This is a genomic window from Pseudarthrobacter sp. AB1 (assembly GCF_014926485.1).
Taxonomy (GTDB): Bacteria; Actinomycetota; Actinomycetes; order Actinomycetales; family Micrococcaceae; genus Arthrobacter.
Map to the genome: position 1 here is coordinate 57,672 of NZ_PZKO01000066.1, position 43,462 is coordinate 101,133.

At 63.1% G+C, this 43,462-nt stretch carries 36 protein-coding genes (1 of these 36 running past the window's edge); 26 read left to right on the plus strand and 10 right to left on the minus strand.

The window, feature by feature from the left end; all coding sequences use genetic code 11:
* From pyrF to DAD99_RS17995, 7 genes are all read left to right on the plus strand, one after another.
* Nucleotides 1–121, plus strand: the final stretch of a protein-coding gene (pyrF, locus tag DAD99_RS17965) for an orotidine-5'-phosphate decarboxylase (RefSeq protein WP_193342596.1). 752 nt of this gene lie to the left of the window's left edge; the window shows 121 of its 873 coding nt (coding positions 753–873); its start codon lies off the left edge, out of view; the stop codon is at nt 119–121.
* Nucleotides 122–230: 109 nt separating this feature from the next.
* Nucleotides 231–548, plus strand: a complete 318-nt coding sequence (mihF, locus tag DAD99_RS17970; RefSeq protein WP_181577315.1) for an integration host factor, actinobacterial type — start codon at nt 231–233, stop codon at nt 546–548.
* Nucleotides 549–595: 47 nt separating this feature from the next.
* Nucleotides 596–1,168, plus strand: coding sequence for a guanylate kinase (gene gmk / locus DAD99_RS17975; RefSeq protein ID WP_193342597.1), 573 nt, complete (start codon nt 596–598; stop codon nt 1,166–1,168).
* A gap of 39 nt (nt 1,169–1,207) precedes the next feature.
* Nucleotides 1,208–1,468 carry a DNA-directed RNA polymerase subunit omega gene (gene rpoZ / locus DAD99_RS17980; protein WP_185260634.1) on the plus strand — a complete coding sequence of 87 codons (261 nt, stop codon included), beginning with the start codon at nt 1,208–1,210 and terminating at the stop codon, nt 1,466–1,468.
* Between the two features lie 28 nt (nt 1,469–1,496).
* Nucleotides 1,497–2,747 (plus strand): bifunctional phosphopantothenoylcysteine decarboxylase/phosphopantothenate--cysteine ligase CoaBC, encoded by a 1,251-nt coding sequence (gene coaBC, locus DAD99_RS17985; protein WP_193342598.1) that lies wholly within the window; start codon nt 1,497–1,499, stop codon nt 2,745–2,747.
* Between the two features lie 78 nt (nt 2,748–2,825).
* On the plus strand, nt 2,826–4,061 hold the full coding sequence (metK, locus tag DAD99_RS17990) for a methionine adenosyltransferase (RefSeq protein ID WP_185260632.1): 1,236 nt from the start codon (nt 2,826–2,828) through the stop codon (nt 4,059–4,061).
* Nucleotides 4,062–4,072: 11 nt separating this feature from the next.
* Nucleotides 4,073–6,223, plus strand: coding sequence for a primosomal protein N' (locus DAD99_RS17995; protein ID WP_193342599.1), 2,151 nt, complete (start codon nt 4,073–4,075; stop codon nt 6,221–6,223).
* 55 nt (nt 6,224–6,278) lie between these two features.
* Here DAD99_RS17995 and DAD99_RS18000 read toward each other — a convergent pair whose 3' ends face one another.
* From DAD99_RS18000 to DAD99_RS18015, 4 genes are read right to left on the minus strand one after another with little or no spacing between them, the layout of a single operon-like run.
* Nucleotides 6,279–7,355, minus strand: a complete 1,077-nt coding sequence (locus DAD99_RS18000) for a glycosyltransferase family 1 protein (protein ID WP_193342600.1) — start codon at nt 7,353–7,355, stop codon at nt 6,279–6,281.
* Nucleotides 7,352–8,281: an alpha/beta fold hydrolase gene (locus DAD99_RS18005; RefSeq protein ID WP_193342601.1), complete on the minus strand. Its 930-nt coding sequence runs from the start codon at nt 8,279–8,281 to the stop codon at nt 7,352–7,354. Before DAD99_RS18005 ends, DAD99_RS18000 begins: the two co-directional genes overlap by 4 nt.
* An 11-nt stretch (nt 8,282–8,292) precedes the next feature.
* Nucleotides 8,293–9,162, minus strand: coding sequence for an aldo/keto reductase (locus DAD99_RS18010; protein ID WP_193342602.1), 870 nt, complete (start codon nt 9,160–9,162; stop codon nt 8,293–8,295).
* A 10-nt stretch (nt 9,163–9,172) separates the two neighbouring features.
* Nucleotides 9,173–10,147, minus strand: a complete 975-nt coding sequence (locus tag DAD99_RS18015; RefSeq protein ID WP_185260627.1) for a sugar-binding transcriptional regulator — start codon at nt 10,145–10,147, stop codon at nt 9,173–9,175.
* Between the two features lie 124 nt (nt 10,148–10,271).
* On the opposite strand from DAD99_RS18015, the gene DAD99_RS18020 reads away from it, so the two are divergent.
* The 3 genes from DAD99_RS18020 (at nt 10,272) to glpK (ending at nt 14,564) form a co-directional block, all read left to right on the plus strand.
* Complete coding sequence (locus DAD99_RS18020) at nt 10,272–12,083, plus strand: glycerol-3-phosphate dehydrogenase/oxidase (RefSeq protein ID WP_193342603.1); 1,812 nt, start codon at nt 10,272–10,274, stop codon at nt 12,081–12,083.
* Between the two features lie 159 nt (nt 12,084–12,242).
* Nucleotides 12,243–12,992 (plus strand): MIP/aquaporin family protein, encoded by a 750-nt coding sequence (locus tag DAD99_RS18025; protein WP_185260625.1) that lies wholly within the window; start codon nt 12,243–12,245, stop codon nt 12,990–12,992.
* Nucleotides 12,993–13,049: 57 nt separating this feature from the next.
* Nucleotides 13,050–14,564, plus strand: a complete 1,515-nt coding sequence (gene glpK / locus DAD99_RS18030) for a glycerol kinase GlpK (RefSeq protein WP_185260624.1) — start codon at nt 13,050–13,052, stop codon at nt 14,562–14,564.
* 116 nt (nt 14,565–14,680) lie between these two features.
* On the opposite strand, the gene DAD99_RS18035 is transcribed toward glpK, so the two are convergent.
* The 4 genes from DAD99_RS18035 to DAD99_RS18050 all read right to left on the minus strand — a co-directional run bounded on the left by DAD99_RS18035 (nt 14,681) and on the right by DAD99_RS18050 (nt 22,387).
* On the minus strand, nt 14,681–15,583 hold the full coding sequence (locus DAD99_RS18035) for a hypothetical protein (RefSeq protein WP_193342604.1): 903 nt from the start codon (nt 15,581–15,583) through the stop codon (nt 14,681–14,683).
* 36 nt (nt 15,584–15,619) lie between these two features.
* Nucleotides 15,620–18,757, minus strand: a complete 3,138-nt coding sequence (locus tag DAD99_RS18040) for an efflux RND transporter permease subunit (RefSeq protein ID WP_193342605.1) — start codon at nt 18,755–18,757, stop codon at nt 15,620–15,622.
* Nucleotide 18,758: 1 nt separating this feature from the next.
* Nucleotides 18,759–19,118, minus strand: a complete 360-nt coding sequence (locus DAD99_RS18045) for a hypothetical protein (protein WP_193342606.1) — start codon at nt 19,116–19,118, stop codon at nt 18,759–18,761.
* Between the two features lie 92 nt (nt 19,119–19,210).
* Nucleotides 19,211–22,387, minus strand: coding sequence for an efflux RND transporter permease subunit (locus tag DAD99_RS18050; RefSeq protein WP_193342607.1), 3,177 nt, complete (start codon nt 22,385–22,387; stop codon nt 19,211–19,213).
* 597 nt (nt 22,388–22,984) lie between these two features.
* Between DAD99_RS18050 and leuS the strand changes: the two genes are divergently transcribed.
* The 15 genes from leuS (at nt 22,985) to DAD99_RS18125 (ending at nt 39,277) form a co-directional block, all read left to right on the plus strand.
* Nucleotides 22,985–25,516, plus strand: a complete 2,532-nt coding sequence (gene leuS / locus DAD99_RS18055) for a leucine--tRNA ligase (protein ID WP_193342608.1) — start codon at nt 22,985–22,987, stop codon at nt 25,514–25,516.
* Between the two features lie 57 nt (nt 25,517–25,573).
* Nucleotides 25,574–26,599, plus strand: a complete 1,026-nt coding sequence (locus DAD99_RS18060) for a DegV family protein (RefSeq protein ID WP_193342609.1) — start codon at nt 25,574–25,576, stop codon at nt 26,597–26,599.
* Nucleotides 26,600–26,648: 49 nt separating this feature from the next.
* Nucleotides 26,649–27,548, plus strand: a complete 900-nt coding sequence (locus DAD99_RS18065) for a ComEA family DNA-binding protein (RefSeq protein ID WP_193342610.1) — start codon at nt 26,649–26,651, stop codon at nt 27,546–27,548.
* A 427-nt stretch (nt 27,549–27,975) separates the two neighbouring features.
* Complete coding sequence (locus DAD99_RS18070; RefSeq protein WP_193342611.1) at nt 27,976–28,641, plus strand: hypothetical protein; 666 nt, start codon at nt 27,976–27,978, stop codon at nt 28,639–28,641.
* Entirely contained in the window at nt 28,619–30,172 is a 1,554-nt protein-coding gene (locus DAD99_RS18075; protein ID WP_193342612.1) for a recombinase family protein, read from the plus strand. The genes DAD99_RS18070 and DAD99_RS18075 overlap by 23 nt, the downstream gene beginning before the upstream one ends.
* Nucleotides 30,173–30,459: 287 nt before the next feature.
* Nucleotides 30,460–30,675: an AlpA family transcriptional regulator gene (locus DAD99_RS18080; protein WP_193342613.1), complete on the plus strand. Its 216-nt coding sequence runs from the start codon at nt 30,460–30,462 to the stop codon at nt 30,673–30,675.
* On the plus strand, nt 30,675–30,989 hold the full coding sequence (locus DAD99_RS18085) for a helix-turn-helix domain-containing protein (RefSeq protein WP_193342614.1): 315 nt from the start codon (nt 30,675–30,677) through the stop codon (nt 30,987–30,989). Before DAD99_RS18080 ends, DAD99_RS18085 begins: the two co-directional genes overlap by 1 nt.
* Entirely contained in the window at nt 30,986–31,627 is a 642-nt protein-coding gene (locus DAD99_RS18090) for a hypothetical protein (RefSeq protein WP_193342615.1), read from the plus strand. The genes DAD99_RS18085 and DAD99_RS18090 overlap by 4 nt, the downstream gene beginning before the upstream one ends.
* The gene (locus tag DAD99_RS18095; RefSeq protein WP_193342616.1) at nt 31,624–33,168 is read left to right on the plus strand and encodes a phage/plasmid primase, P4 family; all 1,545 of its coding nucleotides are present in this window, start codon (nt 31,624–31,626) and stop codon (nt 33,166–33,168) included. Before DAD99_RS18090 ends, DAD99_RS18095 begins: the two co-directional genes overlap by 4 nt.
* A gap of 68 nt (nt 33,169–33,236) precedes the next feature.
* A complete protein-coding gene (locus tag DAD99_RS18100) occupies nt 33,237–33,524 on the plus strand; it encodes a hypothetical protein (RefSeq protein ID WP_193342617.1) in 288 nt (95 codons plus the stop codon).
* 188 nt (nt 33,525–33,712) lie between these two features.
* Entirely contained in the window at nt 33,713–34,162 is a 450-nt protein-coding gene (locus DAD99_RS18105) for a hypothetical protein (protein ID WP_193342618.1), read from the plus strand.
* A complete protein-coding gene (locus DAD99_RS18110; RefSeq protein ID WP_193342619.1) occupies nt 34,153–35,508 on the plus strand; it encodes a relaxase/mobilization nuclease domain-containing protein in 1,356 nt (451 codons plus the stop codon). Before DAD99_RS18105 ends, DAD99_RS18110 begins: the two co-directional genes overlap by 10 nt.
* A gap of 1,733 nt (nt 35,509–37,241) precedes the next feature.
* Complete coding sequence (locus tag DAD99_RS18115) at nt 37,242–37,955, plus strand: hypothetical protein (protein ID WP_193342620.1); 714 nt, start codon at nt 37,242–37,244, stop codon at nt 37,953–37,955.
* A 97-nt stretch (nt 37,956–38,052) separates the two neighbouring features.
* Complete coding sequence (locus tag DAD99_RS21880) at nt 38,053–38,532, plus strand: hypothetical protein (protein ID WP_227008207.1); 480 nt, start codon at nt 38,053–38,055, stop codon at nt 38,530–38,532.
* Nucleotides 38,525–39,277: a hypothetical protein gene (locus DAD99_RS18125; RefSeq protein ID WP_193342621.1), complete on the plus strand. Its 753-nt coding sequence runs from the start codon at nt 38,525–38,527 to the stop codon at nt 39,275–39,277. Before DAD99_RS21880 ends, DAD99_RS18125 begins: the two co-directional genes overlap by 8 nt.
* 128 nt (nt 39,278–39,405) lie before the next feature.
* Here the strand turns inward: DAD99_RS18125 and DAD99_RS18130 are convergent, their stop codons facing one another.
* Nucleotides 39,406–39,729 carry an Lsr2 family protein gene (locus tag DAD99_RS18130; RefSeq protein WP_193342622.1) on the minus strand — a complete coding sequence of 108 codons (324 nt, stop codon included), beginning with the start codon at nt 39,727–39,729 and terminating at the stop codon, nt 39,406–39,408.
* Between the two features lie 162 nt (nt 39,730–39,891).
* Nucleotides 39,892–40,551: a Helicase associated domain protein gene (locus tag DAD99_RS18135; protein ID WP_309233379.1), complete on the minus strand. Its 660-nt coding sequence runs from the start codon at nt 40,549–40,551 to the stop codon at nt 39,892–39,894.
* 635 nt (nt 40,552–41,186) lie between these two features.
* Here DAD99_RS18135 and DAD99_RS18140 point away from each other — a divergent pair.
* The gene (locus DAD99_RS18140; RefSeq protein ID WP_193342623.1) at nt 41,187–43,421 is read left to right on the plus strand and encodes a putative transposase; all 2,235 of its coding nucleotides are present in this window, start codon (nt 41,187–41,189) and stop codon (nt 43,419–43,421) included.
* The last annotated feature ends 41 nt before the right edge of the window (nt 43,422–43,462 follow it).

Consider the following 43,462-nt stretch of genomic DNA (forward strand, 5'->3'; position numbering starts at 1 on the left):
CGGGGCCGCGTACCCGCAGGTCCTGGGGACCTCCAGCCGGGATATCCTGGCTGCCGGTCCCGGGGTCCAGGGCCTCCGCAATGCTGCGTTGCGCACGCTTGTTGGACTCCTGGGCGAATAGGTGCCTAATGGCGGCATCCATTGATTCACCGCCCGCCAAGGGGTAGGTTTCAGGACAAGTCCAATGGCGGTCGCCTTGGACTCAGCCGATGAATCCGGGGGTGTCCTTCATGAGCCTGCGACCCTTATCCGCTTCGGAACGCGCGGCCGCCCTGAACAAGGCGGCCGCCGCCCGGGCCGCCCGGGCGGCCGCGAAAGATCGCCTCAAGAACGGCAAGACATCGGCCGCGGACCTCCTTGACGCCTCCGCAGCGGACGACGCCTTGGCCCGGATGCGGGTGGTGGAGCTGCTGGAGGCCCTGCCGGGCATTGGAAAAGTCAGGGCTGCCGCCATTATGGAGCAGCTGGGCATCGCGGCGTCCCGCCGGCTCCGCGGCCTGGGCATTCACCAGCGCCAGGCGCTGGTAGATTTTATAGACGAGAAATAGGGCGTTCGTAGAGGCGCCCGCACCCAAACTCCGCCCAAAAGGAATACGTGAGCAAGAAACCGGGACTGACAGTCCTCGCTGGTCCGACGGCTGTTGGCAAAGGCACCGTGTCCACCTACATCCGGGATACCTACCCCGAAGTCTGGCTTTCCGTATCGGCCACTACCCGCGCTCCACGGCCCGGTGAGCAGGATGGCGTCCATTACTTCTTCAAGTCCAGGGAAGAGTTTGAGTCGCTCATTGCGGCCGGCGAGTTCCTGGAGTGGGCAGTAGTCCACGGCCAAAACACCTACGGCACGCTGCGGAGTTCCGTGGACCAGGCCATCGCCGCCGGCAGGTCGGTCCTCCTGGAGATCGATCTCCAGGGTGCACGACAGATCAAAGAGGCCGTTCCGGACGCCCAGTTTGTGTTCCTGGCACCGCCCACCTGGGAAGAAATGGTCCGCCGGCTGGTGGGGCGCGGCACGGAAACAGCGCAGGAACAGCAGCGCCGTCTGGAAACCGCTAAACTGGAACTTGCCGCTGAGCCGGAGTTTGACCACACCGTCATCAATGATGACGTTCGACGCGCAGCGGACGAGCTTGTTTCACTCATGGGGCTGACCCCGCACCCGCACTAGACGCAGGGTCGGATCGGCCCGTTAGAATTTGGAGAATTCGTGTCCACGAACCTTGAAGGCATCATCAACCCTCCGATCGACGAGCTGCTGAAGGCAGCTGATTCCAAGTACGGCCTGGTGATCTTCGGTGCCAAGCGTGCACGTCAGATCAACGCTTACTACGCCCAGCTGCACGAGGGCCTGTTCGAGTACGTCGGCCCGCTGGTCGACACCAAGCTGAACGAGAAGTCGCTGTCGATCGCCCTGCGCGAAATCAACGAAGGCAAGCTCGTTTCTACGCCGATCGTGGCCGCAGAGTAAGTTCAGACTGCCTGTTGACGGAGGTCACGTGCGCATAGTCCTCGGAGTCGGGGGAGGGATTGCGGCCTACAAGGTCGCATCGCTCCTCCGGCTTTTTACTGAAGCCGGCCATAATGTCACGGTGATTCCCACCGAAGCGGCTACCCGATTCGTGGGTGTCGCCACGTGGGAGGCCCTGTCCGGGAACCCGGTCAGCAACAGCGTCTTCGACGACGTGCACCAGGTCAACCACGTCAGGCTCGGCCATGAGGCGGACCTGATCGTGGTGGCACCGGCGACGGCGGACCTGCTGGCGCGCGCTGCCACCGGTCAGGCCAATGACCTCCTCACCAACACGTTGCTGATGGCCAGCGGCCCGGTGCTTTTCGCCCCGGCCATGCACACAGAAATGTGGCAGCACGCCGCCACCCGCGCCAACGTTGACACGCTGCGAAGCAGGGGAGTGGCCGTCCTGGAACCGGCCAGCGGCCGGCTCACCGGCACGGACTCCGGTCCCGGCCGCCTGCCTGAGCCCGAAGCCATCTTCGACGCCGCCATGGCGCTTGCCCAGGGTCAGTCCGATTACCAGCTTCCGCTGGCCGGCCGTACCGTCACCGTCAGCGCAGGCGGAACCCGGGAACCGCTGGACCCCGTCCGTTTCCTGGGCAACCGGTCCTCCGGAAAGCAGGGTGTGGCGCTGGCTCTTGCTGCCCGCAACGCCGGAGCCACGGTGCGGCTGGTCGCCGCCCACATGGACGTGCCGGCGCCGGCCGGAGTCGACATCGTCACGGTTGAGACTGCGCTGGAATTGCGGGAGGCGATGCTGGCAGCCGCGGCGGATTCCGACGTCGTGATTATGGCGGCGGCCGTTGCGGACTTCCGTCCCGCACAGATCTCCGGCACCAAAATCAAAAAACGTGATGACACCGCTGACCCCGTCATTTCCCTGGTCCGGAATCCGGACATCCTCCAGGAACTGGTCGAACTCCGTGACCATGCTCCCGAACACCAGGCCATTCGAAGCAGCCAGCTGATTGTCGGCTTCGCGGCCGAAACCGGTGACGGCCAGGGCGACGTCCTCCTGTATGCGGAAGCAAAGCTCAGGCGCAAGGGCTGCGATCTCCTGGTGGTCAATCATGTGGGAGCGGACAAGGTTTTTGGCCAGGACAGCAACTCGGTAGTCATCCTTGCCCGCTCCGGTGCCGAACCACAACTGGCCGCCGGATCCAAAACAGAGGTTTCGGTGGCCGTCATCACGCGGGTCGGCTATGAGCTGAACCACGTTTCGCCACGCGCCTGACCGAAAGCCACGCACCGTGTCCTTAGCACGGGGACACATGCCGCCGGAGGTCCGATTCCCAACCAGTAAGGTAGTTGAGTGACTTTACCGCTGCACATTCCCCACACGCACGGGGCTACGCCCACCGCCCTCCGGCTCTTCACGTCCGAGTCGGTCACTGAAGGCCACCCGGACAAGATCTGCGACCAGATCAGTGACGCCATCCTGGATGCACTGCTCGCCGCGGATCCCGAGTCCCGCGTCGCGGTGGAGACCATGGCCACCACCGGCCTGGTCCACGTTGCCGGTGAGGTCACCACCGACGCCTACGTTGAAATCCCGCAGATCGTCCGGGAGACCATCCTGGGCATCGGCTACGACTCCTCGGCCAACGGCTTTGACGGCGCCCGCTGCGGTGTGTCCGTCTCTATCGGCCAGCAGTCGAACGACATCGCCGGCGGTGTCTTCAACTCCCTCGAAGCCCGCGAGGGGCGCCAGGAGGACGACTACGACCTCCAGGGCGCCGGCGACCAGGGCCTGATGTTCGGGTACGCGAGCGACGAAACCCCGTCCTACATGCCGGTTCCGATCTGGATTGCGCACCGCCTGTCCGAACGCCTCACCGAGGTGCGCAAGTCCGGCGAGCTCTCCTACCTCCGCCCTGACGGCAAGACCCAGGTCACCATCGGCTACGACAAGGACGTGCCGGTTTCCGTGGAAACCGTCGTCATCTCCAGCCAGCACGCCGAAGGAACCAGCCTGGACCGCCTGCGCGCGGACCTCGCCTCTTTTGTGATTGAGCCGGTGTTGGCAGCAGCCAACCTGGACATTTCCGGGGCCGTCAACATCCTGAACCCGGCCGGCGAGTTTGTCATCGGCGGGCCGGTTGGTGACGCCGGCCTGACCGGACGCAAGATCATTGTGGACACCTACGGCGGCATGGCGCGCCACGGCGGCGGCGCCTTCTCGGGCAAAGACCCGTCCAAGGTAGACCGTTCCGCTGCCTACGCGATGCGCTGGGTTGCCAAGAACGTTGTGGCGGCCGGACTGGCGAAGCGCGCCGAGATCCAGATTGCCTACGCCATCGGACAAGCCCGCCCCGTGGGCACGTACGTGGAAACCTTCGGCACGGAAACAGTGGATCCGGCCCGCATCAGCGCCGCCATCGCGGAGATCTTCGACCTCCGCCCGCGTGCCATCATCGATGCCCTGGACCTCAAGCGTCCCATTTACGCCAAGACCGCCGCGCACGGACACTTCGGCCGTGACGATCCCGACTTCACCTGGGAGCGACTGGACCGGGTGGAGGACCTGAAGGCCTTCTTCAACGCGTAGGCCAGCCTGCCATGGCCTCTGACGAGTCTGTCCCTCCCGGCGCAGTCCAGTTGTCGCTGCTGCAGGGCTTCCCGGCGAAGGCCAGGCCGTCCGGACCTCCGCTGGCCGCGCACCTTCCGGTGGCCAGGGTATTCGTGGAGACGTCGCTGCCGCATCTGGACCGGCCCTTCGACTACAGCGTGCCGGCTGAACTGGATGAGGCCGCGCAGGCCGGCGTCCGGGTCAAAGTCAGTTTCAACGGCCAGGACCTGTCCGGGTTCATCATTGAACGGACGGCAGAATCCGACGCCGGCCACACCCTGCTGCCCCTCCAGAAGGTCGTCTCCCCGGTCGTTGTCCTGACGCCGCCTGTCCGGGATCTGGTGTCCGCCGTCGCGGCCAGGTACGCGGGCACGGTCAGCGACGTCCTGCGCGTTGCGGTGCCTCCGCGCATGGCGAGGCTCGAGAAGGAGTTCCTCACCGCCCCTGCGGCAGAGCCCGCGGCACCGGGTCCGCTTGCCGACGTCGCGGCCGCTACTGGCCCTGACGTCACTTCCGGGACGGAGGCCGACTGGGCCGGGTACCGTAACGGCCCGGCATTTGTCCGCCACCTGCGGGACGGCGGATCTCCACGGGCGGTCTTCAACCCTCTCCAGGGATTCGGCCCGGCCGCATGGCCGCACCTGCTGGCAACGGCCGTGGCAGCAGTCCGTGCCTCCGGCCGCGGCGCCGTGGTGGTGGTTCCGGACTACAGGGACCTGGACCAGCTGGAAAAGGCGCTCCTGGCCGTGCTGCCCGCCGATGATATAGCGCGGCTGACGGCCGATGACGGGCCCACGCCCCGCTACAGGAGTTTCCTGCGCCTCCTGGCCGGGTCCGCACGCGTTGCCATCGGTACGCGTTCTGCAGCATTTGCCCCCGTCCGGGAGCTGGGTCTTCTTGCCTGCTGGGACGACGGCGATGACCTTCACATCGAACAGCGCGCCCCGTACGCCCATAGCCGCGACGTCCTCTTGCTGCGAGCGGACCAGGAAGGCGCCGCCTGCTTGATGGCGGGTCATTCCAGGAGTACGGAACTCCAGCGGCTGGTGGAGGCTGGCTGGGCCATGCCAGTCGAGGCCGATCGGGCGTTCGCACGACGGACTGTGCCCCGGGTGCTGAACACGGCGGACAGCTTCGAACAGGAGCGCGACCCCCTCGCCCTGGTTGCGCGGCTTCCCGGTGCCGCGTGGCGTGCCGCCAAGGACGGGCTGGAACGTGGGCCTGTCCTGGTGCAGGTGGCCCGCGCCGGCTACGCCCCGTCGCTCGTCTGTGAGACCTGCCGTGAACCTGCCCGGTGCCGGGCCTGCCAGGGCCCTCTGGCCTTGGCCGGAGCCAGCGGCAGCTCTGCGATCCCGCAGTGCCGCTGGTGTTCCATGCCGGCTCCGGAGTGGCAGTGTGCCCACTGCGCGGGGCACAAGCTCCGCAAGGGCGCCACCGGAGTCCTGCGGACTGCTGAAGAGCTGGGCCGGGCATTTCCCGGGAAACCCGTTATTACGTCCTCGGGCGGCAACATCAAAGCCGGAGTTGGCGGCGCCAAGGCGCTGGTGGTGGCCACCGTCGGGGCCGAGCCCGTAGCGGAGGGCGGTTATGCTGCGGCCCTGCTCCTCGACGGCGACTCCCTGCTGCGCCGGGAGAATCTCCGCGCCGGGGAAGACACCGTGCGCCGCTGGTTCAATGCCGCAGCTTTGGTGCGTCCGGCGTCCGACGGCGGACTGGTGGTCATCACCGCGACGGAAAGCGTAGCTGTTGGCGCGTTGCTGCGGTGGGACCCGGCCGGGTACGCCCGGCGTGAGCTCGAACTCCGGATGGAACTCCAGCTACCGCCGGCAGTCAGGATTGCCTCGATCACCGGCCCCCGGGCCGCCGTCGTACATTTTTCCGGGACCGTCGAGAAGGAGCTGGCCACCGCCGGTGTGGCGTTGCGGACCGCAGGGCCGGCCCCGCTGGTGCTCACCGGTCCCGCCACCGGCGGAGCCGGGAGTGCCGCGGGAGCTGGGGAGGGCGCCCGGACCCTGCTGTTCTTTGCGTACGGGCAGGCAGCCACCGTCACCCGGGTGCTGCGTGCAACAAAGGCTGCGGCCGCCGCGAAGAGGAGCACGGAACCGGTCCAGGTCAGGCTTGACGGCGTGGACGTCCTTTAGTAGACGTCCTTTAGTAAACGTCCCTTAGTAAACGTCCTTTAGAGGACTCGCGGCGTCAGCGTCCGCGGCGCGCCATGATGTCGTGGGCCACGTCCACCAGTTGCCGGGCGGATTCGTCCCAGCTGAATTCCCGGGCACGCGCCACCGAATGGCGGGACACCTGCTGCCAGTGGGCGTCGTCGCGCAGTTTCTGCACGGCCGCGGCAAACTCTGCCGGGGACGCGGGATCAACGTAGGCTGCCGCGTCACCGCCCACTTCCCGGAAAATCGGGATGTCGCTGGCGATGACCGGCGTGCCGAGGGCCATGGCCTCCACCAGCGGGAGACCGTATCCTTCGGCGCGGGAGAGGCTCACCAGTGCGGTGGCCCGCTTGAGCAGGACGGCGTATTCGTCGTCGGTGACCCCGTTGTGGAAGACCACCTTGGCGCCAGGCGGAACCATGATCTCCAGCTCGGCCCGGCGATCCGCGGTGATCCTGCTCAGCAGGTGCAAGGTGAAATCGGGCAGCCAGGACATTCCGGCCACCATCGTTTCAACGTTTTTGTAGGGCATAAACGAGCCCATGTACACGAGCGAATGTTCTGCACCGGCGGCGGGATCGCGCGGGTCCTGCGCGGGCTGCGGGGCGTTGCTGATGATCCGCACCGGCCTCTGGGTGAGCCGGTACTTGGCCATCAGGGCTTCAGTGGTCCGGCTGATCGTGGCCACGGTGTCCGCCCGGTTGAGGAGGACGCGCTGGGGCCAGAACGCCTTGTGGTACAGGCGCCACAGCACGCGGACGGGTGCCGGCAGGAATCCCGGGGGAGCAGGGTGCTCGTAGTAGATGAGGTCGTGCAGGGTCAGGACCAGGCCGTACTTGCGCCCCCAGCTGCCCATGGTCTGCATGGGGCACACCACAACGTCGGCCCCCAGCGGGTTGACCCTGCGGGCCACGAACAGCTCCAGCGGGGACAGCGGACTGTTGATCAGCGTGTAGGGAACATCCGGAAGCAGCGCCAGTTGACGGGGGTCGCTGATGAGCATGGAAACGTCTGCAACCTTCGCGGTGGCGGCGATGAGGCTGGCCCCGTAGCGGCTGATGCCGTCGTGGTGGTCGGTCCGGGTGAATCGGGCATCGATGACAATCTTCACGCGGGGTGGTCCTTAAGGAAGCTGCGGATGAAGCCGGCGGCGGGGCCGGGCGTTTCATAGTGGATCAGGTGGCCGACGCCGGGAATGACTTTGAGGACACCGTCGGGGAGGAGCCCGGCGAGGCGGTGCTGGTCGGGCAGGGTGGCAATCTCGTCCTTTTCGCCGGCGACCAGGAGCACCGGCAGGTCCAGTTTCCCGGCAACCTCTGCGACATGGCCGCTGACCGACGCTGTGAACGATTCGAGGAGACTCTCCCGGTTCGCGAACGCACTGAAGTAGGCGTGGTGCTGGCCGTGGATGAAGCCGCGCAGGTCTTTGTCAGGCGTCTTGGCCATGGCCTCGCTCATGACCCTGACAATCAGCGGACTGCGCAGCAGCGCCAGTCCCAGCGGGCGGGGGAGCCGGGCCGCCAGCCGGTAGTAGAGGACGGCCAGTCTGGTCATGATCCCCTTGGGGCCTTCCAGGGCAGGCGCGGCGATGGGATTGATCAGGATCAGCGGTGTGACGGTGCCCGGATGGGTCGCCACAAAATGGGCAGCGACGATCGAGCCGAAGGAGTGCCCCAGCAACACCGTATCCGGACCAAGGCCGAGCGCCGCCATAAAGTCGGTGACAAAGGTGCCGTACTGTTCCACCGAGTGTTTACCGGCGGCGAACGCGGCGGAGCGGCCGAACCCTGGCAGGTCCGGCATAATGATGCGCATTTCCGGCAATTGGTCTGCCACCCGGAGGAGGCCGTGGTGATCGCCGCGGAAGCCGTGGATCACCAGGATGGTGCGGGTGTCCGGCGTGGCCTGGATGGGTTCGTAGGTCCAATACGCCACGGCGGTGCCGTCGATCACGATGTCTGCGGCACGGGTGCGGGCCGCCAGTCCCGCGCTGAAGAACGACGGCGCGGGGGATGGCTGCTGATCGGCGGTTTTCATAACCCTCGGTCCTAGTTGACGTTGTCGGGGTGGGACCCGGTGCGCTGCCCGCGGTCAAGCTCAGCCAAGGCTGCCATGTCGCGGTCTGAAAGTTCAAAGCCAAAGACGTCCAGGTTTTCCCGGATCCGTGCCTCGGAGCTTGCCTTCGGGATGGCGATGTTCCCCAGCTGGATATGCCACCGAAGAATGATCTGGGCTGCTGTCCGGCCGTGCTCGGCCGCCAGGGCCAGGACCACGGAATCCGACAGTACGTGTCCGCGCCCCAGGGGGCTCCAGGCTTCAGTCCGGATGCCCAGGGTGTGGTGCTTCTCCCTGAGCTCCGCCTGCTGAAGCCACGGGTGCAGTTCAATCTGGTTCACAGCCGGCACCACTTCGGCACTCTCGAGCAGGCGGTCCAGGTGCGCCGGCTGGAAGTTGCAGACACCGATGGCCCGGACCTTCCCTTCGCGGTACAGCGTTTCAAGGGCGCGGTACGTGTCGCTGAACAGATCCCGCTTGGCGCAGGGCCAGTGGATCAGGTACATGTCCACGTAGTCCAGGCCGAGGTTAACCATGGAGGTATCGAAGGCACGGAGGGTCGCTTCGTACCCCTGGTCATCGTTCCACACCTTCGTGGTGACAAATACGTCCTCGCGCCGCAGGCCAGGCGAGGACTCCCCGGAGCCGCCGCTTCTGCCTTCGGAATCCATGGCGGGGCCCAGTCCGCGCGCCACGCCGGTTTCGTTGCCGTACATGGCTGCCGTGTCGAAGTGGCGGTATCCGGTGCCCAGGGCCGTGGCCACCAGGCCGGAGGCTTCCGCTGCCGGAACTTTGTAGAGCCCGAAGCCCAACTGGTCGATCAGCACACCCTTGTTAAGGCTGAGCCGGGGTGAGGTTTTCATAGCATTGACTCTACCCATTGGGCCAGGCGACACCGCCAAAGCCCACCAGGCGGCGCGCGGTGGCTTCATCCACGATCAGGTCGGTGGCGAGGCCGGCGGACAGGGCGCCCCGCAGGCCATTGATCTTCGATGCCCCGGAGACCACGCAGATCCGACGCCGGACCTGGCGCAACTGGGAGAGGGACGGACCCGTGGAGCGTTCATTGAGGACGATGCCGTCGGAGGATCCGTCACGCCGGAAAAACACCGTGGCGACGTCACCCACAACGTCAGAATGGGCAAGCACCTTGAGATCGCTTTCGTCCAGGTAGCCACCCGCGTAAACGTGGCTTGGGTAGTCTGCGTGCACGGATCCAACGCCGAAGATGGCGATGCTCATCCGGGCCTGCAGGTCCAGGATGCGCTGTACGCTGCGCTCATTCCACATGGCGGTTTTGGTGGCTGCATGGTCAAAGAATGCGGGAACAGGGAACTGCTCCACGCGGGCGCCGTAGGCACTTCCGAAGCGGCGCATGATGTCGCTCGCGTACGTGATGCCGGTGGTGTGCATGTTGCCGGCGCCGTTCAGCTGGACCACCACGGTATCGTGCGTGACCTTGCGGGTGAGGTGCCTGCTGACGGCACTGAGCGTTGATCCCCACGCGACGCCGATGATCGCATTGGAATCCACCAGGGGGCCGATGGTTCGTGCTGCCTGGATGGCCACCCGGTCCAGGGTTTCCGCCTCGTTCAGAGACTCCACCACCGGAACCACGTGCACGTCAACGCTGTACTCGCGCCGGATCATGCTTTCGAGTTCGGGGCCGGTATCCATTGGATTGCGGATCTGGATCTGGACCAAACCCGTGTCCCTCGCCGCCGAGAGGAGCCTGGAAACAGTGGACCGGGACGTCCGCAGTTCCCGCGCGATTGCGTCCATGGTCAGGTCCTGGAGGTAATACATCTGTGCAGCCCTGAGCGCATCTGAGTGCCGTGAAGGCGTCATTCGGACTCCAATCTGCACGTTTGTGCATAGTGCTTGACTCCATTTTCCAATACTCCAAACAATAGTTGAAGAACGACGGTTCGTCCGGCGGATGCCCGCAGGCCACTAAACCCAGGGAGCAGTTTTGGGAATCAAAGATTCATTCAGCCACAGCGGAGCCACGCCCGCCCACAGCCCGGTGCCGCGCGCATCGGTGCAGGGTCTGCGAGATCGTCCGCACGCCAAGGTATTGATCATCGGCGGTGGCATCAACGGCGTGGGAACATTCCGGGACCTCGCCCTGCAGGGAGTGGATGTGGCCCTGGTGGAGCGTGGCGACTACTGCCAGGGTGCCAGCGGTGCGTCCTCGCACATGATTCATGGCGGCATCCGTTACCTCGAAAACGGAGAATTCCGCCTCGTCCGGGAATCTGTAGTGGAACGTAACCGACTCCTGCGGATCGCACCGCATTATGTGAAGCCCCTCCAGACCACCATCCCCATTTTCAGCACCTTTTCCGGCGTCCTGTCCGCACCCCTGCGGTTCCTCACGCACAAACAGCAGGGCAAGCCCAAGGAGCGCGGCGCGTTCCTGATCAAACTGGGTCTGAGCATGTATGACTCGTTTTCCCGCGACGGCGGTGCCGTGCCGCGCCACCAGTTCCGCGGACGGAAGCGGGCCCTCGCCGAGCTGCCGCAGCTGCACCCCGGCATCAAATACGCTGCAACATACTTCGACGCTTCGGTGCATAACCCCGAGCGGCTCACGCTCGATGTGCTCCAGGACGGCGAAAAAGCAGGCAAGGGCAATGGCGGACCGAAAAGCTCAACAGCCCGGGCAAGCAACTACCTCGCACTTCATTCTCTCGGCGGGCCGGCCACACAGTCCGGCACCACGGTCCAGCTCCGCGACGAACTGACGGGCGAGTTCTTCGATTTCACCGCGGACGTCATCGTCAACACAACCGGCGCCTGGGTGGACCTGACCAACGAAGCCATGGGGGCGGCGTCGGCCTTTATGGGCGGCACAAAAGGATCGCACATCGTACTGGACCACCCGGTCCTGCTCGAGGCCTGCAAAGGCCGGGAGATCTTCTTTGAACACACGGACGGCCGGATCGTCCTCATCTACCCCATGGGCGACCGGGTCCTGGTGGGAACTACTGACATCAACGCGGACATGACGAAGGACGCCGTGTGCACGGATGAGGAGATCGACTACTTCTTCAACCTGATCGGCCACATCTTCCCGGACATCAGCGTGCAGCGTGACCAGATCGTCTACACGTTCTCCGGCGTCCGCCCGCTGCCACGCCACGACGCCGCCCAGCCCGGGTTTGTCTCGCGCGATTACAGCATCGAACGGCGCACCCCGGATGCCGCGGCGCCCGGCGCAGGAACCGCGGTCGTACTCAGCCTGGTCGGCGGCAAGTGGACCACATTCCGGGCGTTGGCCGAGCACATGGCAAATGATGTGCTTGCCGAGCTGGGAATGGAACGGAAGGTCTCCACGGCGAAGCTCGCCATCGGAGGCGGTGCCGGCTTCCCCGAGGATGAGGCCGGCATCCAGAAATGGATCAAGGCGCACATGGGTACCGGGCGGGATGCTGACCGCTCCGCCGTCCTGTTGACGCGTTACGGCACGCGTGCAGACGACGTGATCCGCTACCTTGATGCCGGTCCGGACAGGCTGCTCCGTTCCACCCGTGAACTCAGTGTCCGGGAGCTGGAGTTCATGGCCCGGAATGAGCAGATCGGGCATCTCATCGATGTCCTGGTCCGGCGTACGTCGCTGGCCTTCCGGGGGCTGGTGACCGGTGAACTCCTCGTCGAGGTAGCCGATGTCCTTTCCGGTCCGCTCGGCTGGGACGCGGCAAGCCGTGCCGCGGAAATCACCTACGCCGAGGAGGTGCTGCAACGGTTCCACGGCGTCACGGTCGACAGCCTCGTCTCGTGACCTGACTTGCGCATCCGGGCAGGGAAGCCCGGAGGCAAGCACTGCGCGGTCCGCTCCGGCGGCCGGCGCAGCGGCTGGCTGGGGGCGTCCATAACGCACCCGGCCCAACGGTCCTTCAAACCCGCGAAGGGCTGACAACAGAAAATAGAGGAGTCAAAGATGTCTCTTGGAATAGTTTTCCTGTCCGAAGTGTTCGGCACCGCAATGCTTACCCTGCTGGGTTGTGGTGTTGTGGCCAACGTTGCGCTCAAAGGCACGAAAGGCAACAACGGCGGGTTCCTGATGGTCACTTGGGGGTGGGGCATTGCCGTTTTCGCGGGTGTCTTCGTCGCCGTGAAGTCAGGGGCGCACATCAATCCGGCCGTAACTTTTGGCCTGCTGCTCAACGGCAAGAGCGAGTACGCTCCCGGTGTTCCGGTCGACTTCGCGTCGACATTCACCTACTTCGGCGGTGAACTCGTGGGGGCATTCCTCGGCGCGGTGGTGATGTGGCTGGCCCACAAACAGCACTTCGATGCCGAGCCCGAGCCCGCCAGCAAGCTGGCCGTGTTCTCCACCGGCCCTGCCATCCGCTCCGCCCCGTGGAACCTGGTAACCGAAATCATCGGTACGTTTGTCCTCGTTTTTGTCATTCTGGCATTTGGCGGGACGCCCTCGGGTCTTGGGCCGCTGGCGGTCGCCCTTCTAGTGGTAGGCATCGGCGTCTCACTCGGCGGCCCGACGGGCTATGCGATCAATCCGGCCCGTGACCTTGGCCCCCGGATCGCCCACGCGCTGCTTCCCATCAAGGGCAAGGGTTCCAGCGACTGGAGCTATTCCTGGATCCCGGTTGTAGGACCGCTGGTGGGTGGTGGACTCGCTGGGCTTGTCGCCGCTGTCCTGCCGATCATAGTCACCGCGGCCAGCTAACCGTTCCACCTCGCAGCACACCCTCAGCCTGCCAATCAAACAGACAAGGACGTCATCATGAACCAGTACGTAATCGCCATCGACCAGGGCACCACCAGCAGCCGCGCCATCGTTTTCGACCACAGTGGCAGCATCGTCTCCAGCGGCCAGCTGGAACACGAGCAGATATTTCCGCAGGCCGGTTGGGTGGAGCACGATCCCGCTGAGATCTGGAACAACACCCGCGAAGTCATCGGCACCGCACTGTCGAAGGCAAACCTGACCCGCCACGACATCGCCGCCGTCGGCATCACCAACCAGCGTGAAACGGCGGTTGTCTGGGACAAAACCACCGGCAAGGCCGTCTACAACGCCATCGTCTGGCAGGACACGCGCACCCAGCCGATCGTGGATGAGCTGGCAAAAGACGGTGGAGTGGAGCGCTTTAAGGACAAGGTGGGGCTGCCCCTGGCCACCTACTTCTCGGGTACGAAGATCAAGTGGATCCTGGACAACGTCGAAGGAGCGCGGGAAAAGGCCGAAGCAGGCGACCTCGTGTTCGGCAACACTGACTGCTGGGTGCTCTGGAATTTGACCGGCGGCGTCGACGGCGGTGTCCACGTCACCGATGTGACCAATGCTTCGCGGACCCTGTTTATGGATCTTGAGACCCTCGCCTGGGACCAGGACATCCTGGCTGCCTTCGGCGTTCCGGCCTCCATGATGCCGGCGATCAAGTCCTCCTCCGAGGTCTACGGCACCGTGCATACGTCGCAACTCCTGCGCGAAGTGCCTGTCGCCGGCATTCTCGGTGATCAGCAGGCAGCCACGTTCGGCCAGGCGGCATTCGAAGCAGGTGAAGCCAAAAACACGTACGGCACCGGCTGCTTCCTGATCTTCAACACCGGCGAGGAGATCGTTCACTCGAAAAACGGACTGCTCACCACGGTCGGGTACAAGCTCGGAGACGCCCCCACGCACTATGCGCTGGAAGGCTCCATTGCGGTCACCGGTTCGCTGATCCAGTGGCTCCGGGACAACCTCGGCATGATCAGCAGCGCGCCGGAAGTGGAAACGCTGGCGGCGGCCGTTGAGGACAACGGCGGCGTCTACATCGTGCCGGCGTTCTCGGGGCTCTTTGCCCCGTACTGGCGTTCGGATGCCCGCGGCGCCATTGTGGGCCTGACCCGGTTCGTCAACAAGAACCACATCGCCCGGGCGGCGCTGGAGGCCACGGCGTTCCAGACCCGCGAGGTACTGGACGCAGTCAATGCTGACTCCGGCGTTCCGCTCACTGAGTTGAAGGTCGACGGCGGCATGGTGGCCAACGACGCTCTGATGCAGTTCCAGGCGGACATCCTGGGCGTGCCGGTGATCCGTCCGAAAGTGGTGGAGACTACCGCGCTGGGCGCCGCCTACGCTGCGGGCCTGGCAGTCGGATTCTGGAAGGACCTTGGCGAGTGCTCGGCCAACTGGGCTGAGGACAAGCGGTGGGAGCCGCAAATGGACCAGGCCGAGCAGGACCGGCAGTTGCGCCTCTGGAAGAAGGCCGTGACGAAGTCCATGGACTGGGTCGACGAGGACGTCCGCTAGGTAGCCCGCACGGGGCGCCGGACAACACAGAAGGGGGAGGGCGGCCGAGGAACCGCCCTCCCTGCTCTTGTCCGGGTCAGGAGCCCTCGGTCACCCACCCTCCATCAGCACAACGGTCATAGTCCGTCGAGTTGGGCCCTCGGCGTCTTGGCGTAGACGCTCCTGCTGACGGTGTAACCCCGCTCGTCCTGATCCAACGCCGCTGCGTTGATAGCCGCAAACTGCGCGGCGCCCAGCTTCTGCACTTTCACGAGGTCCATGAATTCCTGGTCAGTACCGCCGACGGCAGTGACTTTCACGAGCCCCGTCCCGGCTGAGTAGAACTTCCGCTGGTGTCCTGCCTCAGGCGGTTCCAGCGGATTGTATTCATCTATCACCAGCACATCGTTGTAGCATCCGGTCCGGACGCAAACATGCTGGTCTTTTTTGAGCACAGTTCCGCAGTCAAGGAAGTCAACCTTAGGGGCATAGGCCTGGACATAGTCTGGTGTGCCGGTCCGGGGCTTGGCCTGCATGGCGATGCCGGCCTGCGCCTTTGCGATCCCGCTAATGAATGTGCTGGGTGCGCCAATGAATTCGCCGTTTTCGTATTCTTCCGGATATTCGCCGAACAACCACACGGCGCCTTGCCTGGTCTGCGCGAAAAACGCCAGTTCGGATTCGACCAATTTGCCGTCGGCGTAATCACGGTCCCACATCACCCGGGTCGTGATGCCGTCTATCACCTTCGTCAGACCGGTCACTGAGTGGACGACAGTGCGCTCGTAAACCCCATCCGCCGAGGTCACCGTGCCTGTTGTTGTGAACTGCATACCGGGCTTGAGCGGGAACCATTTGTTATCGATCCGCGGCGTAGCCTGGAAATCCGAACGGTCGAAATTGATCGCGGACCCTGGCCCGCAGAGTTCCGGGGACGGAGGTGCGGCATCCGCTGTCCCTGCCGACATCACTGTCAGCGATCCGACGGCCAGCAGTAAGGCGGAACCGTACGCCGTGAATCTATGTGCTCGAAAAACCATCTCACGCGCCTTTCATAGTCGTGGGGAAGGAACCGCCTAAATGGCAGCGGCGGGTTGCAATTCGTGTGTGCCGTGCCGGCGGCCGCGCTTGGCGAACCGCAGGTACAGCGAAGGGACGATGAACAGGTTGACCAGCGTTGACGTGACTAGCCCGCCCAGGATCACCACCGCCATGGGATGCTCGATCTCGTGGCCCGGGATGTTCCCCATCACCACCAGCGGCACCAAGGCCAAGGCAGTAGCGAGTGTGGTCATGAGGATCGGCGACAAGCGCTCTGCGGCCCCCCGAAGCACCAACGCAGGTCCGAAGGGCATGCCCTCGTACTGCTCCAGGTGTTGGCAGTGGTTGATGAGCAGGATGCCATTGCGTGCCGCGATCCCCATGAGTGTCAGGAAGCCAACCAGCGAACCAAGGGAGAGGATTCCGCCGCTGAGGTGGGCGGCGATCACCCCGCCCACGAGTGCCACCGGCAGGGTCAGGATGGCCAGGGTGGCCAGCCGCCAACTCTTGAAAGCAGCCTGCAGGAGAAGGAAGACGACGATGACCGCGCCGATGGAGTAAAGCAGCAGCCGTTGAGATGCGGCCTGGCGTTCGGCGTATTCGCCGAGGACAACCGCGCTGTAGCCGACCGGGAATTGAACAGATTCCATATCGGAATTAAGCTTCTCCACCACCTTCGCCAGATCACCTTCCTTGACGTTGGCACTGACATCGATGCGCCTCGATCCCTCCGAACGCTCAATCACATTGGGTGTGGGCTTGACCGAAATCGAGGCGACATCTGCCATCCGGATCTTTTTTCCGCTCGGCGTATCAAGCGGGAGGTTTTCAATACTCGTGACACTCGTCCGGGCCTCAGGTGGGCTCCAGACCTGAACGTCATACGCCTTGCCGTCCCGGTAGATGTCGCCCACTTCTTCGCCGGCAATAAGGGTTGCAGCGGCACGCCGCACATCCCCCGGCTTCAGCCCGTAGCGGTTCGCCGCCTCCAGGTTCACCTCCACATCGATCTGTGGCACGCTGGCCTGGAGGGCAACCTTCGCGCCGATGGCTCCCTCAATGCCGCCCAGGATTGACTTGATCTTGCCGGCTTCCTGGCGGAGCGTTGCAAGGTCGTCCCCATATACGCGAACGACGACGGCATAGCCGGTTCCGGTGAGTACCTCACGGATGCGTTCCTTAAGATACGTCTGCACATCCCGTGTGATTCCGGGGTAACCGTCCACTACCTCCGCGACTGCTGCCAGGGTGTCGTCATAGTCCACCCCGGGGTCGATGCTGATCCAGTTTTCGCCGAAGTAGACGCCCACCACCTCATCCGCGTTGAACGCCTGTCCCGTGTGGGACCCGCAATTGTTCACACCCGGAATGGTAATGAGTTCCGTGCAGGCTAACTGGCTGACGCGTACTTCTTCGGCGTTGGACGTGCCAGGCTGGGTTAGCCAGTGCATCAGGAAATCACGCTCCTTGAAAGACGGGAGCAGCGATTGGCCTAGCAGCGGGGCCGCCACGATGCCGATCACGCCGACGGCGGCCAAGGTCAGGTAACCGGGAACGGGACGGCGAACGATGGGCCGGAGCGCATTCGCGTACCAGCGCTTGAGAACCCTGACCACGGGCGGATCCCGGTCATCCAGCTTTGCATTTCGCAGGAAGATGTACGCCATTGCGGGAGTGACCGTCAGCGCCACGAGCATGGATGCGATCACCGCGAGGGTGTAGGCCGTGGCCAGCGGCCGGAAGAAGGCGCCCGTGAGCCCATCCAGGAAGAAGATCGGAACCGTTGCGGCGACGATGATCAGGGTAGCGTAAACGATTGGTCCACGTACCTCAAGCGAGGCGTTGACCACTACCCTGGCAGTGCTTCCGACCCCGCCGGTCGCCCGGTGGTACCGAAGACGCCTGACGATATTTTCGACGTCGATGATGGCATCGTCCACCACCACCCCGACCGCAATCACCAATCCCGCAAGCACCATCGTATTAATCGTGCCGCCGGTCCAATACAACACGAGGGCCGCCGCCACCAGTGACAAGGGGATGGCAAGCACGCTGACCAGGGCCGTCCGCCACTGGAAGAGGAAGACACTTAACACCAGAATTACCAGCAGGCATCCCAGCAGTAGAGCTACGCTCAGGTTGTCGAGGGATTCTTCAATGAATGTCGCCGGCCGGAAGATGGCTGTGTCCACAGCGATACCGGTCAAGCCGGGTTCAAGCTGCTTCATTGCCTCTTCGACCCCCCGCGTCACTTCGAGGGTGTTGCCCCATGGCAGTTTTTCCACAATCAGCATCAGGCCCGGACCCCCGTTAATGACGGCGTCACCGATCAGCTGCTGATGGTCCTCGACCACATTAGCCACGTCGCCCAGCCGGAGAGGAGCCTGACCCTCACGATCTTCCAATGACACCTTCGCGAGGTCTTCAGGTCCGGTGATGGCCTGTACGTGCCGGATCCCGATTGTCTGGCTGGGTGTGTCCAGGGAACCTCCGGTGCCGATCATCGCACCAGCGGAATATTGGAGCAGGCCAGCGTCCAGGGCGTTCGCGGTGGAACTCATGACGGTTTCCAGGCTGACATTGTTTGCTGCCAGCTTGGCCGGATCGGCCTGGACCTGAAGCATCTGGAGGCGTTCGCCCCAGATGGCTACGTTGGCTACACCAGGAACCCGGAGCAGATGAGCCCTGATATTCCAGTAGGAAATCATTGACATTTCGATCAGGGACCGCGTATCGGAGGACAGCCCGATCTTCATGACCCGGCTGGTGGAAGACAGCGGTTGGAGCATGACCGGCGGCGCTGCCCAGGTGGGCAAGGTTGGAATGACCGTTGCCATCCGCTCGGACACGAGTTGACGGGCGGTCAGCAGATCCGTGCCGTTCTCGAATTCCATCACAATCGAGGACAGCTGCGGTACCGACTTGGACCGCATATGGTCGAGGCCGTCGATGCCGTTGAAGGCCTCTTCCATGGGAACCGATACCAGTTCTTCCACCTCGGCGGCAGTTAGACCCAGGCATGCAGTCTGGACCTCGACCTTAGGCGGCGCGAACTCAGGGAACACATCCACGGAGGCACTGCTGAGCTGGGCGCCGCCCACCATCATCAGCGCCGCCGCCATCGCGATGACGATCGATCTGAACCGAAGGCTGGCAGCGACTATCCGGCGCATGTCATTTGCCTGTGACGAACTCGGCGCCGAACAGCTCAGCTGCGGCTACGGTCACCACTGGCGTTCCTACGGCTGGGCCGACACTGGCTGTGACCGCGCCCGCTTCGACTCTGGTCACCGTGACGGCCTGGCGTTCGTACACCCGCGGCTCGGGGTTGATGTAGACCCAGGTCATCCCCTGCGGGTCGTATAGCAGCGCAGCGTAGGGGAAGAGGACGCCTGCGCCCCCCGGCGCCGGTTTGACCGTGTCGGTGAGCAGTTCCAGCCGGTCGATGGCCCGCTGGCTCAGCGTAATGCGGGCAATGCCCGTGGTGGCATTCTTTTCCACCGTGGCCGGCGCTTCAGATGCAGATTGTGCCACGGCCGAGGGTTGTGCGCAGGCGGGCAGTGAAAATATCAGTCCTGCACAGAGGAGGGCCGCCATTGGCCGGCGTCGCAGGAGCTTGTTGCTGGTCATGATACTTCCACCTTTTCCGGCATAACGGGCATGACAGGTACTTCCGATTCGTAGACTTCCGACCACTCTTCCGGTTCGGTGCGGGGACCGAACCAGAGCGTGAGCAGCGGGAGCACAAAGAGCCCCACGAGCGTTGTGGTCACGAGGCCGCTGGCAATGATCAGCAGCATCGGTACGATCAAGGCCTCGCCTACCGTGCCGCCGAGGAAGGCTGGCGGTATCAGTACGAGGAACGTCATGAGGGCGGATTTCAGGATCGGCGATATCCGGTCCCGGGCCGCCGTCATGACCACATCAGTTCGAGAAAGCTCGTCGGAGTCCATCCATATTTCGTCGACACGCGCGGACAGGAGCGCCGCGTTCCGTGCAGCGATCGCCAGGACGGCAGCAAACGCCGTCAGTGACAGCCAGGATAGAGACGCCGCCCCGATCCACGCGGCGATCGCTGCTCCCGCCATCGCAGCCGGAAGCGTCAGCAAGACAGCGAGGGCAAGTTTCCAGCTCCGCACCGCGGTTTGGAGCAGAAGCAGCACAGCCATGATCGCCGCGATTCCGAGTCCATGAACCAGGGTGTCTGCAGCCTGCAGCTGGCTGTATTTGGTGGGGATCTCGGCGTGGTACTCGACCGGGAACTGGATCTGTTGGAGAGCCGCCTCAATATCCCGCTGGATATCTGCCAGCGGGCGACCGCTTACGTCAGCCACAACGTCAATCCGACGTGAAGTGGCGTCGTGCTGGATGACAACTTCGCTGGGGACCATGCGGACCTCGGCGATCTGGCCCAGTTGGACGTGGCCGCCGTTCGGAGCATCCAGGAGCAGCTCACGGATGCTGGTCAGATCATCCCGGACGCCAACCGCGCCACGCACAACTACTTCAAACACCTTCTGCTGTTCAAATAGGTTGCCCACAACGATGCCCTGCATAAGCGTCGCCGCAGCACGCCTGGCGTCACCAGGTTTGATGCCGAACTTTTGAGCGGCTTCGAGATTGACCTGGACCTCTACGATCGGGGTCATGTCCGTCGCGTCGATAGTCGGGTTGTTCACACCGTCAATCTTCTGAATGGCCTGGCGGACCTCTTCTGCTTTTTCACGCAGCACCGGCAGTTCCGTTCCGTAGACCCGGACCGCGAAGCCCGGTTCCAGGCTGGAGCGCATGTCGCCGACGGTCTGTTGCGAGTAGTTCAGCACGTTGTGAGCGATACCCGGGTAGCCTTGGACCACGTCCCGTACCGCCTGCTCCGTTTCGCCGAAGTTGGCGTCCCGTGCGATCGACACCCACAGCTCAGCAGAGCTGTTGCCGACCACTTGATCCGCAGAGATGGCGCGTCCCACATGCCCGCCGACTCCCGAAATTCCCGGGAGCGCCCTGAGTTCATCGGAGGCCAGGGCAGCGATCCGCCGGACTTCGTCGTTGGACGTCCCGGCCATGGTGTCCCACTGCACCAACAGGGTCCTGTCGGGCATGGCGGGAACGAGCGGCCGGTTTCCTGCCAGTTGCGAGCCTGCAGCTACGCCAAGGATCCCCACGACCACCACCGCCAGAACTGCCAGAGGTCTCCGGGAGTTGACTCTGCCCAGTGCTCGCTGGTATTGCGCCTTCACACGACCGACGGCGGGGAGTTCCCTTTCCCTTACCGCCCTCGGCGGAAGCAGGAAATGCGCCAGCACGGGCGTTACGGACAGGCCTACGAGCAGGGAGGCTGTAAGAGTCAGAGCCAATGACCAGAAAAGCGGCGAAAGGAAAGAGCCGCCTACTCCGGTCACGAAAAGCGTTGGAATGAGGACAGCCACCATGATGAGGGATGCGTGGAAGAGCGGTGTGCGGACCCCCCGGACTATGTAGCTGGTCCGTGACCTGGGAGGAGCTTCGCGCCCCATCTCATCCTGAACTTTGGCCTGTCGACGGTAGGCCTGGACGTCTTCGATGATGTCGCCCACGATCACGGACGTGCCGAGCAGAACGCCCATCAGGATAGTGATGTTCAGCGTTGCGTTTTGGGTGAACAGCACTACCGCCGCCGTCATCACCGTAGTGCAGATGGACAGGAGTGCAATCACGGCCACCCGCCAGGACCGGAACAGCAGCCAAAACAGTGCTACCGCAATCAGCAGGCTGATCAGGAGCGCCAGGCCGAGGCTGTTGACGGAGTCCTGAACACCGGTCGCAGGCCTGAAGACAGAGGTGTCGATCTGGACCCCCGTGAGGCCCGGCTCCATGTCCTTCAGGGCCGCCTCAACACTACGGGTGACCTCCAGGGCGCTGATGCCGGGGAACTTCTCGATCACCAGCATCAGGCCCGCGTCCGCCCCGACAATGGCGTCACCGATCAGCGGCTGGTGGTCTTCCCTGACCTGGGCAATGTCGCCCAGAAGCAACTGCGGGTCCGTGTCCTCCACGCTGACCTTGGCCAGGTCGGCCGGGGTGCGGATGGGAAGGACGTGCTGGATGCCAAGGCGCTGGTTGGGCGACTCCACGAAACCGCCGGTCCCGGGCGTCGAAGCCTCGAGGAAGCTCAACGGCGAGACCCAGACGGCGTTACCTGTGGTCTTAATTAGCTGCTCAAGGGTAATGCCTTTGTCGCGCAGTTGCGTCGGAGTGACCTCAACCTGGAGCTGTTGTTCGCGCTGGCCCCAGATGGACACGTTCGCCACGCCCGGGATACCGATCAGCCGCGGCTTGATTTTCCATCTGGCCAGGACTGACATCTCAATGCCGGAGAGCTCCTTGGAGTTCATCCTGACCATCAGCACGCGGCTGGTGGAGGACATGGGCTGCATGATCAGCGGCGGCGATGAGACGTTTGGCAGCGCGTGCGCCTGCGTCATTCTTTCCGCGACCAACTGGCGGGCGCGCAGGAGGTCCGTGCCGGGCTCGAAGACCAGTTCGATGGACGACAGCCCCGGGACGGATTTTGAGCGGATCTCGTCCAGCCAGGCGACCCCGTTGAGGAGGTCTGCTTCCATCGGTGCGGTGATGAGCTGCTCAACTTCAACCGCGGAGAGCCCTAGGGCCTCAGTTTGGATCTCTACCTGTGCGGGGGCGAACTCCGGCATGGTGTCCACAGCCATATGTGGAACGTTCACGATGCCAAAAGTAATAAGGCCCGCCGCGAGGGCGAGAACCAAGATTCGGAACTGCATGCTGAACCGGGTAACCCAGCCAAACATGGCTAGAGTCTCGCCGGTTCTTTGCAGGCGTGAAAGGACGATTGCAGTCCATCACAACGTTGTGCGGGACGTAAACGCCAAGAATACATGTCAGGCTCCTCGACCTGAGACCGTCTTGTTTCCCCACAGACTTGACAATACTGTGGACCGATTCGACTCGTTTGGCAAGGGGGTATTCAACCCCGCGTTCACCCATCCCGTTAGGGGGTTCTCAGCGGCGAAGCGATCAAGGCTGTCTAATGGTCCCGGAAGTTCCGAGGCCGGCGCCGTTCTGCGGCGATCGCCGTCGCTCTTGCTTGGTCAGGGCACCACCGATGGCGCGGGTCCGGGGGCCGGCGCGAGGAGCAGGACTCCGGCCGGGCACGGGGCACTTGCCCGGGCCTGCCCACCTGCATTGGGTAGGCTAAAGTAGTCCTATGCGTGCGATCCTTCTGCTTAGCTAGCCGCCCGGTGTCCGGAATCAACCGGAATGCCGCGCGGCTGCCCCTCCATGGAGAGGGGCTTTTGTGTGTCCGGGCACGTTTGACGGGCCGGCAGCAGAGGGGATCAGACCGTTGCGGCAGTACCGATGCCACAACAGAACAGAAGAGGGCAGCAGTGAGCGTTCAGCCGGAGACAGAGACCGGAACAGCAGCAGTGGCGGCGGAAACACCCGAAGAGGGTGCCTACAGCTTCGCGGCGATGGAGGCCAAGTGGCCGCAGGTGTGGGAAGACCTTAAGGTTTTCACCCCGGTGGATGATGGTTCCCGCGAGCGCCGCTACGTGCTGGACATGTTCCCGTACCCCTCGGGTGACCTGCACATGGGCCACGCCGAGGCTTTTGCCATGGGCGATGTCGTGGCCCGGTACCTGCGGCAAAAGGGCTTCGACGTCCTGCACCCGATCGGCTGGGACTCCTTCGGCCTGCCGGCGGAAAACGCCGCCATCAAGCGCAATGCCCACCCGAGCGAGTGGACCTACGCCAACATCGACACCCAGGCGGCGTCGTTCAAGCGTTACGCGATATCCGCGGACTGGTCCCGGCGGGTGCACACCTCGGACCCCGAGTACTACCGCTGGACCCAGTGGCTGTTCAAGCGCTTCTACGAGCGGGGCCTGGCGTACCGCAAGGACTCCCCGGTCAACTGGTGCCCCAAGGACCAGACCGTCCTGGCCAATGAACAGGTGGTCAACGGTGCCTGCGAACGCTGCGGCACCCCCGTCACCAAGAAGTCCCTGAACCAGTGGTACTTCAAAATCACCGAGTACGCTGACCGGCTGCTCGATGACATGGACGGGCTGCGCGGCCACTGGCCCGAGCGGGTTCTGGCGATGCAGAAGAACTGGATCGGCCGCTCCGAAGGTGCCCACGTCACCTTTGTGATCGAGGCCGTCGGCGGCAAGCCCGCCAAGGATGTCACCGTCTTCACCACCCGCCCGGACACCCTGTACGGTGCCACGTTCTTTGTTGTCGCAGCCGACGCGCCGATCGCCGTCGAACTCGTCACCGAGGAGCACGCCGCCGCCCTGGACGCCTACCGCGAACAGGTCAAGGCGCTGACCGAAATCGAACGCCAGTCCACCGACCGTGAAAAGACGGGTGTCTTCACCGGCCGCTACGCCGTCAACCCCCTGAACGGTGAAAGGCTGCCGGTCTGGGCTGCTGACTACGTCCTGGCCGACTACGGCACCGGCGCCATCATGGCCGTCCCGGCCCACGACCAGCGCGACCTCGACTTTGCCACGACGTTCGACCTGCCCGTCCGGGCCGTGTTGGACACAGGTGAGGAGGACCCCGCCGTTTCCGGCAAAGCCACCTCCGGCGAGGGTACCCTGATCAACTCAGGCATCCTCGATGGGCTGCCCAAGGCAGAAGCCATCCCCGCTGCCATCGACATCCTCGAAAAGCAGGGCACCGGCGAGAAGTTCGTCAACTTCCGCCTGCGTGACTGGCTGCTGAGCCGTCAGCGGTTCTGGGGCACGCCCATCCCGATCATCCACTGCCCTGCCTGCGGCGAGGTTCCGGTTCCTGACGAACAGCTGCCTGTCAGGCTGCCGGCGGACCTGCGCGGCGAGGACCTGTCCCCGAAGGGCACGTCACCGCTGGCCGCCGCCGAAGCATGGGTCAACGTCGACTGTCCCAATTGCCACGGGCCGGCAAAGCGCGACACCGACACCATGGACACCTTCGTGGACTCGTCCTGGTACTTCCTGCGGTTCGTCTCGCCGCAGTACACCGAGGGCCCGTTCGATCCGGCGAAGATCAACGAGTGGATGCCAGTGGGCCAGTATGTGGGTGGCGTGGAGCATGCCATCCTGCACCTGCTGTACGCCCGGTTCTTTACCAAGGTCATCCACGACCTCGGCATGATCGACGCCGACGAGCCCTTCAGCGCGCTGCTGAACCAGGGCCAGGTCCTCAACGGGGGCAAGGCCATGAGCAAATCGCTGGGCAACGGCGTTGACCTCAGCGAGCAGCTGGACAAGTACGGCGTGGACGCTGTCCGCCTGACCATGATCTTCGCGTCCCCGCCGGAGGACGACGTCGACTGGGCGGACGTTTCGCCGTCGGGCTCCGCCAAGTTCCTGGCCCGTGCCTGGCGCCTGGCGCAGGACGTCACCAGCGAGCCTGGTGCCGATGTGGCCGCCGGTGACCGTGCTTTGCGCTCCGTCACGCACCGCACCATCGCTGACGCCGCCGCGCTGCTGGACACCAACAAGTTCAACGTGGTGGTGGCCAAGCTGATGGAGCTGGTCAACGCAACACGCAAGGCCATAGATGCAGCCGGCGGCGCCGGTGGCGCGGATCCCGCTGTCCGGGAGGCGGCGGAAGCCGTTGCCGTCATCTTGAGCCTCTTCGCGCCGTACACGGCGGAAGACATGTGGAACGTCCTGGGCCATCCCGCGTCCGTGGCCAACGCCGGCTGGCCGGTACACGACGAAGCGCTGCTGGTCCAGGAGACCGTCACCGCGGTGGTCCAGGTCCAGGGCAAAGTCCGTGACCGCGTCGAAGTCTCGCCGGGAATCGGCGAAGACGAACTGCGGGAACTGGCCCTGGCCAGCGAAAACGTCCAGCGCGCGCTTGACGGCCGCGGCATCCGCACGGTGATCGTGCGAGCGCCTAAACTGGTCAACATCGTCCCGGCCTAGCCCGGGACACCGGCCGCCGGTTCCAACCGGCGGCCGGTCCTAGACCAGGAGGCGCTCTTGCCCGACCGTGACGCCGCTGCCTGGCTCTGGCTCCGGGAGCGTCTGGCTGCCCTCCGTCCCGCACCGCGCCCTGGCACGCAACCGTCGCCAGCCCCGGTGGCGCCCGCCGTCGTCGTCCGTACCGCAGTGGTTACCGACTCTGCCTCCGCACTGCCGCCCGACTGGGTGCGTTCGTGCGCCGGTGACGGCCGCCTGACTGTCATCCCAATGCCCGTTATGGTGGGCGCGGAAATCTACGGCGAGGGCGAAGACGACATCACCGAAACCATTGCGCTGGCCCTCGCCAGCGGCACATCGGTCAAGACGTCCCGCCCGTCACCGGGACAGTTTGAACAGGTCTTCCTGGCCGCTGAACGCCTGGGCTACGAAAGCGTGGTCTCCATTCACATCTCCGGAGGCTTGTCCGGGACCGCGGATGCGGCGAGGCTCGCGGCCACCCGGGTGACAATCCCGGTGGAAGTCCTCGACTCGTCCACCGTGGGCATGGCTCTGGGTATGGGTGTCCAGGCCGCGGTGGCAGCAGCCGCGGCAGGCAGCGACACCACAGCCGTAGCGGCCGCGGCGGCGGCGCAGTTCGCGCGCACCAAGGTCTATTTCTACGTGCCCAGCCTTGAACAGCTCCGCCGGGGCGGGCGGATCGGCGCGGCCGCGTCGCTGCTGGGGACCATGTTCGCCATCAAACCCATCCTGGCCGTCGACGACGGCAAGATCATACCGCTGGAAAAGGTCAGATCGGCAGTCAAGGCTGTCGCCCGCCTCGAGGAGCTGGCCGCAGCGGACGCCGCATCGCGCCCCCATGGCCAGGCCCGCCTTGCCGTCCACCACTTCGGGAATCCGGCCGAGGCAGAGGCTTTGGCAGCCCGGCTGTCCGCCGCCCTGCCCAGCTGCCCGCCGGCCCAGATCAGCTCCCTGCCCGCCGTCCTGGCAGCCCACGCCGGGCTTGGCGTGCTCGCGGTGATCGTGGGGGAGAACGGCCCAACTGTGCGGAACCCAGAGTCGGAGCTCCCGGCAGTTTCCACATAGGTACGGCCGGGACTGTCACCGGCGGCCCTGGTTCCCTAGCGTTGGGTGCATGTCACGCCGGGACGCTGGAGCAGCAGCACGCCAGGGGGCCCGGCATGCCCGGGATCGGCTGCAGTCCACGCTCGGAGCTGGCCCGGGGCTTCTGCTCACCGACGGCGGCGAAAAGGTTTTTGAGTACGACGGCGATGCTCCCCGTTCCGGTGACGACGCCGCTTTGCTTGCTGCTGAGGAGTCCCCGGCCGGTACAGGAAGGACGGGACCGGCGCTGAGGTGGCGGGTGGGCCTGCGGGTCGCTCTGTTCATCGCCGCACTCGCGGTGCTGGGCAGTGTCTGGTTCTGGTCACAGGTGGCCGCCGGTCAGCCCGAAGTCAGGCCACTCAGCGACACTTCATCCCAGGCAGGCCTCCCCACAGGGGAAGGAACCCAGGACCAGGAGCCCCACGGGGCCGATCCGCCTGGGCTGCCATCGGAAACTTCGTTGGCCGGAACTGTCATCATCCATGTGGCCGGTGCCGTGGCCGTGCCAGGGGTTGTGCAGCTGCCCGCTGGCAGCCGGGTTCACCAGGCAGTCGCCGCAGCCGGCGGCGGTACGCCCACGGCAGACCTGAACCGCCTCAACCTTGCCGCCGTGCTGACCGACGGACAAAAGCTCTTCGTTCCCCAGGCCGGTGAGGAAATCCCCGCCGGTTCGTCCGATTCCTCCGGCCCACCCGGGGAAGCAGGGGAGGTGACCGGCGGCGGGACCGCATCAGCAGAAGGGAAGGTCAACCTCAACACAGCAAGCATCGAAGAACTGGACGCACTGCCAAAGGTTGGGCCAGTACTGGCCCAGCGGATCGTGGACTGGCGCAAGGAGCACGGCCCCTTCAAGTCGGTCGAGGAGCTTGACGCTGTGGACGGTGTGGGTCCCAAGATGCTTGAAACACTCCTTCCCCTGGTGGGTGTCTGAGATGGCCAGGCGCAGTCCGTGGAGCCGCTTTGTTGACTCAGCCGTGCAGGGCCAGCGGGCTCCCGCGGACCCGGCAGCTCGGACAGTTCTTTTGGCGACGGGGGCCGGGACACAGAGAGCCAGGTCTCAGAGTTCCGGGCTCGCGGTCCAGTCTGCCGGGCTGAAGGCCGGCAGGCTGGGTGTACGCGTCGGCGCGAAGCTTCGGGGCAAGGAGCGATCTACGTCATCAGCGGATGCGCCGCGTCGGCGCACGGACGTTAGGCTGGCGCTGCCCGCCTTCCTTGTCTGGAGTGCCGCCGTCGCCGGAGTCTGGCTAAACCCTGTGGCGCTGGCTGGGCTATGCTGCGGTTTGGTGCTGCTGGCCGCGCTCGTCCTGATCAGGGCCCTCCACGGCAGGGGACTTCTGGCAGGCCGGCGGAGCTTTCTGATGACCACCGCGGTTGCCTTATTACTGGCTGCGGCCGCCGCTGCCCATTCGGCCGTCTCCTCGTCGCAACGCCACGACGGGCCGTTTGCCGAAGCTGTCGCGGCCGGGAACTCTGTGGTGGCCATCCTGGAAGTGACCGGATCCCCGCGGGCCATGACCGTCCCGGGAACTTCGGGGCCGCCCGAACGGTGGTCGGTGGCGGCGCAGACGCAGGAGGTTACGGTCAGTAGCCAGGTCATCCGCACCCGTGCCCCAGTTGTGGTCATGGGCGGCAAGGGCTGGGGAGACCTGGTGCCCGGGCAGTTGGTCCGGACGGCCGGGAAGCTGAGGGCGCCGGACGCAGGCCAGCAAGAAAGCGCTGTCCTGTCGGCTTCCCTCCCACCCCGGGCCGGTTCCGGGACCGTCAGCAGCGCCGCACTCGATGATGCCAGCGCCCCGGCCTGGCAGCTCGTTGCGAAGGACCTTCGCGTCCGGTATGTCTCCAGTGCGTCCTTCCTTGCTGCCGATCCAGCCGGTCTCCTCCCGGGCATGGTCACCGGAGATACCAGCGCACTGGACGAAGGACTGAATGCGGCCATGAAAACGGTGGGCATGACCCACCTGACCGCGGTCTCTGGTGTTACTGTTAGCAAAAGAGGTGGGTATGAAGAGTCTGATCGTACGTGAGTACCTGCGGGTCTCCAAAGACAGCAAGGGTACGGGCAAAAGCCCCGATCAGCAGCACGATGAGAACGTCAAGGCGTTCGATCGACAGGGCTGGGAATTGCACCCAGACCCGCCGTACCGCGACACAGACCGCAGTGCAAGCCGCTTTGCGCGCAGGGGCCGCGAAGACTTCAAGCGTTTGATAACAGACCTGGAAGAAGACACGTTCGCGGCTGACGTGCTCGCGATCTGGGAGTCAAGTCGTGGCTCCCGTCGGGTCGGTGAGTGGGTGGACCTAGTTGACCTGTGCAAAGAACGAAGCGTGTGCATCTGGGTAACGACACATGGCAGGTTGTACGACCCTGGCAATGCCCGTGACCGGCGTAGCCTGCTCGAAGATGCCGTCGACGCCGAGTACGAGAGCGACAAGTCATCGGAACGCATCCAGCGCGACGTTCGAGCTGCTGCTGAAGGAGGCCGCCCCCATGGGAAGAATATTTACGGCTACCACCGTGTCTATGATCAAAAGACCGGCGAGCTGGAGCGCATAGAACCCCATCCTGAACAGGGGCCCATTGTGCAGGAGGCGGCTCGGCGCATCCTGGCGGGCGAGTCGTTTTATGCCGTGGCGAAGGACTTCAACGAGCGCGGTGTAGAGCAGAGGCGCCCGACCAGAAAGGAACACCGGACGAATCTTGGCTGGACAGCACCAGCGGTCAAGCAAATGCTGACCATGCCGGCCTATGCAGGGAAACGCCAGCACCGGGGTGAGATCCTCGCTCATGTAGAAGTGATGTGGCCTGCGCTCATCGATTTTGATACCTGGCTAAAGCTTCAGGTGATCATGAGCCCTCCGGAGCGCAAGAGGACGAACGACTGGCCGGCAAAGTATCTGCTGACCGGCATTGCAGTGTGCGGCGTTTGCGGGGCGCCGACGCGCATCGGTAAGCAGAACGCCGGACGCCGCAAAGACAAGGCGACAGGGGAGCCACTACCCAAGCCCGTTGACGAGCATGGCAACGAACAGCCATATCCGCACTACTACTCCTACGTTTGCGTTGGTGTGCCCGGTAAGACCGGTTTCCACGTGGCGATGCGGCAAGAGCACCTGGACGACGTGGTCACGAAGTTGGTGCTGGCGCGGTTGTCCCGCCCTGACTTCCTGGCCACGGTCGGGGAAAGCGGCAAGGACACTGACGCAGAGCGCCATGCTGTCTTGTCGGAGATCACTGGCTACCAGGAATATCTGGACAACGTGCGCAAGGAAGCAGCAGAGAAGCTACGGTTTGATCTCCTACTGGACCAAGAAACCAGGATCGGTCCAAAGATCAAAGCAGCCCAAAAGCGGCTGGAACAGCTTTCTGAGATGGACCCGTTAGTGCTTCAACTCGTGCAGAGCGGTGCCATCCGCCAGGGTTGGGACGCATTTGCGTTGGCCGACAAACGCAGAGTCATCCGCGCCGTAGTGACGGTGAAGATCAACCGCGTAGAGCCGGACTCGAAGGGCCAGCGGGGTATCAACAGGGAACGGGTCGATCATATCTGGCGTTAAAGCGCGTTTTCGCCGCAGTCCGGCGAATCGTGCAGCCCATCAACTCTCTGGCGCCGCAGGCTGAGACACTTTCGCTCAAGTTGGCATATCGTCGTGAACGCGTGCATAGCCTGTTATCTGTGTACAATCGTGATGAGATGTAAGACGCCCCGAAAACTTCACAAGGGGAAGGGAGAACGATCTCCCGCCAAGTGGATGCGCACCGCATGGTGCACAGCTGACATAGAAGCCTGAGATGACTCGTCAGCTGATCCTCTTGCCGCTGAAAAGCAGCAAGGGATTCATTTATGTTTACGTCCATCTCCATTTCCAGCAATCTGCTCACTCCTGCCACGCTCGCTGAGCGCCTCGACGTTAACGAGCGCACTCTCAGTGAATGGCGAATCCGGGGTTGTGGCCCCGCGTACATCCGGCTGGGCAAGACCACCCGGTACCGGACCGAGGCAGTCGATACCTGGCTGCTTGCCCAGGAACACCAGAGCACCGCCGAAGAGGTGCTCTGATGAGCGCCGTCGCATCTATCACCACTCCATACATCGCCCTTCAAGCTGCCGCCGAGCGCAGCGGCTTCAGTGTCATCACCCTTCGCCGTTATATCCGTGACGGACGCTTGCCCGCCGTCAAGATCGGTGGCAAGGTCTTCGTCACCGAGACTGATCTTGATGCCTCCATTGCACCCCAGGCGATCGTCCCGATAACAGAGGACTTGGAAGCCTGGGCTGAGCGCATGGCAGCGGCTGCACCGCCGCTGAGGCCCGAGCAGCGTGACCTGATCGTCTCGACGTTCGCATCTGCCCTCGGAGGTGTTTCGCGATGACGGAAACAACACCTGAGTCACAGCCGGCAGACGTCGAAGCTGCTCGTGTACCGATTGCGGCAAATACAGCTGCTGCTGCGGCCCCCGCCAAGGGGGAGGCTGCTGCCAAGGGCGTGGCCGCCGAGGCTCTTCCCTTATCCGCAGGACAGCGCGCCCGTCTCGCCTCCCTACTGGCAGTTGCCCAGCCCATAACCGCGCCGACAGCTAATCCGATGCCGGACGGCCACGGTGCCGCAGCTGCCGCTGCTAGCCTCGATGACCGGGCCGCAACTGCTTCTGACGGTCCGAAGGCCAAGGGAAAGTGTGACGCCGGCGTTGCTCAGCCGCTCACCACTCAGGATGAGGCCTATTTTGTGGCCCTCTTAGGCCTTTTCACTCTGTCCAGGCTCAGCGAGCTGGGTTACGGCAGCGCCACTACCCTTCGTCAGCACATCACTGACGGCCGTCTGCCCGCCTGCAAGTTCTGGGGCCGGTATTGGCTGCGCCTGGCGGAAGCTGGAGCAGCGGCTGGAAAGGCCCCGGGCGACGTCGATGACAGCGTTGCTGGCGCTCTTGTTCAGCTGGATGCCGCTCTGGCTGGCCTGACCAAGCGGCAGCGCGCCCGGATAGCTTCGCTTCTGGGCGGTGCATCGGGATGACCGCAACAAAAAGCCGCCCCGTCAGAGACGAGGCGGCCCAAAAAGCGTTTGGCGGCGCTGATGATCACTTTACAGCAGAACAGGCCAAATCGCTGATGGCGACGGCGATGATGCACCGAGGTCAGGTCCGAATCGCACATGAGTTCGCTGCCAACAACGTCTCAAAACACATGCACGTCACCGGTCTGGGTTGGTTAGTCTGGACAGGCAGCCATTGGGCAGAGGACGCAGGGGATAAGCAGTCGCAGAACAGCGTCATGGCAACGATCCGCCTGATGGCGGGTTATGCCCTAGGCGACAAAGATCTGCTCGGCGATCTGGTGAAGTGTCAGAGTGCGAACGGTGTCAAGGGCGTGCTTCAGCTAGCTTCGAGCCTGCCGGGGATTGCCGTGCGTGCCGACGAGCTGGATGCTGACCCGTATCTGCTGAACTGTGCGAACGGGACCCTGGATCTGCACGGGCTTAGCCTGCAGCCACACGACCCCGCCGACAGGATCACGAAGGTGTGCAGGGGTGCGTATGACCCATCTGTGACCTCGTCACTGTGGGCTGCATTCCTCGAAAAGAGCCTGCCGGACGAGCCTGTGCGCGGATACTTTCAACGTTTTGCAGGACTCGCGCTGATCGGCAAGGTCTTGGAGCATGTCTTCACAATCGCGACGGGTGAAGGTCGCAATGGCAAGGGTGTTGCCTACTTGGCGCTCACCTACGCACTTGGCGACTACAGCCTGATCGCCGAGCCGAGCTTGTTCGAGCAAGTCAAAAGCAACCCGAACGCGGCCAGCCCGGCATTCCTTGCTCTGAGGGGTGCGCGGTTCGTGGTGCTCTCCGAGACGGCAAAGACCGCACGTGTCGATGCGGCCCTGATGAAACGGCTGACCGGCGGGGACTTGCTCACGGCTCGATCGCTCTACGAGAAGAAGGCCGTGACATTCGAGGCGTCGCACACATCCCTGATGGTGACCAATCACCTGCCTTCACTGCCAGCCGACGATCCTGCTGTCTGGGCCCGCATGCGGGTGATCCCCTTTGACGTTGTCATTCCACCCGAGGAGCGTGACACGCGGCTGGGGGAGAAGCTGGAGCTTGAGGCTGACGGGATTCTGACGTGGATGGTGCAAGGCCTCGCTGCCTATCTGGCGAACGGTTTAGGGGAGCCAGACGAGGTCTTGAAGGCGACGAGTAAGTACGCGAAGTCGCAGGACAAGGTCAGCCTGTTCATCGACGAGATCTGCACCGATGCGCCTGCCAACGGTGGTGACACGACGAAGATCCTGCACGACGCCTACATCAACTGGGCCATTAGCGAGGGAATTGCGAAGCCTCATCAGCTCGGATCGACGGACTTCGGCCACGCTCTCGACAAGCTCGGATTCGAAAAGAAGAAGACCAATCGGGGCGCCGTGCGCACGGGACTGGGCGTGGATCACCGCGGAGCCATCATGCAGATTGTCCTGCCGCAACCACCAACGGGCGACACAGCGCATGGGGATCTGCGCGTCGGCAATTCCGTTGGCCAAGGCATCCCGTACAGCGAGTAAAACCAATGACACCCGAGCCGGTCGAGAACCGGCTGAATAACCAAACACCGATGCCAAGGAGGCACGACATGGACACGTTTGAGGACACCACAGCAGCACCGTCTAGCAGCACAGGTTACGACGGGACGGGAATAACGGGCCCGGAACGTCACAGAGCAAAGCAGGCCGTGACTTCCACTGCGAAGCGCGTAGCCGAGGCCGAAGAATTGCTGCGCAAGCGCAAGCTCAAGCTTCGTGAAGAGCAGGAGCTCATGGTGCTGCGCAAGGTTGCGGCGGAGCGTCTGGGCAGCGATTGGTCAGCTAAGAATCGCAACGCGATCTTCGATGCTCTGATCGTGGATTTCGCTGTCGCTTAGGAGGGGTTGGGGTCCAGGGGCGGGGCGAAGCCCCGGCCCCTGGCAAGCCGAGTTTGTAGGAATGAGCGAAGCGAAATGACTACAAAATCGATGCTTGCCAGTCCAGTTGCTACTCACCCCAATTGCCGAAGGGACATTGAGTGGCAACTGGACACATGACGGGTGGAGACCGATACAAGGGAGATGCGATGACGAAGGAAACGAAGATACCGAAGGAGCGGGCGGAACACGTCATGTCTTTGCGGCTGACGGACACGGATCGGAAGCTCGTTCTGCATGTCGCATGCGCGCTTGGCGTGTCTGAATCGAAGGCTGCCCGGCTCATGCTTCGGCGAGCCGACGGTGGTGCGGCAGCGGCGAATGCCGCGCCGGTCATCGAGGAATTGCGCGCGGATCTGGACGACGCTGTGCGGGCGTTTGGGCTGTTGTCTCGGTCGCTCGACAGGCAGGGTGTATTGCTCAACCAAATTGCAAGAAAGGTCAACGCCGGTGCAGCCGTGGATGCGGAAGCAGGCGAGGCGCTCCGCGCCTGTCACCGGGAGTTCATGAGTGCACAGTGGGCGCTCGAAAAGAAGCCCGGGCAGATCATGAGTCGGCTCGGGCTTGTTGAGCTTTTGGAGGAAGACTCATGGCAGTAACGTCCATCACCGCGACGACGAGTTCCTCGCGGTTGTGCAGCTACGTACTCAACGGCGTGGCGCATGACGGCAGTGGAGAGCGCCGCTATTTATTTGCGTCGGGCATCGGTTGCTTCGCGCCGATCGCGGCACAAGCGTTCGCGATAACTCGTGCTGTGCGCAGTCAGCAGAGCATCATCCGACAGGCCTACTCCGTCGTTCAGTCCTTCAGCCGGGAAGAGTTCGACATGGACGATCTGGCATCGGGGGAGCGCGTTCATGAGCTCGGGCTGGAGCTCGCGCGGCGTACGTTCCCTGGCCATCAGGTGCTTGTCGTGACGCAGCGTGATGGTAAGTCTGGTCTGCTGCACAACCACATCGTCGTATCGAATATCTCTGACCGTGATGCCGAGCTGGTTTACCGGCGGAAGCCACGTAGTAACTCGTTCCGCGACAAGGTTGCACTGATGCAGGGGGGTAGTCTCGACGGCTTGATTGAGGTACGTGAGGAGCGTCCCGCTGGGCGCGCGTTCTCATCGGCGATGGGAAACCGGCACCGTCTGGCGCACGTCAATGACGAGCTGCTGGCCGATATGGAGTTTATGCACAGCCTGGGTCTGGGGGCCTATGACAACAAGGCGCGCATGGCAACACCACCAGAAAAGGTGACCAAGGAGGATCGTGCCAAGCGCGAGCAGGGTGATTACGTCTGGCGTGACGACCTCAAGCTGATCATCTCCGAGGAGCAACGTCGGGCCGTGTCAGTGGGTGATTTCCGGGACCGCCTCGCAGCTCGCCGCGTTGAGCTTCGTGAGCGTGGCAAGGAGAAGCACTTCTCGTACGGGTTCATCGACGCCGAGGGGAAGGAACGACAGGCCCGTGCCCTGGGAACCCGTGGACTGGGTGCGACTTTCGGTCGCGAAGCAACCGTCGCCATGCTGCAACCCGAACACGTTGCCAAGGGCAAGGCATCGCATCGGTCGGTTGCCGCTCCGAAGCCCGTAAGAGCACCAAAGGGCCGTACAGGGTCGCTCACGGTAGTTGTTGGTCCTGATGCGGCCCGAGACAGCCTCACAGCCCCCCTTGTGGCCGCTCACCCCGATGGTTCATGGATGGATGACGTGACGGCCGATATCGATGTGGTGCTGGATGCGGATGAGGAACGTCCTGAGCCTGTGTCCGCGCCTGAGCCGCCTGACTTTGGACTGGATCATGCTGTGGCTCCAGAACGTCTGAGAGAGCCGGCTGGGGCCCGTGCTCCAGCTGTGAAGAGATCTAGGGTTGTCATGACGCCCAAGCAGAAACGCGCCTTGGCTCTGATCGAGGATGATGGGAAACCTGGTGATAAAGACGACCGCTCGCTATAGCAAGCCGCACACCTGTTTCCAGGATGTGTGAATGGTCCAGGGCTGCCGCATCAAAAAGAGGTTGGGGAGTGCGCCACCTTGCACACTTCCCCAGCTTTTCCGTTCTTGATACCCCACATCAATCAAACACCCCACCGCGGAGCTACTGACAATCAGAAACTGCCGGCCTTCGGCCGGGTTAGCCAGGCTGACCGGGGGCTCAAGAGAGGGGCAAGTGACGTTAGTGACGTACTAGACCTTAACTTTCCACATGCGTGCGTATGAGAACTTAGGGATCTGAACATCACTAACGTCACTGATGCAGAAGGTGATTGCAGAAGTGCTGAAAAACTAGGAAATAGGTTGAACCGGCGAACATTGTGGATGGAAGCCCCTGATATCCATCTGGGCGCGTTCCGACGAGGTCACGTTGTGCAAGGCGATGAGCCGGTCCGCAGGTTGCTGTGGGAGCAATTTTAGGGGACACCGCAGAGTGGTACTCCGTCGTGAGCCGTTCCGTTAGTGTGTTGGCTCGAGGGAACCGCACTCCCGGACCACCTGGTGAGGGGTGGGGCCTTTGCGCCAGTGAGTCGCCAACCGCCCCCGCCCCTCACTCCCTTTAACGCCGTGCTTTCAAAGACAGCGTGGCGCTCGAAGAGCGGCGGTGATGAAAAAAATGCAGCCCGAAGGCTGCAATGTTGTGGACGACTGTGACCAGAACGTGCCCACGAATGACCAGTATCGGGCAGTAAAAGGCAAGAACACAGAGCATCCAGTGCAGGACAGCGAAATCAGCGCCGCCAGGCGCGCCATGCAGCGGTTAGCCCGGAAACGTGTTGTTTTTGGCCGTGAACTGGTCGGAAGCTGCCCACAGACCGCCCACGGTTGGCTACAGGTGATTCTGGGACGAGAGAGCAGCCCACTATCAGCCCCTCTGTGGGCTGATAGTGGGCTGTGATTGATCCTGGGGGATTTTGAGGACCGAAAATAGGCCAATCATGCCCAGAAAGTGGCCATTAGTGGCAAAGGGTCCGTCGAATGAATCTATTCTCAAAAAACAGCAGCCCCGCTTGATCCGGAGATCAAGCGGGGCTGCTGTTTCGGGGTTCAGATCCAGCTGACTGTCAGCTCACGTCGCCGTTGGACTTGGGCTCCAGGCGCCACTCCCGCACGGAAAGACCACCGACAAAGTCCCACTCTTCGCGGCACTTGTCACAGAGGATCCGCACGTCGTGTTGACGGAAGCCGGGTGTTCTGTCATTTTCCCTGACAACTTTTCCGTCGCCACAGGGACACACGTACTCATAGATCTCGATCGTCCCTGGGCCTGCGACGAACCCATCTCTTGGCGCGGCTCCCAAGGGCATCATGAATGTGCTCAACTACTTCTCAGAGGCGCCTAACACCCACTCCTCCCACCAATGGACTCGTTCGTGAACCGCTGCTGACCATTTCTGGGCCTAGGCGTACCCAACCCGTAGCCGTTGGCACCGGCCTCAACCAGGTGCGCACTCAATTTCATGCGAGTGTGACACGCCCCCATGGGATCGATCCAAAAATATCTGCTTTTGCGCGTTTCTTTTGGTTTATCAGCCTGAAAAAGTCCTGATCGCAATAGCCCCAAGCGATCGCCGCAAAAAGAGACCTTCCGTTGATAAACCAATATAAAACAGCATGTCCGGCTTGTTATTCCCACGAATCCACCGCAGCTTTCGGTAAAGGCTAGGCAGTCGGCAGCGGTTATTGTCTTGGCTATGCATGAATCTCCAGACCCAGCCTTCGTACTAATGAAAACCGGCCTTGAGGCATATCGACAAGGGATATTCCCAAAGGAGGATTTCATTAATCTCCTCATGCGGGAGATGGCCGCAGCGGAGGACGAAACGGTGATGAACTTCATCGCCGAGGCCCAGAACCAGGACCGGGAAGGTGATCTCTCCTTCGAAGCGACACGCATCTACAAGCATGTCCGACGCTGGGAGTTCCCGGAGGAACCAGAACTATCCAAAGTGTTGCCTGCAGCGATCGGGTGCACTCTCCCGGAGCTGATCCAATCCCTTGCCCGTGCGGCGGGACAGTTAGGACGGGTCCGCAACAGGCTTGTAGGTGTTAACGTCCGCCTCGACCTTCGTGACACCGACGTGGCCGTAGAAGAGTCGCTGCGCCTGGTCACCGAAGAACTGCGAGTCCTGGAGCGAGCATGCCGAAAGATAGGTGACGGAAGCGGTATTGCACCATTGCCCGACGATGAAGGCGAGGACCTGCCTTCGTGGACGTCGCCCGCCGGTTCACCATTGTCCCCGAGACAAATCCTAACGCTGGCGGTCCAGGCCCTATGGAACTACCCTGACTTCTCTGTCACATACGCAGAGGGTCTTCGGGGGCACTCCACGCCGCCCCAGCTGGTCACAAAACGAATTACCGACAGAGAGCAACAGCAGATCCTGGAAACGGAAAATCGGGATTGAAGAGCCGACGCGAAAAGCCATGTCGCGGCCCTGCCCAGGGTCCGACAGTGCGCCGGGAGTGGTCTGCCGTTTCTGCCGCCAAGACTTGGAGTCATAAGTGAAAGAGTTTGATCTTTCCCCACAGCGTGCTGCGGGGCTGCGGCGGGCGCAAACACTGGCCAGGAAGATAAATCTTCTTCTGGACACCATCAGGACCGAGTCTGGTCAGCCGTTTGACTACCCTGCGATACGCGACGCCGCTCAGGAAGAGGCCGGCTACTACATCTCACGGACCCGGTGGTCCCTGCTCAAGAGCGGCAAAGAACAGGCGGTCCCGGAAGAGGCACTGCTTGCTCTCGCCACTGTTTTCGATATAGCTCCGCAATACCTGTTCCAAGAGGACGGGGAACTGCCCCATCAAGTCAAAGCCAACCTTGAACAAGCCCGGATGAGTAGGCGCGCGGAGGTGCGACATTACGCCGCCCAAGCCCTCGGTCTGCTGGACCCTAAAGCGTTCCGGGCAGTGGCCAAGATCCTTGATGAGGAAGCCCGAGCCCTTAGCGGCCGGAGTGAATATGGAGTGGGGTGCGATGAATGATCAGCAGATGCAGGAGATTACCGACAGGGTTGTTGCTGCCCTGGAGGGGCTTTCATCAAGCGATCCAGGGTGGTGGACATACGTTGCCGCACTGGCGTCCGTCGCTCTCCTGGCCGCGGTTATCGGGGTCACCGTGGTCGGACTCCGGAACCTGCGACAAAAAGAGAGTGCTTCCAAGCCCAACGTGGCAAACGACGCGAGAAATCTGCGGCGAACGCGTGAGAGTGACGCCATGACCGAGTGGTGGACACGCGCCCAGTGGGCCCTGAATGCCACTGCCTCGACCAACGACACGATGTTCTCCTACGGCATCGGTATCCTCGGGGTTCTGGCCAAGAGTGATTTGGCCAACTCCGAGGAAAAGTCGCTGTTCGATACTGTCTGGAAAGGGTCCGGCACGAGAATGCGGGACGAAGAGATCCGGCACCTCCTGGAGCAACACCGGGACGCCGCCCGGCAGGAGAAGGGCGGACCGCTGATTGGACACTCTTCTATACGAGAATTAAGCCGCCCGGCCACAGCCAACGATCCGCCGGTATTTGGAGAGAATGGAAGCAGCGAGGACGAGTCTCATGGGTACCCCCAAGCAGACCACCAGGCGCACAAGGACGAGGTGTTTGCCACGTTGCGACGCGAAATCCTCGCGGCGCGGCTGAAGGTGACCCTCGACGAGCAGTTGAACCGTGAGACTTCCCCGACGGTGAAGTCTCTAGCTCAGATGAAACTGCCGCCGATCGTCAGATAAACAAATCAGGGCCAGAACTCAAATGAGTTCTGGCCCTGATTATGTTTGTGGATCTGGTGATTGGGGAGTCTTAGCCGGGTATTAGCAGATACCCGTCAGGCGGTAGCCATTTCCTGGCCGGTGCTGGCCTAATTCGCAGCCTGGTACTTTTCGATGATGTCCGACTGAATACGGCCGCGGGTGTTGACCTGGAAGCCATTGTCGATAGCCCACAGACGGACAGCTTTGGTGTCGATACCGCCACCTGCAGATTTACGACCGGCCGGTCGACCGCGGCCACCGGAAGTCTTACGGGCGGCCTGGGTAAAGCGTTCCAAGGCTTCACGGAGTTCCGCAGCGTTGGTTTCATTCAGGTCAATCTCGTATTCGGCCCCATCAAGGGCGAACGTGATGGTTTCACTGGCTTCGGAGCCGTCGAGGTCATCCGACAGGACCACTATGGTTTTTTGCATCTACTTAGCCTACTGCCCAATAGGAAGTAGGACGCTTCCCTTCGAGGTTACGAGTAGGCCGGGCGCCATCCGGACTAAATGCTTAACGCTTCATTCACTCTTGGCAGTCTTATCGATTAGCGCTTAATACCAGTGATAACGGGATTATTCACACTGGTTGATTCAAGATTCTGGCGTCTTGCGGCCGCCCCGGTGGCCCCTGCCTTCACGCCACCCCGGCAGCAGCTCGTTCAGCTTCTCTTTCCGTCCGGGGGTAAGCGTGCCGTCACGGTGGTTGATCCGCTGCCCGTGCAGCCAGATTCCCAGGGTGCGTTCATGGACGTCATCGGTTTTCTGGTGGCGTGGCCATTCGTTCCCGGCGGTCCTATAGTCAATGAGCTCCTGCAGCCGCTGCTCCCACCGGGCCTCATGACGGTCCTGGTAGGACGGTCCGGCATCCCAGCCAGGTATGACGCTCAGCCCTTCACGAAAGGTGGGGGAGATGGTGCCGGCAGCCGAAAGCTGCCGCTGGCGGTACAGCCACGCCCCCAGGGCCCGCTCTCGCGCAGTGTTCCCGCCAGTGGTGGGCAGCCGTCCTTCGGCGGTGAAGAACGCCACGACGTCATTCAGGTTCCGCAACCCGGCAGTTGGGCGGGTGACGGCCCCCCGGGCCGCCTTGTGCTCGTCCCGGAGCCCCGGGTCTGTTTTGAAGGCGATACCAAGGTGGTAGCGAACCGTGCTCTCGGCAATGCCTTCGATGATTGCAATCTTCGGGGAGGAAATGCCCTGCCGGTACATCTGTACGAGTTCAGGATCAGGCGCAGGCCTGTGCTTCTTTGTCACTGCCGCTGTGTATCTTCCCGCGGTGGCTGAGCTCGCTTCAATTCAGCGATTCGAAGCCGGAGGAAGATGATCGCCAGGACCAGAACATAAATCGCGAGGCCAATAAGCACAGCCATGACGACCACGTACAGAACTGGCAGGATGCCAAAAACTCCAACGGTATTCACCGGATTACCCCCAATACTTGTGTGATTGCCCCAGCCTACGTGACACCTTTTCCTGGCGTTTGCAGGTGGAAAATCGGGAACGGATCCGGCGGCTCGATCGTGGGTGCCAGAGACTTCGGTTATGTACCTCGGCAAGGCAAGTCAGCGTGCTAATGGTGGAGGCTTTTGGGACCGAATCAACGAATAATCGATCGCTGGCCAAGGGCAAAAGCATGGCCATGGTGGAGGCGAATACATTTGGCAGTTAGCCGACGCCAGACATCTGCTGGTGGCATGGAAGGTCACGCCAGGCGGGACGGAAAAGAAGCTTGACGAGGCCCAGGACTCTGGACATGGTCGGTAGGTAGTTTTTGTGCTTCCTTGGATTTGCGGTGTTTTTGGTTGCTGGGGGCTGTTAATTCAATCCGTTCTGTGAGAAAATAGATTTGTGATGATTTTCTTGTGCGGGTGGGTGAAACAATGACTTCAATGACGATTCAACCTGCCCTGCCCGTCCTGGAAGAAGTCGGTGCAGCTCTCATTGGAGACGCAGTGGCGTTCTTCGATGGCAAGGCCGCTGGTGGAACGGTTTTCATCAATGGATTCAAGTCTTTTGAATGGCCGGCTGGCCGGGAAGACTTACGACGTTTGGCTGCGGCCCAGCTGGTACAGGTCGGTGCGGCCCAGGTCAATGAAGTAGCTGCCGGGTTCGGGGTGACACCGGAATCCTTGCGTCGCTGGCGCAAGCTGCTCACCAGCGAGGGCCTGGCGGCCCTGGTGCCGGAAAAGAAGGGCCCCAAGCGTGCCTCGGTGTTGACGGAGACGAAAGCTGAAGAGATCCGTGCCTACCGTGCCACCGGGGCAAGCCTGCGTGCCACTGCCGCTGCAACAGGGGTCTCCACCGACACCGTCCGGCGCGCCGTGACCATGGCTGGCAGCGAAGATGCCGCACCCAGTGCCGACGCAGCGCCCGCCCTGACGCTCTCAGAGCCGGTCCGGGAGGAGCTTCCGGTCCTGCCGGCACCCGTTGCCCGTGCCGTGGAGCGTGCCGCCGCGGGCGTAGTGGAGTGCGCGGTCCCGGCGTTCTTCCCGGCCGCCCGTATCCCGCATGCCGGGTTGTTCCTGGCTTTCCCCGCCCTGGAACGCTCCGGTCTGCTCGAGTGCGCGAAAGCCACCTATGGTGCGTTGCCGAACGGGTTTTACGGGCTGGAAACAATCCTGATTGATGCGGTGTTGCGGGCCCTGGCTGGGGAAACACGCGCCGAGGGCGCAACCCGTTTCGGCCCGGAGGACCTCGGGCGGGTCCTGGGTTTGGATCGGGCCCCGGAGGTCAAAACGATCCGCCGCCGGATCAGCCAGCTCGCCGAAGCCGGCCACGCGCAGGAACTGATCGCGGCCCTGGCATCCCATCACCTGGGCAACCTTGGCCCGGGCGGGGCGAACCTGGCAGCGATCCTCTACGTTGACGGGCACGTGCGCGCCTACCAAGGCACGAAGAAAATCGGGAAGTTGTACTCGACGAGGTTGAAGTTCCCGGTCCCGGCGACCGAGGAAACCTGGGTCAGTGACGCCCACGGCGCCCCGGTGTTTGTGGTCATGGCCGAACCGGGCGCGTCCCTTGCCGGGGAACTGCGCCGGCTCCTGCCCGAACTCCGTACCGCGGTGGGAGATTCCCGGCCGGTGTTGGTCGGCTTTGACCGCGGTGGCTGGTCACCAGCATTGTTCAAACACATGGCCGGGAATGGTTTTGACGTGCTGACCTGGCGCAAAGGCAAGACCGAAGACATTGACCCCTCCCTGTTCACCGAGGTCACCCACGTTGACGAGCACGGCGAAACGAGGGCCTGGTTGGCGGCGGACACGCTCGTTGACCTGCCCCTGGCAACAACGACGAAAAACAGTGGGGAAGTGTTTCAGCTCCGACAGATCAGCCGGATCGTGGCCGCGACCGGGGGCGGAACCCGGCAAATCCACATCCTCACCACCGACGACCATTTGTCCACCGGGGAGGCGATCCACCGGATGGGGAACCGGTGGCGACAGGAAAACCAGTTCCGCTACGCCCGAATGCACTTCGACCTGGACTCCCACGATTCCTACACCAGCACCGATGACGATCCGGAGCGTATAGTCCCCAACCCCGCCAAAAAGAAGGCCTACCAAGCAGTCCTCGCCGCCAGGAAATACTACGCGGACGTCACCGCCAAGGTCGATGCCGGCGAACTTGCCCTGAAAAACCCACCCGCCGGCACCCGGGACTTCCTGATCACCAACGACATGATCAACCACCTCAAAGCACCACTCTGGACGGCCGAAACAGCACTCACCCAAGCCGAAGCCGCCCACGAGGCGTTACCGGCACGGGTCCGGCTCGGTGACCTCGCCCCCGGCCAGCAAGTACTCGACACGGAGACGAAACTCATCCATCACGGCATCCGCATGGCCGCCTACAACACGATGATGACCCTCGCCCGGGAGATCCGCACCAACACCGGCTACAAACGGGGTGCCGACGAAGCCCACGCCCTCATACGCCAAGCCTTCAGCCAACCGGGAGACATCGACCCCACCGTCCCAGGCCACCTGACGATCACCCTGGACCCACTGCCCACAAAAGCCAAAACCAACGCCCTCGCCGAACTCTGCGAACACCTCACCAGCACCGAAACCCGCTACCCCGGCACCAACCTCACCCTGCACTACAAAATCAAGACGAAGGCCTGAAACCCCACACCCGAAATCTCACCATGTCCCGAGTCCTGAGG

Bases quoted from the DNA above. Each gene is read 5' to 3' on its own strand.
- mihF (WP_181577315.1), top strand. From the start codon at position 231: ATGAGCCTGCGACCCTTATCCGCTTCGGAACGCGCGGCCGCCCTGAAC.
- DAD99_RS17995 (WP_193342599.1), top strand. From the start codon at position 4,073: ATGGCCTCTGACGAGTCTGTCCCTCCCGGCGCAGTCCAGTTGTCGCTG.
- DAD99_RS18005 (WP_193342601.1), bottom strand. From the start codon at position 8,281: ATGAAAACCGCCGATCAGCAGCCATCCCCCGCGCCGTCGTTCTTCAGC.
- DAD99_RS18010 (WP_193342602.1), bottom strand. From the start codon at position 9,162: ATGAAAACCTCACCCCGGCTCAGCCTTAACAAGGGTGTGCTGATCGAC.
- DAD99_RS18015 (WP_185260627.1), bottom strand. From the start codon at position 10,147: ATGACGCCTTCACGGCACTCAGATGCGCTCAGGGCTGCACAGATGTAT.
- DAD99_RS18025 (WP_185260625.1), top strand. From the start codon at position 12,243: ATGTCTCTTGGAATAGTTTTCCTGTCCGAAGTGTTCGGCACCGCAATG.
- glpK (WP_185260624.1), top strand. From the start codon at position 13,050: ATGAACCAGTACGTAATCGCCATCGACCAGGGCACCACCAGCAGCCGC.
- DAD99_RS18035 (WP_193342604.1), bottom strand. From the start codon at position 15,583: ATGGTTTTTCGAGCACATAGATTCACGGCGTACGGTTCCGCCTTACTG.
- DAD99_RS18040 (WP_193342605.1), bottom strand. From the start codon at position 18,757: ATGCGCCGGATAGTCGCTGCCAGCCTTCGGTTCAGATCGATCGTCATC.
- DAD99_RS18050 (WP_193342607.1), bottom strand. From the start codon at position 22,387: ATGTTTGGCTGGGTTACCCGGTTCAGCATGCAGTTCCGAATCTTGGTT.
- DAD99_RS18065 (WP_193342610.1), top strand. From the start codon at position 26,649: ATGTCACGCCGGGACGCTGGAGCAGCAGCACGCCAGGGGGCCCGGCAT.
- DAD99_RS18070 (WP_193342611.1), top strand. From the start codon at position 27,976: ATGACCACCGCGGTTGCCTTATTACTGGCTGCGGCCGCCGCTGCCCAT.
- DAD99_RS18075 (WP_193342612.1), top strand. From the start codon at position 28,619: ATGAAGAGTCTGATCGTACGTGAGTACCTGCGGGTCTCCAAAGACAGC.
- DAD99_RS18080 (WP_193342613.1), top strand. From the start codon at position 30,460: ATGTTTACGTCCATCTCCATTTCCAGCAATCTGCTCACTCCTGCCACG.
- DAD99_RS18085 (WP_193342614.1), top strand. From the start codon at position 30,675: ATGAGCGCCGTCGCATCTATCACCACTCCATACATCGCCCTTCAAGCT.
- DAD99_RS18090 (WP_193342615.1), top strand. From the start codon at position 30,986: ATGACGGAAACAACACCTGAGTCACAGCCGGCAGACGTCGAAGCTGCT.
- DAD99_RS18095 (WP_193342616.1), top strand. From the start codon at position 31,624: ATGACCGCAACAAAAAGCCGCCCCGTCAGAGACGAGGCGGCCCAAAAA.
- DAD99_RS18100 (WP_193342617.1), top strand. From the start codon at position 33,237: ATGGACACGTTTGAGGACACCACAGCAGCACCGTCTAGCAGCACAGGT.
- DAD99_RS18105 (WP_193342618.1), top strand. From the start codon at position 33,713: ATGACGAAGGAAACGAAGATACCGAAGGAGCGGGCGGAACACGTCATG.
- DAD99_RS18110 (WP_193342619.1), top strand. From the start codon at position 34,153: ATGGCAGTAACGTCCATCACCGCGACGACGAGTTCCTCGCGGTTGTGC.
- DAD99_RS18115 (WP_193342620.1), top strand. From the start codon at position 37,242: ATGCATGAATCTCCAGACCCAGCCTTCGTACTAATGAAAACCGGCCTT.
- DAD99_RS18125 (WP_193342621.1), top strand. From the start codon at position 38,525: ATGAATGATCAGCAGATGCAGGAGATTACCGACAGGGTTGTTGCTGCC.
- DAD99_RS18130 (WP_193342622.1), bottom strand. From the start codon at position 39,729: ATGCAAAAAACCATAGTGGTCCTGTCGGATGACCTCGACGGCTCCGAA.
- DAD99_RS18140 (WP_193342623.1), top strand. From the start codon at position 41,187: ATGACGATTCAACCTGCCCTGCCCGTCCTGGAAGAAGTCGGTGCAGCT.